At 45.8% G+C, this 57,671-nt stretch carries 36 protein-coding genes and 1 pseudogene (1 of these 37 running past the window's edge); 9 read left to right on the forward strand and 28 right to left on the reverse strand.

The features are described from left to right. Positions 1 to 171 precede the first annotated feature (171 nt). The 15 genes and pseudogenes from H6A28_RS05500 to H6A28_RS05570 form a co-directional block, all read right to left on the reverse strand. Positions 172 to 370: pseudogene (locus H6A28_RS05500) on the reverse strand (helix-turn-helix domain-containing protein); the annotation flags it as partial. A gap of 567 nt (positions 371 to 937) precedes the next feature. Then, positions 938 to 1,393, reverse strand: coding sequence for an arsenate reductase ArsC (locus H6A28_RS05505; RefSeq protein WP_204479251.1), 456 nt, complete (start codon positions 1,391 to 1,393; stop codon positions 938 to 940). A gap of 56 nt (positions 1,394 to 1,449) precedes the next feature. After that, complete coding sequence (locus H6A28_RS05510; RefSeq protein WP_204479253.1) at positions 1,450 to 2,418, reverse strand: permease; 969 nt, start codon at positions 2,416 to 2,418, stop codon at positions 1,450 to 1,452. A 106-nt stretch (positions 2,419 to 2,524) separates the two neighbouring features. Beyond that, the gene (locus H6A28_RS05515; protein WP_204474543.1) at positions 2,525 to 2,758 is read right to left on the reverse strand and encodes a thioredoxin family protein; all 234 of its coding nucleotides are present in this window, start codon (positions 2,756 to 2,758) and stop codon (positions 2,525 to 2,527) included. Between the two features lie 34 nt (positions 2,759 to 2,792). Continuing rightward, positions 2,793 to 3,500 carry an aromatic aminobenezylarsenical efflux permease ArsG family transporter gene (locus tag H6A28_RS05520; protein ID WP_204479254.1) on the reverse strand — a complete coding sequence of 236 codons (708 nt, stop codon included), beginning with the start codon at positions 3,498 to 3,500 and terminating at the stop codon, positions 2,793 to 2,795. 11 nt (positions 3,501 to 3,511) lie between these two features. After that, entirely contained in the window at positions 3,512 to 3,952 is a 441-nt protein-coding gene (locus H6A28_RS05525) for a nitrophenyl compound nitroreductase subunit ArsF family protein (RefSeq protein WP_204479256.1), read from the reverse strand. 62 nt (positions 3,953 to 4,014) lie between these two features. Continuing rightward, entirely contained in the window at positions 4,015 to 4,338 is a 324-nt protein-coding gene (locus H6A28_RS05530) for an ArsR/SmtB family transcription factor (RefSeq protein WP_204474549.1), read from the reverse strand. 165 nt (positions 4,339 to 4,503) lie between these two features. Further along, positions 4,504 to 6,372, reverse strand: coding sequence for a RelA/SpoT family protein (locus H6A28_RS05535; RefSeq protein WP_204479258.1), 1,869 nt, complete (start codon positions 6,370 to 6,372; stop codon positions 4,504 to 4,506). A gap of 215 nt (positions 6,373 to 6,587) precedes the next feature. Further along, positions 6,588 to 8,816: a S9 family peptidase gene (locus tag H6A28_RS05540; protein WP_204476093.1), complete on the reverse strand. Its 2,229-nt coding sequence runs from the start codon at positions 8,814 to 8,816 to the stop codon at positions 6,588 to 6,590. 220 nt (positions 8,817 to 9,036) lie between these two features. Further along, positions 9,037 to 10,053, reverse strand: coding sequence for a zinc-binding alcohol dehydrogenase family protein (locus H6A28_RS05545; protein WP_204476094.1), 1,017 nt, complete (start codon positions 10,051 to 10,053; stop codon positions 9,037 to 9,039). Between the two features lie 32 nt (positions 10,054 to 10,085). Continuing rightward, complete coding sequence (gene fucP, locus H6A28_RS05550) at positions 10,086 to 11,336, reverse strand: L-fucose:H+ symporter permease (RefSeq protein WP_204479260.1); 1,251 nt, start codon at positions 11,334 to 11,336, stop codon at positions 10,086 to 10,088. 17 nt (positions 11,337 to 11,353) lie between these two features. Further along, a complete protein-coding gene (locus H6A28_RS05555) occupies positions 11,354 to 12,274 on the reverse strand; it encodes an amidohydrolase family protein (RefSeq protein ID WP_204479262.1) in 921 nt (306 codons plus the stop codon). A gap of 17 nt (positions 12,275 to 12,291) precedes the next feature. After that, positions 12,292 to 13,224, reverse strand: coding sequence for an aldo/keto reductase (locus H6A28_RS05560; RefSeq protein ID WP_204479263.1), 933 nt, complete (start codon positions 13,222 to 13,224; stop codon positions 12,292 to 12,294). Positions 13,225 to 13,235: 11 nt separating this feature from the next. Next, positions 13,236 to 13,616, reverse strand: a complete 381-nt coding sequence (locus H6A28_RS05565) for an L-rhamnose mutarotase (protein WP_204479265.1) — start codon at positions 13,614 to 13,616, stop codon at positions 13,236 to 13,238. 4 nt (positions 13,617 to 13,620) lie between these two features. Then, positions 13,621 to 15,267 carry an alpha-L-fucosidase gene (locus tag H6A28_RS05570; RefSeq protein WP_204479267.1) on the reverse strand — a complete coding sequence of 549 codons (1,647 nt, stop codon included), beginning with the start codon at positions 15,265 to 15,267 and terminating at the stop codon, positions 13,621 to 13,623. Between the two features lie 210 nt (positions 15,268 to 15,477). On the opposite strand from H6A28_RS05570, the gene H6A28_RS05575 reads away from it, so the two are divergent. Then, positions 15,478 to 16,332 (forward strand): AraC family transcriptional regulator, encoded by an 855-nt coding sequence (locus tag H6A28_RS05575; protein WP_204479269.1) that lies wholly within the window; start codon positions 15,478 to 15,480, stop codon positions 16,330 to 16,332. Positions 16,333 to 16,346: 14 nt separating this feature from the next. Here H6A28_RS05575 and H6A28_RS05580 read toward each other — a convergent pair whose 3' ends face one another. The 3 genes from H6A28_RS05580 to H6A28_RS05590 form a co-directional block, all read right to left on the reverse strand. Continuing rightward, positions 16,347 to 18,035: a RagB/SusD family nutrient uptake outer membrane protein gene (locus H6A28_RS05580; protein WP_204479271.1), complete on the reverse strand. Its 1,689-nt coding sequence runs from the start codon at positions 18,033 to 18,035 to the stop codon at positions 16,347 to 16,349. 20 nt (positions 18,036 to 18,055) lie between these two features. Continuing rightward, on the reverse strand, positions 18,056 to 21,133 hold the full coding sequence (locus H6A28_RS05585) for a SusC/RagA family TonB-linked outer membrane protein (RefSeq protein ID WP_204479272.1): 3,078 nt from the start codon (positions 21,131 to 21,133) through the stop codon (positions 18,056 to 18,058). Between the two features lie 246 nt (positions 21,134 to 21,379). Beyond that, positions 21,380 to 23,266 carry a glycoside hydrolase family 97 protein gene (locus tag H6A28_RS05590; RefSeq protein ID WP_430641267.1) on the reverse strand — a complete coding sequence of 629 codons (1,887 nt, stop codon included), beginning with the start codon at positions 23,264 to 23,266 and terminating at the stop codon, positions 21,380 to 21,382. A gap of 315 nt (positions 23,267 to 23,581) precedes the next feature. Between H6A28_RS05590 and H6A28_RS05595 the strand changes: the two genes are divergently transcribed. The 6 genes from H6A28_RS05595 (at position 23,582) to murI (ending at position 30,553) form a co-directional block, all read left to right on the forward strand. Continuing rightward, the gene (locus H6A28_RS05595; protein WP_204479274.1) at positions 23,582 to 25,009 is read left to right on the forward strand and encodes a DUF6242 domain-containing protein; all 1,428 of its coding nucleotides are present in this window, start codon (positions 23,582 to 23,584) and stop codon (positions 25,007 to 25,009) included. Positions 25,010 to 25,036: 27 nt separating this feature from the next. After that, complete coding sequence (locus H6A28_RS05600) at positions 25,037 to 25,768, forward strand: isoprenyl transferase (protein ID WP_204476105.1); 732 nt, start codon at positions 25,037 to 25,039, stop codon at positions 25,766 to 25,768. Positions 25,769 to 25,777: 9 nt separating this feature from the next. After that, positions 25,778 to 28,432 carry an outer membrane protein assembly factor BamA gene (gene bamA / locus H6A28_RS05605; protein ID WP_204479276.1) on the forward strand — a complete coding sequence of 885 codons (2,655 nt, stop codon included), beginning with the start codon at positions 25,778 to 25,780 and terminating at the stop codon, positions 28,430 to 28,432. Between the two features lie 20 nt (positions 28,433 to 28,452). After that, positions 28,453 to 28,968 (forward strand): OmpH family outer membrane protein, encoded by a 516-nt coding sequence (locus H6A28_RS05610; protein WP_204476107.1) that lies wholly within the window; start codon positions 28,453 to 28,455, stop codon positions 28,966 to 28,968. A gap of 78 nt (positions 28,969 to 29,046) precedes the next feature. Then, positions 29,047 to 29,604, forward strand: coding sequence for an OmpH family outer membrane protein (locus tag H6A28_RS05615; protein WP_204476108.1), 558 nt, complete (start codon positions 29,047 to 29,049; stop codon positions 29,602 to 29,604). Positions 29,605 to 29,707: 103 nt separating this feature from the next. Then, positions 29,708 to 30,553, forward strand: a complete 846-nt coding sequence (murI, locus tag H6A28_RS05620) for a glutamate racemase (RefSeq protein WP_204476109.1) — start codon at positions 29,708 to 29,710, stop codon at positions 30,551 to 30,553. A 72-nt stretch (positions 30,554 to 30,625) separates the two neighbouring features. Here murI and bglX read toward each other — a convergent pair whose 3' ends face one another. After that, complete coding sequence (bglX, locus tag H6A28_RS05625) at positions 30,626 to 32,911, reverse strand: beta-glucosidase BglX (RefSeq protein ID WP_204479278.1); 2,286 nt, start codon at positions 32,909 to 32,911, stop codon at positions 30,626 to 30,628. 527 nt (positions 32,912 to 33,438) lie between these two features. On the opposite strand from bglX, the gene H6A28_RS05630 reads away from it, so the two are divergent. Next, positions 33,439 to 36,006, forward strand: coding sequence for a M60 family metallopeptidase (locus tag H6A28_RS05630; protein ID WP_204479280.1), 2,568 nt, complete (start codon positions 33,439 to 33,441; stop codon positions 36,004 to 36,006). An 87-nt stretch (positions 36,007 to 36,093) separates the two neighbouring features. On the opposite strand, the gene cysS is transcribed toward H6A28_RS05630, so the two are convergent. The 7 genes from cysS to H6A28_RS05665 all read right to left on the reverse strand — a co-directional run bounded on the left by cysS (position 36,094) and on the right by H6A28_RS05665 (position 51,124). Beyond that, positions 36,094 to 37,575: a cysteine--tRNA ligase gene (gene cysS, locus H6A28_RS05635; RefSeq protein ID WP_204476112.1), complete on the reverse strand. Its 1,482-nt coding sequence runs from the start codon at positions 37,573 to 37,575 to the stop codon at positions 36,094 to 36,096. 96 nt (positions 37,576 to 37,671) lie between these two features. Next, positions 37,672 to 39,612, reverse strand: a complete 1,941-nt coding sequence (locus H6A28_RS05640; RefSeq protein WP_204479282.1) for a glycoside hydrolase family 97 protein — start codon at positions 39,610 to 39,612, stop codon at positions 37,672 to 37,674. 164 nt (positions 39,613 to 39,776) lie between these two features. Continuing rightward, on the reverse strand, positions 39,777 to 40,784 hold the full coding sequence (locus H6A28_RS05645; protein WP_204479283.1) for an arabinan endo-1,5-alpha-L-arabinosidase: 1,008 nt from the start codon (positions 40,782 to 40,784) through the stop codon (positions 39,777 to 39,779). A 185-nt stretch (positions 40,785 to 40,969) separates the two neighbouring features. Beyond that, positions 40,970 to 41,689 carry a DUF3823 domain-containing protein gene (locus H6A28_RS05650; protein WP_204479285.1) on the reverse strand — a complete coding sequence of 240 codons (720 nt, stop codon included), beginning with the start codon at positions 41,687 to 41,689 and terminating at the stop codon, positions 40,970 to 40,972. An 18-nt stretch (positions 41,690 to 41,707) separates the two neighbouring features. Beyond that, entirely contained in the window at positions 41,708 to 43,567 is a 1,860-nt protein-coding gene (locus H6A28_RS05655; protein WP_204476116.1) for a RagB/SusD family nutrient uptake outer membrane protein, read from the reverse strand. A gap of 13 nt (positions 43,568 to 43,580) precedes the next feature. Further along, on the reverse strand, positions 43,581 to 46,721 hold the full coding sequence (locus tag H6A28_RS05660) for a SusC/RagA family TonB-linked outer membrane protein (protein ID WP_204479287.1): 3,141 nt from the start codon (positions 46,719 to 46,721) through the stop codon (positions 43,581 to 43,583). Positions 46,722 to 46,927: 206 nt separating this feature from the next. Then, positions 46,928 to 51,124 carry a hybrid sensor histidine kinase/response regulator transcription factor gene (locus H6A28_RS05665; RefSeq protein ID WP_204476118.1) on the reverse strand — a complete coding sequence of 1,399 codons (4,197 nt, stop codon included), beginning with the start codon at positions 51,122 to 51,124 and terminating at the stop codon, positions 46,928 to 46,930. A 241-nt stretch (positions 51,125 to 51,365) separates the two neighbouring features. Between H6A28_RS05665 and H6A28_RS05670 the strand changes: the two genes are divergently transcribed. Then, on the forward strand, positions 51,366 to 53,345 hold the full coding sequence (locus tag H6A28_RS05670) for an alpha-L-arabinofuranosidase C-terminal domain-containing protein (protein WP_204479289.1): 1,980 nt from the start codon (positions 51,366 to 51,368) through the stop codon (positions 53,343 to 53,345). Positions 53,346 to 53,892: 547 nt separating this feature from the next. Here H6A28_RS05670 and H6A28_RS05675 read toward each other — a convergent pair. Continuing rightward, positions 53,893 to 57,240, reverse strand: coding sequence for a glycoside hydrolase family 2 TIM barrel-domain containing protein (locus H6A28_RS05675; RefSeq protein WP_204479290.1), 3,348 nt, complete (start codon positions 57,238 to 57,240; stop codon positions 53,893 to 53,895). Positions 57,241 to 57,389: 149 nt separating this feature from the next. Then, a protein-coding gene (lacZ4, locus tag H6A28_RS05680; protein ID WP_204476121.1) for a beta-glucuronidase LacZ4 crosses the window boundary here: on the reverse strand, positions 57,390 to 57,671 show its 3' end. The gene runs 1,755 nt beyond the window's last position; only the last 282 of its 2,037 coding nucleotides appear in the window; its start codon lies beyond the right edge, outside the window; its stop codon occupies positions 57,390 to 57,392.

Genomic DNA, 57,671 nt, shown 5'->3' on the forward strand with positions numbered 1-57,671 from the left:
CGGCAACCGGTGCTGACTGCAACATATAGGTTCAACAAAATAATAGCGACTGCAACTATTAGGTTTATAGTGACAGTCGCTATTGTTGTATATAAAGTTCAATACCTGTAGTTTAACGAATGCTTACCTTTCTATATCAGATACCCGGAAAAGAATCTTGCAACCTACTTACGTATAAGACAGAATCTCGTTGTTACGATAGTCCTGTAAGGTTCTCCGGCTCACTTTCAGCAGGTATGCCACTTCCTTGTCTGAGCAGTTCATCGCCATAGGCAGACGGTTGTCGTTTCTCCAGCAATCTTTCGAGCAGGGCCAGCAGCCTGTCGAAATTTGAGTGGAATGCCTTTACCCATTCAAAAACATAAACAATATAGACTGTTGTTGAATAACTTTCAAGCAACCACAAAAAAGGAAAAACCAAAAGGAACATTCAGACTCCGTTAAAGAGAAATACCTTTTAGAATTACCAGTTTATACCATCTCGTTGACATACATCAAGTATTCAGGCTTTTCATGAAAAATTATATGTTATACAACATTCCATATAACAAACAATGCGTACTTTTGTGTTGCAAAACATAAAAACAACTATAAAATGAGACTTATTATTAAATGCTTAATTAAGGGTCTGAGAATGATGGGCGACAACCAATTGCAGATTCTGAACAAATAACTGTTCACATTTGCCCATTTTGAACAGGGATAATAAGCAATAAAAAAGCAAAGAAATGAAACCGACCACCGGATACGACTTTATCACCCTTCCGATGATCGGTATTTTTTTTTGATATATGCATCTTTCTATGTTCAAACCGATAAGAAAAAGAGCCATTCTTTACCCATGTAACCCGATTTCCTAATTATCCGATTAAAATCTTATTGTATCTGGAATCGCTCAAAAAGGCCATTCTTTTCTCTTTCTCCCTGTCCTTATTTCTTAGCAGTTTCCGCCACAAGCACATTTCGGCAATTCTTCCTTTCTGATTTCCGTGATGTAGAAACGAGCAAAAGCGTTTCTGATTTCGTCACGTACACGGCGGAACTCCGAATCGATGAACTCCAGCGTGCCTGTAGCATGTGACGGATCGTCAAAACCGATGTGCATACGTTTGCCGACCTTTCCTGTAAAGGCAGGACAGCTTTCATTGGCACCACCGCAAACGGTTATTACATAATCCCATTCCTGATCGAGATAAGTGTTTACGTGTGTAGGCACATGCGAGCTGATGTCTATTCCCACTTCTTTCATCACTTCCACTGCCTTGGCATTTACCTGGGCTGCCGGTTCAGTACCCCCTGAATATACTTCCAGGTTTTTATCGAATGACTGCAAAAAGCCGTGAGCCATCTGGCTGCGGCAACTGTTCCCAGTACAAAGAATCAATACTTTCATTTATTCCGTTTTTATTGGTTTGACTTAAAATAGGATGTTCCCAATTATTATCTTATCTACAGTATATAGTTAAACAGATAGCCCGACAGAATGATGAAGAACGCCACCGTTCCGAAGAATATGCCGATAAGCCTCCAGGTCATTACTTTCTTCAGCAGGGTGGCTTCCGGCAGGGAAAGGCCGACGACCGTCATCATGAAAGCGATTGCGGTTCCGATAGGAATACCTTTTGCCACAAACACTTCGATGACAGGCACGATACCTGCGGCATTGGCATACATCGGTACGGCAAGAATCACAGACAAAGGCACGGCATACCAGTTGTCTTTCGACATATATTGCTGGAAGAAGCCTTCCGGCACAAAGCCATGCATGAAGGCACCGATACCGATACCAATCAGGATGTATATAAGTACACCGCTGACAATCTTCCAGGCATCACGGACAATGGTCGGGAGTCGTTTGATAAAGGTAGTCTGGTCTTTTTCCCATTCATCAGCCTGGGCGGATGAGTGGGCCTGTATCTGCTTTACCCAGTCGCTCAGATAAGGTGCCAGACGCATACGGCCGAGTACGATACCTCCTATTACTCCCAACAGAATCCCGCTGATGACGTAAATCAGTGTCACTTTCAGACCGAATGAACCGAAGAACATGGCCACAGCCACCTCATTGACCAGCGGGGAGGTAATCAGGAAGGCGAAGGTAACCCCCAAAGGGATGCCGCCTTTCACGAAGCCGATGAACAGCGGTATGGATGAACACGAACAGAACGGGGTGATGGCTCCGAAGAGTGACGCCAGCAAGTATTGCAACCCATACATCTTGTGTGTGACGAGATAGTTCCGCAAACGCTCTATCGGGAAATAAGCGTTGACGATGCCCATCAAAACACTGATGAAGAATAAAAGTATGAGAATTTTAATTGTATCATAAAAGAAGAAGTTTACGGCAACTCCTACCGGAGTGTCGGCACTCAATCCGAACAGCCCGTAAACGAGCCAGTCAGCAAAATCCTGTATCATTTCTATTCTATTTAAATTCGTCTAAATACGAACAACCAGTTCATTAAAAGAGCGGCAGATTCCACTACGGTTGTCTCTGCCGCCCACAATTAAATCATTCTGTGCCTCAGATGCCCAGCAGTTTCTTTACCTCGCTTTCAGTCGGGACCTGTCCTTTCATCTTCACCACCTCGTCAATCACCACGGCCGGTGTGGTCATGATGTTGTAGTTCATCATTTCCATGATGTCGTCCACCTTGGTCAGTTTCGCATCGATGTGGTTTTCTTTCAGCACTTTCTCAATGACATTGTAGGTTGATTTACATTTGGCACAACCCGGACCCAAAACTTTAATTTCCATATTCGTAAATATTTGGTTTGTTATCAGATTCGTTTTATAAATACATTATCCAGCAATAATAGACGCCGACGAGGATAAACACCATGCCCACAATCAGATTCATCCATTTCTGCACCTTCTGCATCCTGCCGTAGAAATTTCCCATCTGCTGCACACTGAAGGCAAGAATCCATGCCACGACAAGCACAGGAATGGCTGTGGCAATGGCAAATACTACAGGAAGGAAATAGCCAGCTGTCGCTGTAGCAGACATCGGTATCAGCATGCCGAAATAAAACACGCCGCTTGTCGGACAGAAAGCCAGAGCAAACAGTACGCCAATCAGCAGGGTACCCCATCCGCCTTTTCGGACAAGACCTTCCGCATTTCCGTGAAAGCCGAACTGCGGGAGGTTCAGTTTGTCGCCAAAGAGCATGAACAGACCTATCACGAGCAAAAGCGGCCCCAATACAAGTTCCCCCCATGTTCCGATGGCCTTCTGTATGCCGAACATACTGGAACCTTCTTTCAGAACCATAATCAGTACCGCTCCGAGCAGAGTGTATGAAAGGATACGCCCCAGCGTATAGAGCAGGCCGTTCCGGAAAACGCGCTTTCTGTTTTCAATGTCTTTTCCGATAAATCCGATGGCTGCGATGTTCGTTGCCAGTGGACAAGGTGACAGCGCGGTCAGCAGTCCGAGCAGAAACGCCGTCAGTACGGGAGTGGAGCTGTTATCCAGCAATGTCTGTAACCAGTCCATAACCTTCTCCGTTATTTCAGCATTTCATTGACAGTCTTGACTACCCCCGCCTTGAATACGTCCGGCGACTTGCGGGCATTTCCAAAAGCAAAATCAGTCATGTTCTCGCTTGTTTCCTGTCCGTGTTTGTATTTCACAACAAACAGCGATGACCAAGTTACCTCATACTTCTCGGCTATCTTTTCATTCTCCTTCTTGCTGATGTCTATTACCTTAAATACGACCTCACCTTTTTTGATCTGTTCCGCAAAACTCTCCTCTATCGCAGCTTTTGTATTACTTTCGATGGCCATGCAGGTAGCACAACGCTGTTTCCCATGAAAATACAATACTTCCACATGGTCTTTTACTGTCACTTCTTTTTGAGTCAGTGCTTCTGTTCCGTTCTTTTCGTTCATGCTACAGGAACTAAGGGTGAAGCATGCAGCAAGCAAGAATAAAATCTTTTTCATGTCTTTCTATTTTGATTGTTAGTTATTCGCAAAACTACGAACTTATCATTCAAAAAAAGGGCTTACTCACAGCAGCCCTCTTTCTTGCATATAGGTTGTCCAAAAAAAACGGCAAACACCTTTTTGGCAATTTCCCAGTTTTCCTTGTTAATGCAGTATCTTACTTTCGGTGTCTCAATTTCACCCTGGATAAGTCCGGCCTCTTTCAACTCTTTCAGATGCTGCGATACCGTGGCCTTTGCAATGGGAAGTTCCTCATGAATATCCCCGAAAAAGCAACACTCCTGAGAGGCCAGAAACTGAAGTATGGCTATGCGTGCCGGATGACCCATCGCCTTAGCAAAGCGGGCTATCTTTTCCTGTTCTTCTGTATACTTCTTTTTCATCCTTTCTATTCCTCCTTTTGTTTGTTGTTCGCAAAATTACGAATACACTTTAATCCATCAAATGAATTGTCATATTTTAACATCTAACATACAATTAAAGTAAGTTTCCTGATTTTAACCATATGTTTTTCTCCGCACTTTTATCTATGGACTACCTCACCTTATTTATCCAATATTGATGCCATAAGCCTCATCTACCCCCTCGATGCTGCCAATGAGAGTGATAACATTATCCAGTTCGTTTCTGGAGTGCACCTTAAAATCCACATAACACTCCACAATCCGGTCTATCGTTTCGGTATGCAGGCAATCAATTGAAAGCCTCAACTTATCTGTGATGCACTCCACCACATCGCTGAGAATATGATACCGGTCCACTCCTCGAATCTGAACTCGCACAGGATACAAGAACTGATTATCGGCTTCGAAGCTGACAGCCACAATGGAATCCCCTTGCCGAGATGCCTGACGGATGGCAGCCGCACAGTTCCGGGTATGCAGCGTAATCTTTCCGTTTTCATCCTTAAAGCCAATCACTTCATCGCCCGGCAACGGATGACAACAGGCACATCGTATGTATTTCAAGACCGGCTGATCGTGAAAGAACTGACGCAAATACCGTTTCGCCTTGTAAGTCTTGACACACTCCAGCCAATCCTTGTCCGGTTTGGACTGGGCATCCATCCCAATCTCCACGCAATCGCCACGATGCAATTCAGTTTTTACCGACGACAGTTTGCCATTGATTCGGGCATACATTGCTTGGTCACCCATCTGACCTTCAATTTCGTAGGCAAAATCGAGGGCAGTCGCTCCTTTCGGAAGGATAATCCCTTTCCCCTCAGTGGTGAACACCATGATGTCATCATTATAGAAAGAAGACGTCACCCCGTCCATGTAGTCCATCTCATTGTTATAGGCCACATCCTGAAGCACGGACTTGAACTTATCCAGCCATCCTTTCAGGTTCGATTCAGTACGTTCTGCCGCACAGCCCAACCGGGAGTTGCGGACCATTCTCTCAGAGGAAATATGAATTTCTTCCCAGCTCCCATTCTCGCACAACAGTTTCAGGTGGAAGCTCTGGTATCCGTTTTCCTTGGGAGCGTTGATGTAATTGGATACACTGCCCGGCTTTTCCTTGAAATGATCAGTCAATACGGAATAGATTTGCAGGCTGATTTTCTTCTCTTCCTGCACATCCGCAGCCTCATAAATGATACGCACATAGTGTTTGCCGTCCACATGCTGGAAGTCACATTCCATGCTGTTCATTTTCCGCCAAATATTATAGGGCATACGATAACGTATCTCGGTTCTCGCCTGAATGTGATTCTCCGTCAGAAAGGCTTCCATCTTGCGCAAAAAACTATTGATACGATCCTCGTTGGCTGCTTTTTCTTTTTCGATAAGTCCCTCAAGCAAGTAATATTCTCTCGGACAGCGGAAGCGGAAAGAAAGATTCTCCAATTCGGTCTTTACATGATACATGCCCAGACGGTTCGCCAACGGGGCATAAAAATAATCCGTTTCTCCAGCTATTTTCATCTGTTTGTCCGGCCGCATACTTTCCAGGGTACGCATATTGTGCAGGCGGTCGGCCAGCTTAATCAGAATGGCCCGCACATCAAACCGTACGGATGCCAAAATCTGCCGGTAGTTGTCTATCTGCTGCGACTGGTCGTACTCTGCCTTCTTCTGTTTGGTGACCACGCCTACCAAGAAAGCCACATCGTCGCCAAAACGTTCCCGGATGTCATCCAAGGTGTAGGGTGTATCTTCCACCACATCATGCAGAAAAGCCGCCATAATCGGATTGGCTCCCAGTTCAAACTCCTCGGCTACAATGCGGGCCACAGCTATAAGGTGAATGATGTACGGTTCCCCACTTTTTCTCTTTTGCCCTTTATGAGCTTCTTTTGCCAGCTGATATGCAGCCACGATGCGCTTCATATTCTCGGGTGACATTCTGGACTCCAGGTGCGAAAAAAGTCCCTGTACAGACTGGTCCAATGCATCTGCATTCGCTTCCATATTCCCATTGTTTTCCACCATAATCTATCCCCATTTGTTCTGTTATCTTGCCAAGATACGCCTCCAATGGCCTGACGGTCCTTTCCCCCTGCCAATAGCCAGTCCCGCTTCATCGATATCGCATCTCATTCCTTCAATCCTCAAACTCCTTGTTTCCACAAAGATACGAATTATTCTTAAAACAAAGAAGGCTGGCACACAGCCAGCCTTCTTGTTTATTTTCCCCCTGCCGGAAGATTCTTCAAGAAATAGTCGGTCATCGATTTCCGCAGGTGATACGTAGTGCCTTCCCGTTCGTTGATGGCATGCGAACGCATCGGATAAGACAGCTGATAGAACACCTTACCGTGTTTCACCAGCTCGTTGACCAGCATCTCGCAGTTCTGGTAATGTACATTGTCATCACCAGTACCGTGTATGAGCAGCAAGTTCCCTTTCAAGCCCTCCACATACGAAATGGGTGAGCCTTTACGATAGCCTTCCGGATTGGCCTGGGGTGTGTTCATGTAGCGTTCCTGGTAAATAGTGTCGTACAACCGCTGGTCGGCAACAAACGCTATGGCAATACCCGTACGGAACACATCCGGATAGCGGAACATACAGTTGAGGGTCTGGCTTCCTCCTCCGCTCCAACCTGTAATGCCGATGCGGGAAGTATCGATAAACGGATACTGACGGGCCAGGTCAAGGATGCCCTGTGCCTGGTCTTGGGAAGCAAAGGTACCCACCTCACCGTAGATGCACTTGCGCCATTCCCTACCGCGAGGGGCAGCGGCACCGCGGTTATCAATGCTGATGACGATATACCCCTGGTTGGCCAGGAACTGGTGCCACATATTGCCTCCCTGCCATACATCCTGCACCGTAGAACTGGCCGGTTCGCCATACACGTCGATGATGACCGGATATTTCTTTGCCGGATCAAAATCTACCGGCTTGATCATAAAGGCATCCAAGACCAAGTTGCCGGAATGCGCCTTGACAAATTCCTTCGGGCGCAACTTCAGCTGCTGATATTGTGCCAGCGCTTCCTTGTTCTCTTCAATAACCGACAAAGTCTTATGAGAAGGCAAAGCCACCATCTCTATCCGCGGAGGAGTGACAGCATTGCTGAAAGTATGCACGGCATACTTCCCATCAGGAGAGATATTGTATCGGTGCTGACCCTGTTCGTTCAACGGAGAAAGACGTTTCACGTCTCCTTTGCCAAACAGGTTAGCTGAATATAAATAACGCTGAGTATAGTTATCCGGTGAAGCAATGAAATACACCAGTCCTTTCTTCAGGTCCATGCCCACCTGCTCAATCAAATCGAAATTACCCTTCGTGATGGGTTGGATATCTTTTCCGTCACGGCTTACCCGGTAAAGATGACGCCATCCGTCCCGTTCGCTTTGCCAGGTAAAATACGTATTATGTTTCAGCCAGGTTACCTGGTCGTTGGTTTCCACCCAAGCTGCATCGGTTTCGGTCAGAATGTTTTTCGGCACACCACCTCCGATAGTCGCAATCCATACCTTGTTCGTATTCTGCGGACGATTCATCTGCTGGATAAACAAGTCATTGCTTTCTGGAATAAACTCCATCCGCATAATGTAATTCTGACGAGGATCTCCCGGCAGGTCAATCCAAGTAGTTTTTCCTCCGGAAGCTGCTACATAGCCCACCTTTACGGCTGAATTGGTGGTTCCAGCCTTCGGATAAGGGAAGCGGATGATTTTCGGATACAAAGAATCGACGTTGTTGATGATATCAAACCAGCCTGTACCTTCCGTATCGCTCTGCCAGTAGGCAATGTATTTGCCGTCGGGACTCCAGCGGAAGCCGTCCCGGCAGAAGAATTCTTCCTCATACACCCAGTCGAAGGTTCCGTTCACAATCGTACTGCTGCCATCGTGAGTCAGCTGGGTAATTTTCCCGTCGGCCACATTTTCCACATAAATGTTGTTCCCGCTTACGTAGGCTACCCGCGTCCCGTCGGGAGAGAACTTGGCAAACATCAGGCTGCTCTCCGGGAAATTCTTTCCCAACTGACGCAACTGTTTCGTTTGCATATTGAGTACCCAGTAATCACCGCGTGTATCATAGCGCCATACCCGCTTCGTATTCGTATAGACCAGCACCTGCTTACGCGATGTGTCAAAACTGAAACTTCTGACCGACAGCGTATCGGAAGTACCCGGTTTCACAAACGAAGAGGCCGGTATCAACACTTCCCGTTTTCCTTTGCCAGAGGCATCGTATGCTACGATGTCGTATCCTCCTGCCGGATTCTTTTCTTTCTTCGAATATTTGCTTCCGTCTGAAAGCCAGTTTACCTGACTTCCTCCTTTAGTGACCACCAGTCCTCCGTTTACCACCTCTTCCAATGTAGGGATATGCTGTGCATATACCGACAGAGAAGAAAGGCAACAAGCTATCAAAACCGTCTTTCTGATATTCATTTGCATACTAATTTTAGTGTTTTAAAGAATAATGTCGAATTCACCGATAAAAATACAACATTTCTGACACAAATAGGCAAAATTCGGCCATAAAAAAACGCACTTGCGTTTGGATTGAAACGTAAGTGCGTTTTCCTCAAAACGTCCTTACGTTTTATCTCAAACGCAAGGACGTTTAAGGTAAAACGCAAAGGCGTTTTTCCAGCAGCTATTTTCAGCCTCAGAATTTCACCAAAATACGGAACACTTTTCCCGGATGAGCAGCCCATTCAGCCATAGCTTCTGCAGCTCCTTCGGGAGCTACGATGCGGGAAATAAGTTCTTCCGTCGGGCAGTTGCCAGCTTTCATATAGTGAATCACGGCACGAAAATCGGCCGGTAATGCGTTACGCGAGCCACGGATATCCAGCTCTTTCTGCACGAAATATTTTGTCTGAAACTCTACCCCACTCTTGGCATAACCGATGCATACCACACGGCCGGTAAAGCCCACTTCATCAACCGCCATCACATAAGTGGCCGGACTGCCTACGGCTTCTATCACCACATCAGCACCCATGCCGCCGGAATACTCCTGTACCCGTTCGTGTACATTCTCCGTCTGTGAGTTGATGACGTACGTGGCACCCATTCTGCGGGCCAAGGCCAGTTTCTCATCATCCAGGTCGACGGCAATCACCGTAGCGCCGCGCAAGGCCGCACGTACGATGGCTCCCATACCGACCATTCCGCAACCAATGACCATCACCAGTTCGTTGTCGACCACCTGTCCGCGTGACACGGCATGGAAACCTACGCTCATCGGCTCAATCAGGGCACAATCACGAGCAGAGATACCTTCTGCCGGAATCACCTTGTTCCAGGGCAGTACAGCATATTCGCACATCACTCCCTTACGCTGCACACCGAGCGTCTCGTTATGTTCGCAAGCGTTGACACGTCCGTTCCGGCATGAAGCACACTTGCCGCAATTCGTATAAGGGTTCAGCGTTACACTCATGCCCTTCTTGAAACTGTCGGGAACTCCCGCCCCTACGGCTTCTATCACGGCACCGACTTCATGTCCCGGAATGACCGGCATCTTCACCATCGGATTCCGGCCAAGATATGTATTCAAGTCGGAACCACAAAAACCTACATACTCAATTTTTACCAATATCTCCCCTTCATGCAGTTCAGGCTTTTCAATCTCCACGACTGCCATTTGCTGGGGAGCTGCAATTTGAACAGCTTTCATTTTCTTCTTATTTTTAATTCTACGTTTCTATTTTAATCCAACACCTTGTAACCCTTCCAGCCATAATAGGCACAGAACAGGAAACAAACCATCGGAACGATATATGCAATGTGATACATCTCCTCATTGATATGCATCAGATAAGCCGTGAATTGAGGCAGACAGGCATTTCCCACGATGGCCATCACCAGGAAAGCGGCCCCGCTCTTGGTCTGGTCGCCCAACCCTTTCAACGCCAGCGAGAACTGGGTGGGATACATGATGGACATAAAGAACGAAATACCCAGCATGGCATACAGCCCGGTCCGTCCGCCGCACACAATTACTACCAGACAAAGCACGACATTCACCAAGGCATACACCAGCAACATATCCTGTGGACGGAAACGAATCATCAGCCCCGTACCAATCCATCGTCCAATCAGGAAGGCCAGCATGTACAATCCGAAATACGTGGTAGCCACGGTCTCCGAAATGCCTGCATATGTACAGCAGTATACTAAGAACAGGCTGTTGATGGCCGTTTGCCCACCGTTATAAAAAAACTGAGCAATTACGCCCCAACGCAGATGCGACCGCTTCCACACCCCGAAGTTTATCAGTTTCTCCTTGGTAGCCTCCCGGTGTCCTTCGTCACCAATCTTCGGTAGTTTGGCAAAAAGGAAGACCACAGCAATGAGCAGCAACAATACAGCCAGTGCCAGATAAGGAAATTTCATGGCATCCGTTTCAAACTGGATATAGGCATCCCATCCGCCCGGATAATCCGCGGGCAATGTTTCACGCGTATAATGTGTACCACTCAAAACCAGCTTACTCAAAAACATGGCCGAAATAAAGGCACCCAGCCCGTTGAACGACTGTGCCAGGTTCAAGCGCCGAGGAGCAGTGGCTGCCTCACCCAAAGCTGTGACATACGGATTGGCCGCCGTCTCCAGAAAACACATCCCAGTGGCAATAATGAAGAAGATGCACAGATACGCCCAATATTCTTTCAACATGGCTGCCGGAAAGAACAACAATCCCCCCACAGCTGCTAAAAACAGTCCGAACACAATGCCAGCCTTGTAGCTGTAACGCTTCATGAACATGGCAATCGGTATCGGAAAAATAAAATAAGCCAACCAGTAGGCTGTTTCCGTAAAAGAGGCTTCAAAAGTATTCAGCTCACAGGTCTTCATCAGCTGGCGAATCATCGTAGGCAACAAGTTGCTGCTAATGGCCCACAAAAAGAACAGACTGAACACCAGTGCCAGCGGAAGTGTATAACTCTTGTTTTTCATCGTATCCTACCTTTCGCTTATTCCGACATATTCTTGATATAAGGAAGCTCCGGCAAATCATGGAAGCCATAAAAACGACGGGCATTCTCTCCAAGGAACAGGGCTTTCTCCTCGTCTGTCAGTTCCCGCGACTTGCTCACGAAATCGTACGACATCCGATACGTAATGGCTGTAATCGTACGCGGATAGTCCGAGCCCCACATCAGTTTTTCGAAGCCCACCAAATCGGCTGCCTCCCGAATAGCTTTCACAGCTCCCTTGAACGGATAAAACTCATCGTTGAACAGCCAGGTAATACCGCCCGATTCGATACGCACATTCGGATGACGCGCCAGCTTGATTTGTTCTGTCCAACCAGGAGTAGTCACCATTCCAAAATGTCCAATGGCGATTTTCAGGTTGGGACACTCCTGAATCACTTCCTCCAGCTCGCCTACCTGCGTAGCCCCGTCGGCCATATCAATGGACAACAGCACACCATTTTGTTCCATCAAATGGAACATCTGCATCATTTCCTCACAGTTCAGCCACACGCGGCCTTCTTTCAACAATAGCCGCTGGGCCGGTATTTTGATACCCCGAAACCCACGGGCAATGAGCTTACGTGCCTGCTCCAAGTATCCCGGCTTGCGAAACTCGCACATACCGCATACAAAGAAACGGTCGGGATAACGGGCAGCCACCTCTGCCAAATAATCATTCTGAAAACCGTCGATGAATTCCTGTGTCACCACTGCCGCAGCCACCTGCGCATAATTCATGTTCGACAGGAATACCTCGGCACTGTTCACTCCGTCGGTCATAAACGGGGGAAGCATCTGACGCACTTCCCCCATAAACAATGACCGCCCATTCTCCAAGGTACGGATAGGCAGCCCATCGACCACCGTATCCTGCTTCAACCACAAGTGAGAATGTGCATCTATGATCAACCCCATATACAACTTCCTCCTCATTATGAGTTAGCCCAGCTCACACGGAACTGGTCGCCGATGATTTCACGAACTTCACGCACCAAATTTTCATCCATCGGCTCCTCGATATACGCTACATTCTTCTTCACATTCTGCGGATTAGCCGTACTGAACAACGTAGTGGCAATCCGCGGATTGCTGACCGCATACTGCATCGCCAGCTTCTCAATCGGATAATTTTTGGCCTTGCAATGTTCCATCGCTTTCCGGCAAGCTTCTACCAGCGGCTGAGGTGCCGGATGCCAGGCCGGTACGCCTCTCTCCGTCAGCAGTCCCATAGACAACGGAGAAGCATTAATCACACCGATACCTTTCGATTCAAAGTAATCCAGGAAATCAACCAGCTTGTCATCGCACAGGCAGTGATGACAGAAATTCAACACTGATTCCACCGTACCGGCCGGAGAATGGTCTATCACCCATTTCAGGTTCTCCAGCTGCAAGTCGGTGATACCTACATGACCTACCACCCCTTTTTCTCTCAGTTCCACCAAGGCCGGCAGGGTTTCATTTACCACCTGATTCAAATCGGCAAACTCGATATCATGTACATTAATCAAATCGATGTAATCAATATGCAGACGTTCCATGCTTTCGTACACACTCTCCGTGGCCCGTTTACCAGAATAATCCCACGTATTCACGCCATCTTTTCCATAACGTCCCACCTTCGTGGAAAGGTAATACTTGTCGCGCGGAATATCCTTCAACGCCTTTCCAAGCACTGTTTCTGCCTTGTAGTGTCCGTAATAAGGCGATACATCAATAAAATTCATCCCCAAATCGATAGCTGTAAACACTGCCTCCAAGGCTTCTTTTTCTTTAATGTCATGGAACACTCCTCCCAATGAAGAAGCTCCAAAACTCAGGGCTGAAACTTTCATCCCCGTTTTTCCAATTTCATGGTATTGCATAGTTATTTTATTTAAGATTCATACAAATAAAACATTCGTTCCATTAACCGCCATTTTTCAGCAGAACTGCTGCCCGGCGCACATTCCTGAAAACGGGCCACATGGTCTTCCCATTCGGCCTGGCGAGGCAATTGCGCCAAACGTTTCATCGCGGTATCCCAGTCAAAATCCAGCGGCGTTTCTACAATCATGAACAGCCTGCTACCTAAAATATAAATTTCCATCTCCAAAATCCCGACCGATTGGATACCTTCCCGAATCTCCGGCCAGGCTTCTTCACGACTGTGTATTTTTCGGTATTCCGCTATCAGTTCCGGATTGTTCTTCAAGTCCAACGTCTGACAATAGCGTTTGACCGGCATTCCATACTCTTTTACTCTATATCCTTCCATTTTATCATTTCATAATTTTCAGTACCGGAGCAATCCGATTCAACGGCTGTGCCGGAAGCACCACCTGCAAACCATCGGCCGTACGTGTAAAGTCGACCTTTCCGTATCCCAATAATTCTACTCGCTGAATATCTCCCTCATAAAGCTTGCTGCCAGCAGCCAATGACTTGATGTTCACTTTGCCATCTTCCGGCCAAGCCAACACAGTGGCATACAAAGCCTTTGACGTCTGGGTGAAACGGATTTCCTTGGCTCCGGCCTGACTATAGGAACCTTCATTGAAGCCTTGCGCATTCAAAGGAATGTCTTCTTCCGCAATCGGTCCTTCACCAAACACTTTCCACGGACGCGTATCGTAAATGGCTTCCTTGTTGATGTTCATCCAGTCGCCAAATTCATTCAAGATTTTTTCTTCTTTCTCGTCAAAGGTTCCATCTGCCCGCAACGGCACACTCAACAACAAATTGCCGTTCTTGCTCACGATGTCAATCAACAGTTTGGCCACGTATGCCGCCGATTTATATTCATTTTTCTCGTAAATGGACGTATTGTAATGCCACCCGCCGATACAAGAGCATGACTGCCAGGGCTGGTCGATAATCTGATTGGGTGCCCCACGTTCCACATCCCATACCAATGCCTTCCGCTGGTTCTCGTCCAAGATTTTTCCGAACATCACCGCCTCCAGTTTTCCCTGATGTGTGGCCATGTTATGATTATAGAAATGTGCGGCAATTTTCAATCCGGCATCACTGATAGGATAAAAAGGAGCCACTGTCACATCAAAGTACAACAAGTCGGGATTGTAACGGTTGATAGCATCCAAGGTACGGTTATAGAAGTTTGTGCAATACTCCTGCGTAGGAATACACACTCCGTTGCCCCAGGCCCATTGACGGTGAATCATCCCGTTGTCCCAGCTGTTCTCGCTCAGCGGATGATTCTGTGCATACAAATCCTGTGGGTCGTATCCCTCCCACCACTTGCCTTTTCCGTCGGCCTTGGTCAACTTTCCATCATAAGGAATTCCCTTCTTCGGGCCAATCGTATCATGACGCTGTGAAGGTTCATACCAGCTCCAGGCATGATCGGCATGAAGGCTGATACCGAAATATAGTCCGTATTTACGGGCTGCTTTCTCCCATCCAGCCAGAATGTCTTTTTTCGGTCCCATATTTACCGAGTTCCAAGGCTGGTACTTGCTGTCCCACAAGTCCATGTTGTCGTGGTGATTGCCCAAGGCAAAGAAATACTGGGCACCGATTTTCTTGTAGAAAGCCACCAGCTTATCCGGGTCCCACTTCTCCGCCTTCCACAACGGAATGATATCCTTGAAACCTACTTCCGACGGGTGACCGTAATGCTCTACATGATATTTATATTCATTCGAACCTTCAATATACATGGAACGGGCCATCCAGTCGCCGGAACCTTCTACACATTGGGGCCCCCAATGTGCCCAAATGCCAAACTTCACGTTCCGGAACCATTCCGGCACCTGATAGTTGTTTTCAAGCGAAGCCCAAGTAGGTTCGAATTTCCCTTTCATCATTGGTTCGTCCTTTTCCGAAACCGGTACCTGATACGTTTGGGCAGACAGTCCGCCTACCATAGATAAAAATAAAGAAGCCAGTATGAGTTTTGCTTTCATAAGTATGATTATTAATTTAGAGTGTTTTTCTAAAAACAAATGTACAGAGAAACCGCAAAAACAAATAGGATTAAATGGTAAGTTTATAGGTCAATATCGACAAAACGCTACCCTCATACCTCTTTTTCACCTATTTTATTCACACTTATTTCGATGTCCTTTTACAAAGAGAAAAAATAAAACTGTAAATTTATCCCCAAAATTTAGCCTATGAATCTGCAAGTAGAACAACTGCATCCGCTGGTCCTGAATGTAGGGCTGGCCATCCACAATGCCGACTGGAACTGGAAAAACGTCAACAGCCCGTTTACCCGTCTATATTATGTCACGAAAGGTACTGCCCAGATAGAACTTCCTGACGGAATACACACCTTATATCCCAATCATATGTACTTTGTCCCGGCATTTACCGTGCATACCAACATCTGCCATTCACATTTCGTCCATTATTACTTGCATATTTATGAGGACCATTACTCGGAAAATGACTGGCTGGAACGCTGGGAATTTCCAATAGAGATAGAAGCCGGTCCACTCGATCTGCCCCTTTTCCAGCGCTTATGTGAAATCAATCCGCACATGATGCTGCCAAAATCCGACCCTACCACCTACGACAACAATCCAACCCTGATGCAGAACCTGCTCAAGAATCGGCAGAGAGCATTCTGCGACAAAGTAGAATCAAGAGGCATTGTACTGCAACTGCTGTCGCATTTCCTGAAACACGCCCAGCCCAAGGTAGCCATGGAAGACAACCGGATTGCCAAAAGTATCCTATATATCCGCAAACACCTCGACAAGCCCATCGAATTGGAAAAACTGGCTGAAATAGCCTGCTTGTCGAAAGACCATTTTATCCGGCTATTCAAGAAAGAACTGGGAACGACTCCCCTGCAATATATAAACCAAAAGAAAATAGAAAAAGCTCAACTGCTCCTGATTACAGAAGACCTGGCAGTCAAGGAAATTGCTTTCCAGCTAGCATTCGAGGATTATTCTTATTTCAACCGCCTGTTCAAAAAAATAACCGGCGTAACTCCTCAAGAGTATCGCCGGTTATATTAACGTAGAACTAAAAATTAATTGTAACCTTCATTCTGTTTCAGATTCTTATTCACATTCCTTTCACTCTGGGGAATTGGGAAATAACGATTGTGAGCGGCCCATGTACGAGTTTCAAACTGATAGTACATATTCTCGTCTACCGGTGAAGCAGCAGAGCCACTTCCTCGATAATTGGGTGCAGAAGGATCATCAGACAATTTCACACCCGTAAACGTGTGGTTCAATTCTTGTTCAGCGATACCCCAACGGAGCACGTCAAAATAGCGGAATCCCTCAAATGCAAGTTCCACCCGTCTTTCCTTACGCACCGCTTTACGTACATCTTCCTGAGTAGGCAAATCTGCTTTCTGGTAACCTGGCAGACTGACACGATTACGAATGTCATTGATGGTCAAATCAAGAACAGACTGGTCTACTTCACCCGGTGCCACTTCATTCAACGCCTCCAAATAGCTCAACAAGACTTCCGCATAACGCATAATCGGAGTGTAGGTCGGGGTCGAAGCGATATTGTTAGTAATTGAAGGATCACAACCTTTTTTCGGACAATACCCATTAAACAAAGCGTAACGGTTATAACTATCCGCAGTGTTAGGTCCCAAAAAACAATTATAAGTGATATCATTATAAGTTGTACCCGGATAAGATCCTACCGGAGGAAGAAATATGGAAGCATATAGTCTTATCTCCCGATTTACATATGGATCATTCTCATCATATACAGCCGATGTTTCAATACCCTTTCCATCTGTACAGAAATATTCTTTCACCAGTTCATTATAAGGAGCAAACTGATGCCAGCCACCATACGCACATTCCGGATACAAATATTGATAACGTGAGTTGGTATATTTATCTGCAATACCCATGATGCAGAAGATAGTTTCAGGACTATATTCGCCTCCTATTTGGAATAACTTTTCATAACTTTCTTCTCCATTCCGGCGATCCAACTCATAGTCTCCCGAAATAATCACCTCATGCAAGATATTTGCCGCATCTCTCCAACGATCCTGCGCCAGATACAAACGGGATAGCAGCACTTTTGCGGCAGCATTGGTCAAACGTCCATAATCCTCTGCATCATAACTGTCTGGCAGTAACTGGACAGCCTCCTTCAAATCGGTTTCTACCTGTGCATACACATCAGCTTGCGCTGTCTGAGTAATCGTATTCGCTTCTTCCACACTCAATGGGGCAAGTGGCATAGGTACGTCTTTAAAATAAAACGCCAAATTAAAGAAGAAATAAGCTCGCAAAGTCTTGACCTCAGCAATCCATTTTTCTTTAGTATCTTCATCCATCGGACATTTTTCTACGTTAGCCAGGAAATTATTATATTTTGCAATCTGGATATAGGCATTTTTCCAATACCACTCAATATTTCCATTAGTAGCCAACGTATTGGAGCTAGCCATCAAAGTTGTAAAATTTTCTTTTTCCGTACCATTGCCCCCGGCAAAATCCAGATACAATAATCCTTGAGGGGTAGCAAAATCATCGTGTGACCATCCGGTTTGAAACCGATAACAACCTACCAATGCTAAATATGCATCATTCTCACCGGTCCAGAATGTGCTTTCTGAAATAGCAGAAGGAGGGTTTTTCTCCAATAAATCCGAACAACTCACAAGTGTTCCTGACAAAGCCAATGTATAAATGGACAATTTGGCTATATGTAATATATTTAATAATGGTTTCATATACAATAGATTTAAAATAATTAGAACTTGAAGTTAAAGCCAAATGAATAAATCGCTGTAATCGGATAGTAAGAAGGAGAGTCTCCTGTACCAATCTCATTTTCAGGATCCCACCCCTGATAGAAACTGTTAAAGCTAAACAGATTCTGTCCACTTACATACACACGCAGCTTTTCTATACCTATTTTCTTCGTCCATGCCTGCGGTAACGTATAACCAAGTTGCAGATTCTTCAAACGTAAGAAACTTGCATTACGGACCCAATAATCAGATGTCTGCAGATTCGGGTTATTCATATTCAAGGTTTCCAAACGCGGATATTCTGCCCATTTATCAGGATTTGCTTCCGTCCAACAGTTTTCAGCCTGCCATCTTTGAATCTGTCCACCGTTATAGAACGCATAAGCCATATAAGAACCTATCTGACGTTGGTAACCTCCCAGTCCTTGGAACAAAGCAGAAAAGTCAAATCCCTTATAAGATGCGGAAAGATTCAAGCCGTAATAGAATTTAGGAGTCGTGCTTCCCAACACCGTACGGTCGTATTCAGCATCTACCTTGCCGTCGGGTACACCGTCGGGACCACTAATGTCCTTATAACGAACATAACCTGGTTTTAAATCGCTTTTTCCCACTAACTGTTCAGGCGCAGCGTCAATTTCTGCCTGATCTACAAACAAACCTTCTGTTTGATATCCATAAATAATACCTATTGGCTGTCCTACAATACGATTGTTGTTGATTTCCTCTGTAGCCCCATTGGCCAGTTCTTCTACTGCATTCTTCACCCATGTGAAATTAGGTGCAATACTAAACCGGAAGTCTTTTCCAATATGCCCATTATAACTTAAGTTAACTTCAATACCCTTATTGGATACGGCTCCTACATTTGATTCTCCTACACTTTGCCCGATAATACCTGCAACTTCCACCGGAGCAAGAATATCAGAAGTATATTTATAGAAATATTCAATGCTTCCGCTAAATGCATTATTAAACAAGCCAAAATCAAGTCCCACATTAGTGATTGCCGTTTTCTCCCAAGTAATTTCAGGGTTACGATAAGTAGAAACATACGTACCCGGAACTAAAGTCGCCGGATTACCTAACGGATAATTATGTCCTAAATCATATGTCTGCTGATAAGGGTATACACCGATATTCTGATTACCCAAGACACCATAAGAAGCACGCAGTTTCAAATTGTTGAATACTTCACCTATACGGGCATTTCTCCAGAAATCTTCTTCTGAAATTCTCCATCCGACAGATACGGAAGGGAAAATACCCCAACGGTTATCTTTCGCGAAACGAGAAGAACCATCATAACGCAAGTTTGCTTCCAACAAATAACGATCTTTAAATGCATAATTTACACGGCCAAAGAAAGAAACCAGCGCATATTCTTCCAAGGAACTGTTATTGGTTGCAGTAGAAGCATCTCCCGCACCCAGTTCATACAATGAATTATTAGGGAATGTATTGCGGTATCCCTCCAAACCTTTGTTAGACGTCTGTTCCACAGAAGTACCGGCTAGCACCTTAAAATCATGGCTGCCAAAGGTTCTTTCGTAATTAACCAATGCCTCTAAAATTGTATTTGTATTATTTGACGTCCATATATTTAATGTAGAAGGACCGATGGTCTTGTTTTCATCAAAATAAGTTTCGGCACGATAACTTTTGTCGTATTTCGTATAATATGTCACACCTGCTTTTCCTGTCAATGACAAACCCTTTATCGGTGTCTCCCACCTCAACTGTCCTGACGCACTGATATTGCGGCTGATATTCTGTACAAACGACTCACTGGCCAACCATGCTTCCGGGCTATAGTTATCCTGATATCCGAAAGAGCCATCGGATTTTTGTCCTGCATAAATAGGAGCTTCACGTACTGCATACCCAATAATACCGTCAATACTTGTCGGCTCTCCATTAGGCGCATTGTATTTATTATTATACGCATTGATGTTCAAACTTAAAGAAACCGATTTTCCCAACTGGCTTTTCAAAGAAAACAAAGCAGTCATTCGCTCATTGGAGGTCTTAGCTGTAAGTCCTTCCTGGTTTCTGTATCCGATAGACAAATTATAACTGGTAGTCGCATTTCCACCCTGAATACTGACATTGTGCTGATGCTGAAAACCTGAGCCACTTTCCAAAAGCCATTTCAAGTGATTCACATTAGGATAATTGTCTGGGTCCGAGCCATCTCTATATTTCTGGATTTGTTCTGTAGTATAAGCATCTTGTTTCCCCATATTCTGCATAGCCATATTATAATACTGTGCATACTCCCATGAAGGAAGGAAATCAGGAAGTTCTGTAGCTCTTTGCCAACCAAATGAGTTATTATAAGTAACTACCGTTTTTCCTTGTGCTCCCTTCTTGGTCTCAATCAAGATTACTCCATTGGCAGCCCGATTACCATAGATAGAAGCTGAAGCTGCATCCTTTAGGAAAGAAATACTTTGGATATCATTAGGGTCCACATCATCCAGATTACCAGACAATCCATCAATCAATACCAACGGATCGGTTCCCGCACTAGAGAAAGTACCTGTTCCACGAATTTTTACATTAGCACCAGTACCCGGACGTCCAGAATTTTGTACTACACTTAAACCCGGTGCTAATCCCGCAATAGCCTGCGCCGTACTCATGACAGGCTTGTTCATCAGGTCATCACTTGTGACAGCAGATACGGCTCCAGTCAGATTTACCTTCTTCTGTGTACCATAACCGACTACCACCACTTCATCCAACACTTCTGTATCCTCTTTCAAAACAATCCGCATCAGCTTCCCTGATACTGCTGGTACCTCTTGAGAATCATATCCTACATATGTGATTCGTAAAACATCCCCTGGATTAGCCGATAACGCAAAATTACCATCCAAGTCACTCACAGTCCCATTACTTGTATTTTTCACTAAAATACTAACCCCGATTAAAGGTTCTCCGTTAGTGTCTGTAATGTGACCTTTCACATTGTTTGTCCCTTGTCCCCATGTCACGGAACTCACACAGCAAGCAAAGAGCAATACAAACACTCTCAAGGCTTGCCACATTTGCTTAATAGAATTGTGTTTCATCTTTTTTAGATTTAAATTGTACATTGCAAAGTTAACTAACCGTATATCCATAATATAGGATTAAATAAACTTTCAATAACACAAAATCGATATATAAAGACAATTCACAACTAATTATAGGACTATATCGATATATATTTAACTATATCGGTACATACAAATCACAAAATCCATCCTTCTCTTATTGTCGTTTTACATCTATCTCTTCAGTAAACTCCATATTTTTATTGGTAACGTAAACCCACTCTATTCTACCTCCACTGTCATTACAAACCCGCCTCGCGGAAGGCAATTTATCTGCATAGTCTTATCTGAACCCGAAAGTTTACTAATCTGGAACTGATTGCTCTTCTGGCCATCGGCATACAAGGTAACTCCTTTGATTTTTTCGTGGATAAAACCTAAATCCACGGTAAGAGGCATGGATTCGTTGGTTCCGTTCAGTCCGCCAATATACCAACAATTTCCGTTCTTCCGGGCCATAATCACATGGTGGGAAGGATAACCGTCAAGCAATTTTGTGTCTTCCCATACCGTAGGCAGAGAAGAAATGAACGAACGTACCTCAGCCGGTTGAGCATGATATCCTTCCGGACGGTCGGCCAAGTGCTGCAACGCAGATTCAAAGACTACCAGCAAGGCTAGTTCATGACCGTTGGAAGTGATATGCGGATGCTGGGAATCAGTGAAAGTACAAGGAGTATAATCCATCGGCCCTATCACATTCCGGGTAAAGGGCAACGTACAGTTATGCCATGCAGCACTATCCGTCAGCACCTCCTTATTATTATACCATTCTGCTCCGTACACTGCTTCAACCGACATCATGTGAGGATACGTACGCTGCCAACCACGAGGAATTGTCGCTCCGTGAAAATTCACCATCAGATGATATTTGGTCGCATCTTCTAAGATATCGATAAAATAGTTCATCACCGACACACTGTCACGGGTAAAGAAATCCACCTTGATACCCTTCACTCCAGCCGATTCAAGCCAAGCGAATTCTTTCTGCCGTACTTCTGGCTTGTTCAGACGGTACAAAGGACCATACAGACACCATTCTGTAGAAGAATTGTACCACAACAAAGGTGAAACGTGTTTCTCTTTCGCATAGCGCAAGGCATCTTCCACATTGCCTCCATTTGCCATTTCATCCCATTCCGCATCAATCAGCATGTAAGGCAGATGAAAATCGGCCGCAAAATCAATGTATTTTTTCACAATCTGATAATCGTTGGAACCGTGGTTATAAGCCCAGTAAATCCAGGAAACGACTCCCGGTTTAATCCAGGACACATCCGTCAGGCGACAAGGCTCACTGACATCCGTAATCAAAGTAGATTCCACCACATCGGCCAATGAACCGATGATAGCTACACGCCAAGGAGAGCACCATCTGCCGGAAACCTTCGTCGGTTGCGACATTTCCACTTGATAGGCAGACTCGCCGGAGGCATTGTTCAGCCAGGAGCCACAATTCCCTCGCATGATATTGGCCTCTGATAAAAGGGTAAAAACAGCATCCGAGACTTCAAACAAAGCCGGAAATCCCCATTGGTTCTTGGAATAATCAGCCACACGACCTTTATTCTTCAAGTAGAAATCTTCATACGACTGACTCAACTTCTGAGTCCAGCGGGTAATGCCGTCCTGAAACTGGAAAGTCGTTTTTTCTCCGGCAATACTCATTTCTTCCTTCAATTCAGGAAACACATACCGAAAGGCAATACCGTCATCATACACCCGAAATTCCAAATCAAGTCGTACGTTTTGGGCGTTCTTGAAATGAAACACTTGCTGGTTTCCCTGATTCGTGCAATGACGGCGCTTGCCTGTCACCATCGTGTAATCCTCCTTCAACGGAACCACAGGAGAGGAATCCATATAAACAAACTCAGCATCCGCCTGTGAGAAACAAAGTCCCACATTATTAATATGTACCACCGGAATGGTTTCATTTCCTTTCTTATAAGATACCTTAAAACCATCTACAGAAGGGGTCGCGCTCACCACAATCTTTCCGTTAGGGGAACTCCATTCATCACTCGCTTTTCCAGACACACCGATTAAAAACATGCATACCAAACACACGTATGCTTTCCATTGATTAAATTTTCTTAGGCTATACATCATCTTTGTTTTAACTTATCTGCAAAATTATCCGTTCTTCCTTAAAATGAATTGTATAAAATTGTTTTATATAGGACAATATCGATTTACAATCAGAAGCAAGCTTTATTTATCGACTCCCTCTCTTCACATGAATCCTCCAGAGGGCAATATCCCAACCGTTTTTTTCAATATTAACAAAACAGGACAATATGAAACAGAGCTTGATAAAGAGCGGATAACAATATAATTTTATATAAAACTTCCCCTAAAAGAGAGGAATCGAAGAAAAACTTTCTACTTTTGCAACTTGTAATTAAAAGAACTCATTTGCAGATGAAAATAAAGTTTTTGCCATTGGTTGTAGCACTCTTTGCCGCAACATCCATAATGACATCGTGTTTGAACAATGATGTGGAACAAATTACCTATACTTCCGAAACCAGTATCACGGGGTTTTCACTGGGGACATTGAACATTGACCGCATCGGTAAAGACCAAAATGGACAGGACAGTGCATACGTAGATACCCTCGACTGTTCCAAGTATCCATTCACCATCAACCAAATGACAAGAGAAATAGAGAATAAAGACTCACTGCCGTATGGCACTCATATAGACAAGGTTATCACCAATGTCATTTACGATACAGGCATTTTATTTTATAGACCCAAAGGAGCCACAGAAGATACATTATGGGTATCTACCGACTCTATTGACTTCACGGATTGTCAAAAGACTCCTGTAGAATTCAAAGTACTTGCTTACAGTGGCGCAAAGGGACAAGCCTACAAAGTAAAGGTCAATGTGCACCAGCAAATTCCTGATACCCTTGCCTGGAAACAATTCAGCAATGCATTCAGTAACGGCACACTGAGCGAACAAAAAGCAGTTTATGCCAACGGGAAAGTGTATGTCTTCGGGAAAAACGGCAACAATTCGCATGTTGAATACACCAATGTATCGAATGACAATCCGACTTCCTGGACTCCGGTAACAACTGATGTACCTGAAAATATCGACACGTATTCAGCTACTGCATGGGCTGGGAACATTTATTTCTTAGCAGGAACAAGCAGCAAACAGCTTTACAAACTCAACGCAGAGGATGAGACAGTGACCTTGGAAGGTACAGAAACCTTCGATATGCTGATTGCAGGGAATGACATCAAAGAGGAACTGTATGCAGTAAAAGACGGGAAAAGCGGTATATATAAAGCTGGCACATGGAAAACGGATGACAATGCATTCGTACAGTTCCAGACCGGGAAACCATTCTTTACCAATACGGTTACCGCATCTTACAACACCAATCTGACTACGACAGTAGCTCTCTGCTACAACCAGGGAACTACGGCCAACGATACGACAGCTCTTGTTTTTGGCCGTACGTCAGCCGACAACCAATGGGAAGAAAGAATGCAGAATCTGCCATTGCCGAACTTGCAGAATGTAACCATGATTTATTATGACGGGAAATTATATGCCTTCGGAGGTGCATGCAACCAGCCGAAAGTGGAAGCCTTCAGTCAGTTCTACTGTTCCATCGACAATGGACTCTGCTGGCAACCGGTGACCGAATGCATGGCATTCCCATCCGATTTCAATCATCTATACACCACACACCACGGCAATTATTCATGTGCCGTGACTCCCAAACTGGAAGGAGGAAACTCTAAAGGAAACTTTATTTGGATTGTATGGGAAAATGGGGATATCAACCGTGGACGCATCAACCGTCTGGGATTCGCCCCCAAATGGTAAATCCATCAACCTTGAAAATAAAAGACTATGCTATATAAAGACCAACTGGATAAAAACCGGATACCGACGCATATCGCCATCATCATGGACGGAAACGGACGCTGGGCCAAACAAAGGGGACAAGCCCGCACGTTCGGACATCAGGCGGGAGCAGAGACTGTGCATGTCATTGCGGAAGAAGCAGCACGCCTGGGAGTGAAATATCTGACTCTTTATACTTTCTCCACTGAAAACTGGAACCGACCAGTAGACGAAGTGGCTGCCTTGATGAGTCTGCTCATGGACTCCATCGAGGAAGAGACCTTCATGAAAAACAATATCAGCTTCCGGATAATCGGGGATACCGCGAAATTACCGGAAAATGTGCTTGCCCGCCTGAACCAGTGTATCGAACGTACATCACAAAATACAGGCATGTGTCTCACCTTGGCATTGAGTTATTCTTCCAAATGGGAAATCACGGAAGCGGTCAGGACCATTGCCCGCGAAGTGAAGGAAGGTAAACTCGCTCCAGAAGAAATTACAGACCAGACCATCGACCGATGCCTGGCCACTCATTATATGCCCGATCCAGACTTGTTGATCAGAACAGGCGGTGAAATCCGGCTCAGCAACTACCTGCTTTGGCAGTGTGCTTACACCGAACTGTATTTCTGCGACACTTTCTGGCCGGACTTCAAGGCCGAAGAGTTATGCAAGGCTATTTGTGACTTTCAAAAAAGAGAACGCCGATTCGGCAAAACCAGTGAACAAATTTAACAGAGAACAATGCAAAATCGTTTTTCACTTATCCTGCTGATTGCAGCTTGCCTCTCTTCTATTTCGGTTGGGGGACAGGCTCAAGACAATAATACTACAACGGAACCAAGCAACAAACCGGTTATCCTCTACAACGGAACGCCGAAGAAATATGAAATCGCCGACATCAAGGTCAGCGGTGTGAAGAACTATGAGGACTATGTCCTGATAGGCATCTCCGGTTTGGCTGTAGGGCAGACCATTACCGTGCCGGGCGACGACATTACTTCCGCCGTAAAAAGATACTGGCGACACGGTTTGTTCTCCGATGTGAAAATCGTAGCCGATAAGATTGTAGACAACAAGATTTACTTGTCCATCCAGCTGACACAGCGCCCGCGTATCACCGACATTGTGATTCACGGCGTGAAGAAGAGTGAACGCGAGGATTTGCAGGCCAAACTGGGTATGGCTAAGGGTACACAGGTAACCCCGAACCTGATTGACCGTGCCAAAATCCTGATTAAAAAGCATTTCGATGAGAAAGGGTTCAAGAACGCGGAAGTCAACATCATTGAGCGGGAAGACCCGGAAAACAAGGAGCAGGTATATGTGGATGTGAACATCGACAAGAAAGCCAAAGTCAAGGTACACCAGATTACCATCGACGGCAACGAGGTGCTCACCGACAAGAAGCTGAAGCGTGTGATGAAGAAGACCAACGAAAAAGGTAAGCTCATCAACTTGTTCCGTGCGAAGAAGTTCATCGAAGAACGCTACGAAGAAGATAAGCAGAAAATCATCGACAAATATAACGAGTTGGGGTATCGTGACGCACAGATTGTCACCGACAGCGTGTCACCTTACGACGACAAGACCGTAGATGTATACATGAAAATCTACGAAGGACAGAAATATTACCTCCGCGACATCACGTGGGTAGGTAATACGGTATATCCTTCCGACCTGTTGAACGAACAGCTCCGTATGAAACGCGGCGACGTGTACAACCAAAAACTGTTGAACGACCGTATTTCAAACGATGAAGATGCCATCGGTAACAACTACTACAACCGTGGATATGTGTTCTATCGTCTGGACCCCGTGGAAGTGAACATCGACGGTGACTCTATCGACTTGGAAATGCGTATCACCGAAGGTCCGCAGGCCAGCATCAGCCACGTGCGCATCAATGGTAATGACCGTCTGTACGAAAACATCGTACGACGTGAGTTGCGTACCCGCCCGGGCGACCTCTTCAGTAAGGAAGCCTTGGAACGTTCCTACCGTGAAATTGCGCAGATGGGACATTTCAACCCGGAAAACATCAAACCGGATGTACAGCCGAACTTCGAGGACGGTACAGTAGACATCAACTGGGGACTGGAATCCAAGGCGAACGACCAAGTGGAATTCTCCGCAGGTTGGGGACAGACCGGTATCATCGGTAAGTTGAGCTTGAAGTTCACGAACTTCTCGTTTGCCAACCTGTTCCGCAAAAACGACAATTACCGTGGTATCCTGCCGCAGGGTGACGGACAAACCCTGACCATCAGCGGACAGACCAACGGACGTTACTACCAGTCATACAGCGTGTCGTTCTTCGACCCGTGGTTTGGCGGCAAGCGGCCGAACTCCTTCTCTGTATCAGCCTTCTATTCTGTACAGACCGACGTGAGCGACCAGTACTACAACTCTGCCTACATGAACAACTACTACAACATGTTGAGCGGATACGGCTATTACGGAGGTTACGGAAACTACTACGACAACTACGGATCTTTCTCCGATCCCGACAAGTCTATCAAGATGTTCGGTGTTTCTGTAGGATGGGGTAAGCGTCTGCGCTGGCCGGATGACTACTTTACTTTGTCGGCCGAACTGTCTTACCAGCGGTTCATGCTGAAAGACTGGAGCTACCTCTACATCAAGTTGAACAACGGACAGTATATGAACACCGGTAACTGTAACAACCTGAGCTTAAACCTGACCCTGTCGCGTAACTCTTCGGACAACCCGATCTTCCCACGTTACGGTTCAGAATTCTCGGCTTCCTTGCAGATTACTCCGCCTTACTCTTTGTTCAGCAAGAAGGACTATTCTACTTACGGAAAAGACAACTACCACGATGCAGCCAGCATGTACAAGTGGATTGAATACCACAAGTGGAAATTCAAAGCCAAAACTTATACAGCCCTGATGGATATCCAGAAATGTCCGGTCCTCATGACCCGTACGGAATTCGGTATCCTCGGTCACTTCAACAAGTACAAACGTTCACCGTTTGAAACCTTCTACGTGGGAGGTGACGGTATGACGGGTTACAGCTACAACTACGCATCCGAAACCATTGCCCTCCGTGGATATGAAAACGGTTCACTGACCCCGTACGGAAGTGAAGGTTATGCTTACATCCGTCTGGGTGCCGAACTCCGTTACCCGCTGATGTTGGAGAACTCCACCAGTATCTATGCACTGGGCTTCGTGGAAGCCGGTAATGCCTGGAACAACGTGACCGACTTCAACCCCTTCAAGTTGAAACGTTCTGCCGGATTCGGTGTCCGTATCTTCCTGCCGATGATTGGTATGATGGGTATTGACTGGGCTTACGGTTTCGACAAGATTGACGGTTCAATGCAATACAGCGGAAGCCAGTTCCATTTTATCATCGGACAAGAATTCTAACATTTAAAAACCAAAGAATTATGAAGAGACTCGTTTTATCCGTTTTGCTGTTAGTGGCCGCCATCGGCATGGCCTCAGCACAGAAATTCGCACTGGTAGATATGGAGTACATCCTCAAGCAGATTCCTTCCTATCAACAGGCCAACCAACAGATGGAGTCACTGTCAAAGGAATGGCAAAGCCAGATTGAGGCCAAAGCCAATGAAGCTAAAAAGATGTATGAAGACTACCAGAAGACAGCAGGTACGCTGTCGGCTGCCCAAAAGACCAGTAAAGAAGAAGCTATCGTAGCCAAGGAAAAAGAGGCGGCAGAGCTCCGCAAGCAATATTTCGGACCGGAAGGCGAAATGATGAAGAAACGTCAGGAACTGATTGCTCCGATTCAGGATGCCATCTACAATGCGGTAAAGGACATTGCCACCCAGCGTGGATATGATGCCGTGATTGACCGTGCCTCAGCACAAAGCATGATTTTTGCCTCTCCACGCATCGATATCAGCAATGAGGTTCTTGCAAAACTGGGATATTCAAATTAATTTTATACATTTGCAACCGGGGATTATAAAGACCGTTTTTACAATGAATTAATTAATAACAAATAGAAACTTGAGATTATGTTGAAAAAAATTGCTTTTTTACTTTTGCTCATCGCGCCGATGAGTGTATTCGCACAGAAATTTGCGCATTTCAAATCAATGGATATCATCCCGGTAATGCCGGAATATGCAAAAGCACAGACTGACATCCAGACCATGAGTAAACAATACGAAGATGAAATCAAACGTGCTTCTGACGAATTCAACAAGAAATATGCAGAATACCAGCAGGAACAGAAGAACCTACCGCAGAACATTCAGGAACGCCGTCAGAAAGAATTGCAGGACCTGAGCGAAAAGGGTATGCAGTTCCAGCAGGATGCACAGCAGCAGTTGCAGAAAGCATACGCTGACATGATGGAACCTATCTACAAGAAACTGGAAGATGCCGTAAAAGCTGTAGGTAAAGCCGGTGCTTATACTTACGTGTTCGACCTGAACCGTACGGACATTCCTTACATCGATGAAACTCAGTCAAAAGATATTACCAACGAAATCAAGACCAAGTTGGGCATCAGCCTGACTGCCGTTCCGGCTACTCCGGCTGCCGCTCCTGCTGCTACTCCGGCTCAGTAAGCAAAGGTTCTTTGTCGTCTTGACTTCTCATGTCATTCAGAGAAAACGAGAAAGGTTTCTCTGAATGACATTTTTCTTTTCCATCACTTCAACCGTTTTATCCATGCATCCGCTATCCGCTCCCCATACTGGCCCTATCGGAGTCTTTGATTCCGGCTACGGAGGCCTCACCATCCTTGGAAAGTTCATCGAACGACTCCCGCAGTACGACTATCTGTACTTGGGCGACAATGCCCGTACGCCTTACGGAACCCGTTCGTTTGAGGTAGTCTACGACTTCACACTCCAAGCCGTCAAGAAACTGTTCGAACTGGGTTGCCCGCTGGTGATTCTGGCCTGCAATACGGCTTCCGCGAAAGCCCTCCGCAGCATCCAGCAGAACGACCTGCCTCACCTGGACCCTACCCGGCGCGTACTGGGAGTAATCCGCCCCACAGTGGAATGCATCGGCCACATCACACGCAACGGACACGTTGGCTTGCTGGCCACAGCCGGCACCGTACGCTCGGAATCATATCCGCTGGAAATCAAAAAAATCTATCCTGACATTCAGGTGACGGGAATGGCCTGCCCCATGTGGGTGCCGTTGGTAGAAAACAACGAGTACGACGGAGACGGAGCCGACTATTTTGTAAAAGAATACATCAATGCCATCCTGCAAAAAGACCCGGATATCGACACCCTGATTTTAGGATGCACCCATTATCCGCTGCTCCTTCGGAAGATACGGCAGTTTACCCCGCCCCACATTCAGTTGGTGACACAAGGAGAATACGTGAGCGAGAGCCTGAAAGACTATCTCTCGCGTCACCCGGAGATGAATGCCCGCTGTTCGAAAAACAAACGCCGGGAATTCCTGACCACAGAATCGGAAGAAAAGTTCCGCGAATCAGCCTCCATTTTCTTGCACCACTCAGACGTGCAAGTACGCAACGTCGTGCTGGAATAACATAAAAAATGGCCCTTCCCCAGGCAAATTTACCCAGGAAAGGGCCATTCTTCCTTTTACCCTCTATCTATCTTATTCTGCCACAAAAGTGACCCGCTGCACATTGCGGCTGTCCGGACCGACCATCACCTCAAACTCGCCCGGTTCATATCCATATTCCAGACGGGAATTATAATACTTCAGGTCCTCGTCATCCAACACGAATTCTACCTTCCGGGTTTCTCCCTTTTTGAGGAATATCCGCTGGAAAGCTTTCAGTTCCTTCACCGGACGAGCAATTTCGGCATACACGTCGTGCAGGTACAGCTGTACAATCTCCACTCCGTCATACCGGCCTGTATTCGTCACCGGTACCGTCACCTTGAGCTGCCCGCCTTTCGGGAGCCGTTCCGCACTCAATTTCAGCGTTCCGTAAATAAACGTAGTATAGCTCAAACCATAACCGAACGGATACAACGGCTCGTTGCTTTGGTCGATGTAGTTGCTGGTATAACGGTTGAAAGAAGTGTCGTCTGCATCCGGACGCCCGGTATTCAGGTGATTGTAATACAGCGGCAATTGCCCTACGGCACGCGGGAAACTGGTGGTCAGTTTTCCGGAAGGCGATACATCCCCAAATACCACATCGGCAATGGCATCGCCTGCCTCACTGCCGGCAAACCACACATTCAGAATGGCCGGCACATGCGCAGACTCCCAGCACAAGTCCAACGGACGTCCGGTAAACAATGCCAGCACGACGGGTTTTCCGGTGGCCACCAACGCCTTCAGCAAATCTCGCTGTGCATCCGGCAACTGAATTTCCGTACGGGAAGCAGATTCGCCACTCATCTCGGCACTCTCACCCAATGCGGCCACAATGACATCGGCCGAAGCCGCTACGCGCAATGCCTCCGCCCGCAACTGGTTATCATTACCACGAACCAACGGACGAGGACCCACAGCTCCTTGCTCCATCTGCTCATCATAATACAGATTACTTCCTTTGGCATACGAAACCGTCGCTCTGTCGCCTACCGCTCGACGGAACGCGTCGTACATCGTCACATGCCGGTCGGTTGCACAATTCATGCTCCACGTACCGCACATGTTGTTCTGCGCATCCGCCAACGGACCAATCAACGCAATGCGTCCTTTTTTCTGCAAAGGCAGCAACTGGCCATCGTTTTTCAGCAAGACGAAGGTTTCCGTGGCAATCTCACGTGCCGCCTTGCGGTGTGCCTCCGTGAACAGCTCCTTCCGTGCCCGCAACGTATCACAGTATTTATACGGATTCTCAAACAAGCCCAACTTATACTTGGCCTCCAGCACCCGGCGGCAAGCCTCATCAATGCGTTCCTGCGTCACGGCTTTTGCCTTCAGCGAAGCCTCCAAGGTATGCAAAAAGCCATGCGTCACCATATCCATGTCCGTTCCCGCATTCAAGGCCCGGGCAGAAGCTTCCTGCACATCGGCCACTCCATGACTTTTCATCTCTCCGATGGAATTGTAGTCCGTCACCACAAAGCCCTGGAATCCCCATTCGTTCCGCAGCAAATCAGTGAGCAACCACTTGTCGGCCGTAGCCGGCACCCCGTTGATGGTATTGAACGAGCTCATCACTGAGCCCACTCCGGCATCCACCGCCCCCTTATACGGACGGAGATACACATTGTACATCCGGTTGCGGCTCATATCCACCGAATTGTAATCACGTCCTGACTCTGACGCGCCATAAAGGGCAAAATGTTTCACACAAGCCATGATTTCATTGTGCTGCTTCATGCCGTCGCCCTGATAACCGCGCACATACGCACCTGCCATCAATGCACCGAGGTATGGATCTTCCCCGCTTCCTTCCGCCACACGGCCCCAACGGGCATCCCGGCAGATATCGACCATCGGGCTGAACGTCCAGCTCACCCCATCGGCACTGGCTTCCGTGGCAGAAATGCGCGCCATGCGTTCTACCGCCGCCGTATCCCAGCTGCACGACAATGCCAGCGGAATCGGGAAGATGGTCTCATACCCATGAATCACATCGGCACCCACCATCAACGGGATACCCAGACGACTTTCCTCCACCGCCATCCGCTGAAGCTGATAAATTTTGCCGACTCCCTTCACATTGAAGAAGCCGCCGACTTCCCCAGCACGAATAGCCTCCGCCAACTGGCTGTTCTTCACCGAACCCGACACCAAGTCATTTCCCGCCGGCAGATTCAACTGTCCCAGTTTTTCCTGCAAAGTCATCCGCCCCATCAGGTCACTGACAAAACGGTCCATCTCCGCATTCTGTCCTCCGTTTCCCGAAGAACTGCATCCTGCCATGACCAACAACAGGAGGCCTGCTTTCACAAACTGACTTATTTTTCCCATAGAAACAATCGCTTTTAATATTCTGACTTTCAAAAATATCATTTTTTCGGACATAATCGGTTGAAAATCCACGGATTATTTTGCCCGCAGAAAACGCACTTACGTTTGAACTAAAACGCAAGGACGTTTCAACTGAAACGCAAGGACGTTTTACTTAAAACGCACTTGTGTTTAAAGGAAAACGCAAGTGCGTTTTTCCAACCTACAAAGACCCTTCATAAACCACTGATTATCAATTAAAAATAGAGTTTCTCTCAAAACTAAAGAAATTTATTTTTCATTTATTAATAAATAATATTTCCATTCCGCATCTCATTACTATATTTTTGTGGAAAATACAAAATAGAAACCAAGAATCAATACGAACAAAAGGGTACGTAATAAAAAAACACATTATCTATCTGATAGCCTAAAATAACCAAAAACTAAAACGAAACAACTTAGAAACTAATAAACACTCACGCAAAAGAGGGAAGAATGCTTACCCGCATTTCTTCCTCTTATTAAAAAACCTAACCTTAATCACCATGAAAAAGAATTTATTTTTCGCGTCTTTCACGATGCTGTTGCTCCTGATACTTTCTTCCTCGGGATGCAAAGAAAAAGAAGATCTCAAAGACCGTTTCTTTTCCATTGAGGAAGCAGACATGAATCTGGAATTTGGAAGTACTCCGGAAAACAAAATCATCCTTGTCAAAACCAACCTGTCACTGAACGACTGGAAAGCCGAAAGTGAAGCCAACTGGCTTTTCCTGTCTACCCAAGAAGATGCTTCTCAAGGCGCAAGTCTGAAAATTTCCGCTACGGCCAACACCTCCGGGGAGCGCAGAACAGCGGTGGTCAAACTGCTGTCTCCCGTACAGAACTATATCCTCAACGTGACCCAATATGGCTCGTCCGACATCGTCCTCAGCGAAGACATCAAAGTGCAGCCTTCTGGAGGAAAAGCCAGCGAATGCCAACCCGGACAAGACATCGAGAACACCTGGGACGGCAAATTCTCTGCCGACGGCGCCAATCCCTATCACTCACCATGGGGGAAATCGGCCAACTTCCCAGTCACACTGGAATATTATTTCCAAGGGGGTGCCGACATAGACTACCTTATTTATTATACCCGCTCCGGAAACGGAAACTTCGGAGAATTTGACTTGCTGATTGCTACCGATGAGGAGCACTCGGACTGGAAGAAATATGGTTCCTACAATTTCCGCATGCAGAATGCACCTTCCAAAATCACCTTCAAGACCACCCAGAAAGTCACCGGTATCAAATTCGAAGTAAAATCGGGCGCCGGCAATTTTGTAAGCTGCGACGAAATGGAGTTCTATCGGTACAACCAGAAAAACACCTTGGAAAAAACGCTGCTCACCGTATTCGATGATATCACTTGCAGCACTTTGAAAGAAGGTGTGACCGACGAACAAATCAATGCCCTCCCCGACTATTTCGTCCGACTGGCCAAAGCCCTCCAAAACAATACTTACGATGCGCATGAAAAAGAATTCCGCATCCGTGAATATGCCCCTTACAGCATACCAGAGGAGTGGGCCACCAAACTGATGACCAAGAAATACAGCAACCTGGACAATCCTACCGGTATTTCGGTACAGCAAGGTGATGAAATTATCGTACTGGTGGGCGACACCCACGGCCAACAGATTTCCTTGCAAAGCATCTGGGAAAGCGGACAGGAATACAAACAGACCAACGTAAGCGGAGAAGTATACTTCCTGTCACCGGGCATCAACAAACTGACCATGCGCAAGGAAGGACAGCTTTTCGTCATGTACAACACCGACCTGACCTCACCCGATGCCCAGCCCATCAAGATTCATATCCCGATGGGAAGCGGAAAAGTGACCGGTTTCTTCGACCTGAAAGAGCACAAGACTGATGAAAAGTATGCCGAACTCTTGAAGAAAGCCACCCACAAATATTTCTGTGTACGGGGCGAGCGCATCATGTTCTATTTCCATACTTCAAAGATGCAGGAGTTCGTCCCCAACCAGATACTGTCGGCCATCAACCTGTGGGATGACATCATCGGCTGGGAACAGGAACTGATGGGCATCGAGGATGTACGCCCGTCACAGGTGAACAACCACATCTTTGCCATCTCGCCGGAAGGAAGTTACATGTGGGCTACCGACTATTGCATCGGCTTCGTCTATACGTACCTGAACAACATCCTGCTGAAAGAGAATGTCATGGCCGCCAAAGACAACGCCTGGGGACCGGCTCACGAAATAGGGCACATCCATCAGGCCGCCATCAACTGGCCTGGCAGCACGGAATCGTCCAACAACCTGTTCTCGAACTACGTGTTATACAAACTGGGAAAATACTGCTCCAGAGGCAGTGAACTGAACGACTTGGCCGATTCTCGCTTTGTCTATAAAAAAACATGGTATAACATGGGAGATGCCACGCATCAAGGAGAAGACACAGAGATACACATGCGCATGAACTGGCAACTGTGGAATTATTATCACCGTTGTGGACACAATCCTAAATTCTGGCAGACCTTGTTCAAACTGCTGCGTGAAGACCGGATTGTAGAAAGCGATCCAGGTGCCGCCCAGCTCAAGTTTGCCATGAAAGCCAGTGAAGCGGCCAATGAAGACCTGACCGACTTCTTCGACTTGTGGGGTTTCTTTATCCCGGGAGAAGACACCATTGACCAGTATGGTACCTGGAAATATAAAGTGACAGCCGAAATGATCAAAGAAGCCAAGGACTTCATGAAGAAATTCCCGAAACCCAAACATGCCTTCCAGTACATTGAAGACCGTAAGGCCGGGGACACCGGACTGGATACCAAACCTTCGGACACCGGATATTACACCCAGTTTGAAGGGGAAGTGAAACCCATCAGTTCTAACATTGTCTACTCCGTTTCCGGAAGAAAATATACCGTAGAAAACGGAGAAAATGCAGTGGCCTTTGAACTGCGGAAAAACAACGCCGAAGGCGAACTGATTTATTTCTTCAACATGTTCAGCTACGACATTCCGACGGGTGTGGACCTGACCAATACCCAACTCTATGCCGTACAGGCCGACGGAAAGCGAATTGAAATCCACAAGAAATAAGTATTTCTTCTCATACAGAAACAGAAAGGGGTACCGGCACACACGCCGATACCCCTTCTTCCTATCATGTAGTTTTCAAAATCTCCGTTATTTGTTCAGCTTCCAGGTGAACCCGTCTTTGGTATCTTTCACCTCAAAGCCCAGTGCAGCCAGGTTGTCGCGAATCTTGTCGCTGGTAGCCCAGTCTTTGTTGGCTTTGGCCTGCATACGCTGTTCCAACAGCATGTCGACCACTTTTCCATAGGCTTCTTCACGGGCCGCATTGTTTTCAGCCTCTGCCTTCAGTCCCAAAATGTCGAACACGAACAACTGGAATACGCTCTTCAGTTCTTCCAAGTCTTCGGCACTGATGGTCGCCTTCTTGTCGATGACCGTATTGATCATGCGGGTGGCATCAAACAGGTGTGAAATGACAATCGGTGTATTCAAATCGTCGTTCATGGCTTCGTAGCACTTCTCGCGCAAGCCCTGCGGTTCGATGCCCGAAGTGGTCTTCGACGGAGTGATACGTTCCAGGTTCTTCACGCCTTCCAGCAGACGTTCCAATCCCTTTTCAGCAGCCTGCAACGCCTCGTTGCTGAAGTCTACCGTACTGCGGTAGTGTGCTTGCAGAATGAAGAAACGAATGGTCATCGGTGTATAAGCCTGTGTCAGCAGCTTGTTGGAGCCTGTAAAGAACTCATCCAAAGTGATGAAGTTACCCAACGACTTACCCATCTTCTGTCCGTTGATGGTAATCATGTTGTTGTGCATCCAGTAGCGTACCATCTGATGACCTTCTGAAGCGACCGCCTGTGCAATCTCACATTCATGGTGTGGGAAAATCAGGTCCATACCTCCTCCGTGAATGTCAAATGTTTCACCCAGGTACTTCCGTCCCATGGCCGTACATTCACAGTGCCAGCCCGGAAAACCGTTGCTCCAAGGTGACGGCCAGCGCATGATGTGTTCCGGCTGTGCACATTTCCACAAAGCGAAGTCGGCCGGATTGTGTTTCTCTTCCTGTCCGTCGAGTTCACGGGTGGTGTTGAGCACGTCATCGAGATTACGTCCTGACAATACGCCGTAATGATGGTCTTTGTTGTACTTGGCCACATCGAAATAAACCGAACCCTTGCTTTCGTACGCATATCCGTTTTTCAGGATCTCTTCTACCAGCTGAATCTGTTCAATGATGTGTCCGGACGCATGCGGTTCGATGCTGGGCGGCAACACATTCAATGCTTCCATGGCTTTATGGTAGCGCAACAGATAATACTGTACCACTTCCATCGGCTCCAGCTGTTCCAGACGGGCCTTCTTGGCAATCTTGTCTTCTCCATCGTCGGCATCGTGTTCCAGATGGCCTACATCGGTAATGTTACGTACGTAGCGCACCTTGTACCCCAGATGCTTCAGATAACGGAACAAGATATCAAACGTAATGGCGGGACGAGCATGTCCCAGATGGGCATCCCCGTAAACGGTAGGCCCACACACATACATGCCCACATGAGGAGCATGCAAAGGCACGAAAAGTTCCTTCTTGCGGGTCAGTGTATTGTAAATGAAAAGTTTGTTATTCTCCATAATTCAAAAGAGTTAGGTTGCAAAGTTATAAATTAAAAAGAGAAAAGCGTGATTTCGGCTAAAAAATCACGCTTTTCTCTTTACAATATCCTCTTGTTATTTTGTCAAGATTATGCCACCTTCCGGCTGAATCACCACTTTCACTTCGGCCGGATTCTTAATTTTCAGTTCTTCTAACTGCGGCTGATGTTTCTTATCGTCCAAGTAATAAGAAACCGTTTCACCTTTCTGCCACATCGGTAAGTTCAGCGTCAGTTTCAACGGTTCTTTCTGGGCATTTACACCTACCACATACCAGCGGTCGCCATGGCGGCGGGCCAGCACACAATATTTACCGGGATAGCCGTCCAGGAACATGGTTTCATCCCAAGTGGTCGGCACCTGCTTCATGAAGTCGATGGCCAAGGCCGGCGCATCGGTCAGGTTGTTCGGAGCCAGGGCAAAGTTCTGAATCGGGTTCTGATACAGCACGGCCGTAGCCAACTGGAACACATCGGTGGTCTTGCGAATAGTTCCTCCGTCGTTCGTCCGGTTGTAACGCTTGTTCAGCAGCGTACCGCCGAACTCCATACAGCCGATGGTGTTACGGATAAACGGATGCAGGCAGGCATTGTAGGCCTCCATGTCGTCAAAATGCTGGTTGAAGATCAAGTTCTCTGAAGCCAGTACCGCCTCGCTGCCCACATAGTTGGGATACATCCGTTCCCATCCGCGCGGAATAGTGCAGCCGTGGAAGATGATCATCAGGCCGTGTTCGTTGGCATCGGTCAGGATATCTTCGTACAAGCCCATCATCTGCTGCTTGTCACTGCCGAAGAAATCCACCTTCAGTCCCTTCACACCGCATTTCTGCAACCACTTCATTTCTTTCTTACGAGCTACAGAGTTACTCATGCACTGCTTGGCATCCTGTGGTGCATTGTTCCAGTAGCCGTTAGAGTTGTACCACACGAACACGTCCACCTTCTTCTGGTGTGCATATTGGAAGAGTTTCTCCATCTTTTCGCGGCCGATGTTCTTCTCCCATCCGCCGTCAATCAAAGTGTATTCATAGCCCATCTCGCTGGCCAAATCGATGAAACGAACCTGGTCGTCGTAGTTGATGCTCGGGTCCTGCCACATAATCCAGCTCCAGGTGGAACGTCCGAACTTGTAGTCCTGCGAAGGTTCATACAACGGATCTACCACATCAAACGGCACGGTGGTTTCCACAATCGGCTTCAGGCCGTTGCCCACCGTAATGGTACGCCAAGGGGTTGCACCCGGCAAAGCCAGTCCCGGAGTGGAAGAACCCAGTCCGTTCATCTCGCCCGGATTCGGGAAAGCAATGCTATACAGTCCGTCTTTAGTGGCATCGCTCAAGTGAGATGCACAGTACAAACTGCGTACACCGGTTTCCGAAACCAGTGCCCAGTTTTCGCCTACGTGGAAAAGTGCTGGGAAAGTATAGCCTTCGCCGTATTTAGAAGGAGTAGCCACCGGCTCGTCGGGCACGTATTCTTCTTCGTAACTCGGTTTGGTACGCATCCATCCAACCATCGGGTCGCTTTGCGGAGAAAGGAAGGTCGTAGTAGAAGAAGGGAAATCAAATCCGGTCGCTTCCTTCTCTACTACCATACAAGCTGTTTCGCCATACTGAGGCATCTCGTAGCGGAACGCAATGTCATTGTTGCTCAGCTGAAACACGATGTCCACTTTTTTCTTATCCGCGTTTTCCAGTGTCACGGTCAGCTTGTTAGCTGCATAATGCACCGTAGAGCGTTTGATACGGGTCTGCGTATAGGTTTTGTCCACTTTGTCCGCTTGCTGTCCCACAAACGTCATCTGCTGACTGAAATCGCCGATATTGGACACAAATCCCAACGGAGAGTTCTCCAATACGGTCTTGCCGTCGTAAGTTACCGAATAAACGGGTTTACCGTTCTGCAACTGAAAATCGAGTTTCAAGCGGGCATCCGGTCCAGTGACTGCCGCTTGCTGGGCAAATAACTGAGAGGCCAATAATGCCAATGTGCTAAAAAGTACTTGTTTCTTCATAGGTGTTTTTCAGATAATTACTAATCAGGACAAAAATAGGAATTAAGTGTGAAATCAACAATAAAATTTCCACTAAAAAACTATCACAAATTATGCAATATCGATATAAAAAAGATACCGCTTTGAAGTATTATACTCCTCGCGGCATCTCTACAAACCACCTTTTAAAAATCGACTATCGGCCATCCATCGGATGTCCACGTCATTTCTCGTATAATCAATTTCGGTACTCCTTCTTCTGCTACTGAATAAGCATGACAAATAAAATAATCCTTCCCATCCAGATGATAAGCGGCATTGTGCCCCACTCCGGCATAATCCTTGTTGCCCTGAATGACCAGCGAACCGCCTCCCTTATCCATAGTTTTTCCGTCTTTATCCAAGTAAGGTCCGGTCACTTTTTTTGAGCGTCCCACCATCACCTTATAATTGCTTTGCAATCCCTTGCAACAATAATCAAACGAGACAAAGAGATAATAATAATCACCGTGACGCATGATAAAGGGAGCCTCTACGGCTCCGTCACCAGCCTCTGCTTCCGGCAAGTCGAATGTACGCGGACGACGACACAACGAATGCCATTCTTCAGGCTGTGCCACCCCGTTCAAGTCCGGAGTCAGTTTGACCAATTTAATTCCGTCCCAAAAGGAACCAAAATTCATCCAGGGAGTACCTTCCTCATCAATGATGATATTCGGGTCAATGGCATTCCACATGTCCCGGTGAGGAACCGACTGAATCACCTTGCCGTGGTCTGTCCACTTGAAGTCCGGACTGGAAGGGTCGAGAGTAGGATTTGTGGCATGCCCGATGGCAGACGTATTCTTCCCAAATGCCGAACAGGAATAAAACAAATGATACAACCCGTTATGATAAAGAATATCTGGTGCCCAAGTATGTCCGTTATAGCCCTTGATGGCTTCTACCGCCCATTGGGGTGCCTTGTCGAATACCGGTTTCTCGAATTTCCAGTTTTCCCTGTCTTTGGAGGACATGACGGAAATCCCCTGCCCGGTAGCGAATAAATAATAGGTATCGCCCTGCTTGGCCAACACCGGATCATGGATCATTACCTTACTGGTAGGAATGACGGATAAACTTTTCTCCGGCGAAGATGCGTAGGCCATACTTGTTACGGCCAGTAAGAAAAATGAAAAGAGGGTATTTCTCATACGATTCACAAATACTTTAACTGAGGTTTTTTACTGAAACAAAAATACTATTTTCACCATCTCATCAGGTAGAGAATAGTTTCCAAAAAGAGGACATTTGCATCTTATATAAAAAAGACGCCCTGCAAACAAGAAATTCCTTGCTTACAAGACGTCTTTAAATCTAATAATCTATAACTAAATCATTATTCGGAAAAAGCCAATTTAAATGGCTCCGTAAAAATCATCGCATCAATGCCTGAAATCTTCAAGCCCATTCTTGCATAAATGAAACCTGTTTGCGGCAATGAAGCATTAGTGGAGTTGATAGAGAATCCGCTCAGGTCCACCTGCAAAGAAACCGTCTGACCGGCCTGTACTCCGGTTGCTTCGGAATATCCACCCGCACCCAAGTTACGTATATCATCCACAATAATGTTACGGCCTACATACAAACCAACTTTCTCAATGCTCTGCCCCGGAGTAACTTCCGTAATCTTACAAGAGGCAGTAACCAATCGACCGTTACAGTCAGCAGTGGCATCGTCTAACAGATAATAAGGAGTAACCGGCATCTCGATAACCTCTCCATGGTAGTTATTCACGGTAATCGTATCATTGACAGTAGGGTTCACCCACGGTCCCAGGTTATTCTGACGAATCAGTTTATAAGTCTTGCCTCCATATACGCCTGCGCTGAAAGTACCATCTTGGGCCACCTGCACATTCATATACGTACTTGAAGAGAGCTCCCATCCCGGCTCATACAAACGGAAAGTCACCTGATTGTTTCTCACATAAATCGATCTTCCATTATAAACCACTTTTCCCACCAGATTAATATTAGGAGCCTCATAGTTATCCAGCTCACAGGAAGTGAAGCAGACAACCAGCAATAAGGATAATAAATAATATATCTTTTTCATACGAACTCAATTTTCTAATTACATATTCGGATTCTGTACCAATTTCGGATTCTTATCCAACGCATCCTGTTCAAAAGCAGTGTAGTAATTACCGATACGGAAGTTACGCGGAACTTTGAAACGAGGAGCAATCTTACGGTCGAAGATAAACTTGTTATTGTCAGGACCGCCTACAATACGATAAGGATAAAGAGCATAAAGCATGGTAGTGGTAGACTGAACACCATTCCACAATTTATCGGCCTTACGCAAGCGTTTCAAATCCCACAGACGATGGTCTTCCAAGGCCAGCTCACGGCGACGTTCATTCAACAAGTTATCAATGGTCAGATCTGCAGCCGTCCAGGAATTAGCTCCCAATCCAGCACGCTGACGAACCAGATTCACATATTTCAATGCCTGTTCAGCATAAGTTCCTCCCAGTTCCATACCAGCTTCTGCCGCATTCAAATAAATTTCGCCCATACGGAAATACACATACCAGATATAAGAACCTTGACCACGCGCAGAAGAACCGATGGTAGAATCGACATACTTACGAAGATTGAAACCGGTATTGGTATAAGTAGCACGGCTCAACGGACCGTCATTTCCAACCAACGTACCGCCATCACCGCCATCGGCTACTTCAAACTTGGAATTAGGATCGGCTCCTTCTCTCAGTTCATAAGTTCCATTTCCCTGATAAATAGCTACACCAGCCTGTATGTCAAGTGTCTTTCCCTTAAATTCCTGGTCGGGCACCAGACAAGTTCCTTTCAGACGTACATCTGCAATACTAGAGAATATATCCCCACGTTTTTCATATACAATGTAATTGCCTGATGCATCTTTATCCTTGATCTCACCGTAAGTTTCCACCAACTGCAGCGTCGGACAAAGGTCGGAACCGTTATCATTATCCTCATTCATGGAATGAGCGATATTCGCAAATGAGAACGTATGGAATTTGCTCGCATTGTAGTCTTTTGTCCAAAGCACTTCTGAATTATTATCCTTTGAACAAATGGCGTTGTAGAAATTATCGGCAGAAGGACTGCTGATACCCTGCAAGGTATTGTTGGCAAATTCATCAATGATACGTTTGGAAGCAGCAAAGGATTTCTCATAATACGGACGAGGATCTTCACCGGTCATACCCACTACTCCAGGCTGCAAAGGCTGGTTAATCTCAGGGAGGTTATATTTAGCAATAGAACCAGCATACAGCATACTCCGGCTTGCCAAGGCCAAGGCAGCCCACTGGTTTGCCCGTGATTTGTTGGTCACATTGTTATTACCTGCCAGATCAGCTTCAATATCCATACATTCATTGTACACAAAGTTGTATATCTCAGCTTCTGAAGAACGAGGCACCTGAAGCTCGGTTACGTCCATACCTGGAGTATATTCCTGTGTTTCGGTCACCAAAGGCACTCCACCCATTCGGATACACATCTGGAAATAGGCATAAGCTCTCAGGAAACGGAACTCTGCAGTATACAGTGCCTTCTCCTCATCGGATATTTTTGTAGACACGGTGGCCAATGATTCTATGGCCTGGTTACATTTATAAATATACTGATAGTCGTAATAACGGAATTCATCGTAGCTATATTCCACCATCTGGTTACGGGCTGATTCTACGTCCTGATTCATCAATCCGCACCACATAAAGTCATCTATCAAGGAGAAGTTCACGTCATTATCCAAATTACCGTTCGTGGCTACATCGTTATACAATTCAGCCAAAACTCCTTCAATCAGCGAATTGTCATTCCAGACTTGCTCTGAGGTCAAAAAATCCGTCGGTTCAGTATCTCCTAACCACGAATCACAAGAGGTCAAAGAACCACTGAGCATCGCTGAACATAAAATATATAATATTTCTTTTTTCATAATTACTTACTATTTAAAAGTTAAGATTCAAACCAAAGGAAATGGTACGTAAGTTCGGTGTTACCAAGGCACTATTAGAAGTGATTTCCGGATCCAGCTGGTAACGATGCATGTTATCAATACTAAACAAGTTATAAGCATTTACATAGAAACGCAAACGGTTCAGACGCATCTTGTTGGTAACAGCCTTCGGCAAAGTGTAACCTAATTCCAATGTACGGAGTTTCAGATACCATACCTTCTTTACCCAGAAGTCGCTACGACGTGTAAAACTTACATTGGCACCAGCATAACGGGTAGCAGGGAATTCTCCGGCAACCCAGTCAGAAGTCGGATCCGTCGGGTCTACACGATGCCAGCTGTCAGTCAACAAATATTCGGTAGAGTTACCATCCCCTTGGAATGGATAAGCTACTTCCCAACACATTTCGTAAGACTGTCCGGCAGCTCCATTCCAGTCCATCTGCAAGTCGAACCCTTTCCATTCAAATGAAGAATTCAAACTGAAGTTCATATAAGGAAGTTCTCCGGCACCATACGCAATCGGACGTTCATCCAGTTCGTTGATGACACCATCACCATTTTGGTCTTTATAAATAAAGTCTCCTGGCAACATGGTAGAGTTACCTTCTCCATCATTATCTACTGGATAATTCTGAATCTGTTCGTAGTTCTCAAAACGACCGGCAATTTCATAACCCCAGAAGGTAGAAGCCCAACGGTTTTCAGTTGAATTACGGTATTCATCCCAGCTTGAACCGAAACGTGGCTTGTAAGATTCACCCATCATGCGGCGAGCCAATGTGAAGTTACCGCCGATAGAATATCTGAAATCATTTACCTGATCTCTCCAGTTGATACCGAATTCCAGTCCTTTATGATAATCTGAGTTCAGGTTTTCATTGGAAAGGTCGAAACCGACTTCCACAGGAACCAATACATCGTAACGCATGGCAGGAAGACCGGTACGCTTACGTTGGAACAATTCGAATGTACCGCTCAAACGGTCATCAAAGAAACCAAAATCCAAACCTACATTCACCAAGGTAGATTTAATCCAGCTCAGGTTGGTAACAGGTACTCCACGATATTCCACTCTTGAAACCGCAGTTCCGTTCAACACTGCGCCGTCTGCCGTATTACCATACGTGTAGCCATCCAAGAATGCATAAGGAGTTACAATATCAGCACTATTATATTGGTCATCTCCCATCTGTCCCCATGATGCTCTGATTTTCAAGTTAGACAGTTTGGTCACCTCTCTCACATTTTCCATGAAAGACTCTTCAGAAAGTCTCCAACCAGCCGATACAGAAGGGAAGAATCCCCAACGATGTCCTTCCGCAAACAGGTAAGAACCGTCATAACGTCCACTAAATTCAGCAAAATACTTACTGCGGTAATCATAAGCTGCACGGAATACCAAACCTGCACGACGAGACATCGTCACTGTATTGTCCAATGACTGCATATTGCTGATACCGTTAGTCACAGCAATATAATTATTGGAAGGCAGTGTGTTGTACTGGGTCCAGTCGCCATCCTTTTCAAAAGTTTCGATACCCAATACGCCAGATACATGATGTGAATTGTTGAAAGTATGATCATAGTTCAACTGAGCCTGGAAGGTCTTTTCCTGACGTTGCTCTTTAATACGACGACGCCATGGATTCAAGTTTCCAGCCACTGCCGTGTAAGTATCTGTCGCTTCATCATAACGATATACATCATAGGTATATTCAAACTGTTCCTGATCATTCTGAGCAATCCAGTAGTTATAAGCCACACGTGCCTTCAAACCTTCCAATGGAGTCTGCCATTCTGCATAAGCATTAACCGTTCCGGATTTCCATACATCATCTGTATAACCTGTGATGTCTTCATCAAAAATAGCTGCACCCGTAGCATTGTTACGAGTTTCGTTCACATAATTGGGATTATCGTTGGCATACGCATGCTGTGTCGGCCAGTTCTGGAACATAGCATAATACGGCTGCCAGTAGTCATCCAATCCCGGCACACCGACATTATGACGGGCTTCGATACGTCCACTCACACGTACACCCACCTTAAACTTAGGAGTAATATTGGCTTCCACATTACTCTGGATATTTGTACGTTGGAAGTTAAAGCCATTGATCATGGCATCCTGGTCTGTATGTGAAATACCTACGTGATAATTGATTGCTTCAGAACCTCCGTCAATGCTTACATTGCCATACCACATGGGCGCATTCTCATTGACAATGAAATCCTGCCAGTCGAAGCTTGAATATTTTCCCTGACCCTGCCGCCAAAGATTCAATTCGTCCATCGTACGTGCGGTAGAACCATACGTGTTCAAATCAGCCTGCATACGTCCTTCATAGAAAGTAGCGGCATCTGCCACTTCCGGATAACGCATGAAGTTCTGCATGCCATAATAGAAGTTAGCAGATACAGAACTCTTCTCATTTCTTCTTCCGGATTTGGTCGTAACCAATACAACACCATTCGCAGCCCGCAAACCATAAATGGCAGCCGAAGCATCTTTCAAGACAGTAATACTTTCAATATCGTTCACGTCAATATTGTTGAACTGTCCTTCCTCACATTGAATTCCATCAATGACATACAACGGAGTACCCATGTTACGAATCTGAATAGAAGCACTGGCACCTGGACGTCCATCCGCCTGACGGGCAGAAATACCTGGAGCTTTACCCACCAAGGCACCTGCCGTAGTCGGAGTGGTAGTTTTCACCAGTTCCTCAGATTTCACGGCGGTAATCGCACCGGTCAACGACCCCTTTTTCTGTGTACCATAACCTACAACTACCACCTCATCCAATGTTTCGGTGTCTTCTTTCATCTCTACTACCAAATCGGAAGAAGTGACCACCACATCTTTAGAAGTAAAACCAATGTAACTGAATTGAAGGGTTTCCCCCTTAGAGACCGTAAGAATGAAATTACCATCAAAATCGGTAATCGTACCATTGGTTGTCCCCTTTACAACGACATTCACACCAATGAGTGGCTCCTGTTTTGAGTCGACAACCTTACCTTTTACTTGCATCGTTTGGGCAAATGTTACCGAACAAAAAACAAACAGCAAGAGCCAAATCAAACTGAAAGTCCGATAAATTGAACTAATCATTGTCTTGTTGTCCATAAATACTACATTTTAAAGTTAATAATAAGGTCTATTAATTCAATACGCGACAAAATTAGTTCCTTTATCCTAAAAAAGCGTAAAAAACCGATTGGAAACAGGAGGACAAAACCCAACAAAGAGGAGGATAAAAGGACACCCCTTGTACCCTCCTACCACAATTGAATCAGAATCTGCAACAATACATCCTTATTGTATAATATGGACTAACTCTCCAATATACTACTCGGCGTTACATTAAAATGCTTCGTAAAGCAACGAGTAAAGTATTTCGGATCATTAAACCCTACCTCATAAGCTATCTCCGAAATGTTCATCGCACGGCTCACTTTGTTCTTTAGCAACAATTCATGAGCTAAATTCAAACGATAATTACGGATAAACTGACCGGAGGATTGCCCCGTCAGGCTCTGCATTTTTTTGTTCAACAAACTCTTGCTGATTCCTACTGCCTCGATGAAATCGCTGACTTCAAAATCAGGGTTCTTGTAGTTTTCTTTTACGACCGCCATGACTTTGTTTAAAAATTTCTTATCTCCGGAATTTTCTTCAATCTCCAACGAATCCATGTTCATGTCAATCGAGAATTTCTGCTGGAAACGCTTCCGGTTCTCCAGAATATTGGCAATACGAGTCAACAACATGTTTTCATCAAAAGGTTTCAACAGAAAGGCATCGACTCCCATCTTATAACTTTCCAAACGAGCCTCATCGGAGGTTTTAGCTGTCAGCATCAGGAAGGGGATGTGTGAAATCGCAAAATTACTCTTCACCCTGCGAGACAATTCCATTCCGTCCATCACGGGCATCATCAAGTCGCTGATAATAAAATCCACGTTACTGGTACGCAATATCGCCAAAGCTTCTTCACCCTGTGAGGCTTCTAAGACATTATAATATTCTACCAAGATAGAACGTATGTAATCACGCATATCTTTATTGTCTTCCACTACTAATATGGTCATTTTCCCATTCCGTGGAATATCCACTACCACATCCTCCTTATCAGCTTCTGAATCCAGTTGAGCTTTAGACTCACCATATAGGGCTGGCAAAAGAATACGGAAAGAAACTCCTTTCACCGGATTGTTCTTGGCATAGATTGTTCCATGCAACAACCCAATCAATTCCCGACACAAATAAAGACCGATTCCCGTTCCGCTCTGACCGCTCACCGATTCCTGACTCTGATTATCCGACTGATAGAACTGTGAAAAGATACGTTCCATATCCTGTTCTGGAATACCTTTGCCCGTATCACGGACACTGATAAACAATTTTCTCTCGGTTTCGGGACCTACTACGCCCACATAAACCCCGATGTATCCTTCTTTCGGAGTAAATTTTAAAGCATTGCTGACAAGATTGGTCATAATCTTGCGCATCACATCCTCATCGAACATCAGGAACGGATCCGGCAGATGAAGGTACAACTGAAACCCAATGCCACGGCTTGCAGCATAATCGGCAAAAGGAGGCACCAGTTCACACATAAAAGCTTTCAGATTCCCATAATTCATCGCTATTTTGATATGCCCTTCTTCCACTTTCCGGAAATCCATCAGCTGATTAACCAAGGAAAGCAAGTACTTGGAGTTCCGTTCCACCAAATGCAGCTGCTCAATAACCTGCGGATTACAACTCAGTTTTAAAGCTCGCTCAATCGGTCCTATAATTAAGGTAAGCGGCGTGCGGAATTCATGAGTAATATTGGTAAAAAATGCCAACTTATCAATGGTCAGTTCTTCTACCTTGCGCGACATCTCCAAAATCTGATTCTTTTGTGCCGTTATTTTTTCATTCTGGTCTTTCAACAAATTGTTTTGTTCAGAAAGTTCCTCCGTCTGATTGGAAAGTAATTTTTTCTGTTCTTCCAGTTTTGCTGTACGCTCTTCCACCATCTGATGCAACAAATCTTGCTGGTGTTTCATCGCTTTATAACGCCATAACAGCAAACGGTATCCTCCAAACAGTAAAAGGAACAATACGGAAACCAAAAACCAAGGAGTTTTATAAAAATACGGACGGACTACTATGGACAACTCTTCCGTCTGTTCCAGCCAATGTTTTCCATCGGGCGCATAACGAAGCTGGAAAGTATATTCTCCCGGATAAAGATTGGTATAAGTCGCACTGTTCCGATTAGCTGGTACCGTCACCCATTCCTCATCGAAACCCTTTAACCGATAGGAATACTGCGCCTGTGACCCCAAGGCGTAATCCAGCGCAGAAAAATCAATGGAAAGCGATTTGTCTCGCTCATGCATGATAATTTTTCCTTCTTGCGGAAATACTTCCTGTCCAAACACTTTACAATGGGTAAACGCCAGAGGGAAAGTATGTACATGTCCCGCCTCAAGCATCGGATGTATCTCTGTCAGTCCTTTCTGACTACCAAAGAACAAGTGTTCCTTATCAAACGACAACGCATCGGCATTCCAATAAAACAAATCTGAGACCAAACCGTCAATCTGACTATAATTACGGAAAGATTCTTCTTTTACATTGAAACACGACAAACCGTTGTCGGTAGATACCCAGATATTACCATACCAGTCTTCCAAAATACCTCGCACACTGTTGCTCACCAAACCATCATTCTTTGTAAAGGCTATGAACTGATAATCTGCCCCCTTTTTCAATGCCTTATAAAAACCGTTTCCATTGCTGCCCAGCCAGATTGTTCCATCTTTCGACTGGAAAATAGAAGTGATGCGTTCTTTCTTCCCCGATGCAGGTTCATCCAGTTTACATATATATTTTTTATATTGCAATTGCCCCTTTCCATAGGCAACAAGATCTATGCGTAACAGGCCGAAAGGAGATGATACCCACAATTCTTTCTCCCGAGTGATGCACATGCCCAGTGCGTTTTGATTGATAAGATCTTTTTTCTCGTTCAAAAAAGGTTCCACAATACCGCCGTCGGCCGGATTATATACATACAGATTTCCCATCGTCCCAATCCATACTAACTGATTGATGGAATCGAATGCCAGACTCGATATAAAAGCCTCCTTTAATGGCAGAGGAACATAACGTTTTGGAGCTGAAGGCCGACGGTCTATCCATCCCAATCCTCCTCCCCAAGTACCGATATACAAACGGTCTTTGTCATCCAAAGCCAATACACTTACCGTATTGTGCCCCAGATAAGCAGGAGCATCAGTGGTATAATGCAAAAAGCGGTCACTTCCTTTCAGGCGACAATTCAAACCTCCTTCCACCGTACCCACCCATAATGTATGGTATTCATCTTCCACAATTGCATTGACCGGATTCTGAGAAAGAGTTCCCGGCTTGTTTGGCTCATAATAATAATTGACAACAGACAAACGAGAAGGAAACATCTTGTCCAACCCTCCAATTTCTGTACCAATCCACACTATATCATTCTCCTCATCTGTATACAAAGAGTTGATAAAGTTACAAGAAAGGCCATGCATACCCATCACCTCAGTGGCCTGAATACGAGTAAAATCAGAAGTTGACGCATTGAAAATATTCAAACCCATTAAGGTACCGATAATAATCTGATTATCGCGCGTGGAAGTGATTGCCGTCACATAATTCTGTGACAAAGACTTGGGATTTTTTGGATCATACAAGTAATGGGAGCTCATGTCTGTTGTCAGATCATAACAAAACAAACCGTTGCTTGTGCCAATCCAAACCTTATTCTGACAATGATAAATACAGAAGACTGCATCACGCGATGAAATTTTCAAGGAAACAGAAACCGGTTGCGGCTCTTGTCCCCCTTCCATCCCTTCATTTATCCGACAAAGCTTTCCTTTATGAAAAAACCATATATATCCATCTACTTCCGCCAGCACACAACCACGCTCATTCAAGGACGTTTCTGACACAAGAATGACCTTCTTAACGGTACCTGTAGAATTAAATATTACCTTGTATATCTGTCCACGGCTACAAATCCACAAGTTTCCGGCCTTGCTGGTTAACAAGAAACTGGCAGGCTGCTTCATCAATTCCGTCATCTGCTGCGACTGTAAAGATTCTGCCGACAACAGTTGCAGATTTTCTGTCGAAAGCAATTCGATACCGGCTTCTCCCGCCATCCAGATACGATGAAAAGCATCTTCCGCCAGTTTTTCTACAAAGTTACTTTTCAATACTCTTTTTTCATCGGTTGCATTCGTATGGAAAGTCACAAATTCATGCCCGTCATAACGAGCGACTCCTCCTCCGTATGTAGTCACCCACAAATAACCGTCGCTCGATTTAATAATATCATCTACAAAATTATACGGTAAACCTTCGTTCATCGTAATAGAAACAAACGAAAAACGGCTCGAGGTTTGAACAGCATAAAGCCATACTGCAGGATAACACAGGCAGCAAATCAGCCACAGGCAAAAGAGTACACTTCTTTTTCTCATGAGATTTTTTTCACTTTGCAAACAAAGATAAGCCCTTTTCATAACCTATTTCTGAAAAAAGCGATAAAAATCTGCCCAAAACACAAATATCCACCTAATAGAAAAAATTATCCACCTCTTGAAAACGAATTGGACCTAATTTTATATCTAAAAAACAAACAGACAGATATTTTGCTGTTTTTCTATAAAAGATTCTCAGTTTTTATGTAAGTTTGTATCACATTAATTTAACTATAAAACCATGAACAAACACTTAGCTTTTATCTCTGCGCTTGCACTCAGCGCAGGCATCAGCCTGCAAGCGCAAAACGCCAATCAAATGGTGATTCAAGCCAACAAAATTGGGGCAGAAATACAACCGACCATGTATGGGCATTTCTTCGAAGACATCAACTACGGAGCAGACGGCGGTCTGTATGCAGAACTGATCAAAAACCGTTCGTTTGAGTTCCCGCAACACCTGATGGGATGGGACATCTTCGGAAACGTTACCCTTCAAGACGATGGACCGTTTGAAAAGAACCCACATTACGTACGTCTCGGAGCCCCCAGCCATCCGCACAAACGGACCGGTATTGAAAATGAAGGTTTCTTCGGCATTGGTATCAAAGCTAACGAAAAATACCGCTTTACCGTATGGGCCAGAGGAGAAAACCAGAAAATACAGGTGGAACTGATTGACAATGCGTCCATGGGAGAATCGCAGGTCATCACTTCACAAGACGTCAACATCAACTCCAAAGACTGGAAAAAATATGAAGTCATCCTGACTCCTACCCAGACACAAGCCAAAGCTCATTTGAGAATTTTCTTAGCTTCCCCGGGTACAGTCGACCTGGAACATGTATCTCTCTTCCCGGTAGATACATGGAAAGGACGTGAAAACGGACTGCGGAAAGACCTTGTACAGGCATTGGCCGACACCAAACCGGGCATCTTCCGTTTCCCGGGAGGATGTATTGTAGAAGGCACTGAAATCACTGACCGTTACAACTGGAAAAACTCTGTAGGACCGGTGGAAAACCGTCCGCTCAACAGTAACCGCTGGGAGTATACCTTCCCCTACCGTTTCTTCCCGGACTACTTCCAGAGCTACGGCATGGGATTCTATGAACTATTCCTGCTGGCTGAAGACATGGGAGCCGAACCGCTTCCGGTGCTGAACTGTGGATTGGCTTGCCAGTACCAGAACGATGACCCGAAAGCACACGTTCCCGTAGACCAACTGGACAGCTACATCCAGGATGCACTTGACCTGGTTGAGTTCGCCAACGGCGACACCAACACCAAATGGGGAAAACTTCGCGCCGATATGGGTCATCCGGCTCCGTTCAACCTGAAATTCATAGCCATTGGTAACGAACAGTGGGGACCGGAATATCCGGAACGACTGAAACACTTTGTAGAAGCTCTGCGCAAAGCACATCCGGAAATCAAAATTATCGGTTCATCTGGTCCGCAGTCTGAAGGAAAAGATTTCGACTACTTGTGGCCGGAAATGAAAAAACTGAAAGTGGACTTGGTAGACGAACATTTCTACCGTCCTGAAGACTGGTTCCTGAAATCAGGCAACCGTTACGACAACTACGACCGGAAAGGTCCGAAAGTATTTGCCGGAGAATATGCCTGCCACGGAAAAGGCAAGAAATGGAACCACTTCCACGCTTCTCTGCTCGAAGCTGCGTTCCTGACAGGAGTAGAAAGAAATGCCGATGTGGTACACATGGCTACCTACGCTCCGCTGTTGGCTCACGTAGAAGGATGGCAGTGGCGTCCGGACTTAATTTGGTTCGACAATCTGCGCTCTGTACGCACTTGCAGTTGGTATGTACAGTCACTTTACGGACACAACAAGGGTACCAACGTAGTGCCTCTGACGATGGACAAGAAACCGGTCAGCGGACAAGAAGGTCAGAACGGATTGTTTGCCAGTGCCGTTTGGGATGAACCCACTCAGACTTACATCGTAAAAGTGGCCAACACCTCCGACAAGGCTCAGCCTCTCACACTGGAATTCAAAGGATTGAAGAAATCTGTCACTTTGGGCGACGGAAAATGTATTACCCTGCATACAGAAAATCCGGATGCAGAGAATACACTCGACAATCCGAACCTGATTACGCCTCAGGAAAGTACCTTATCTATCGAAGGAAATACGCTCAATACCGAAATAGGTGCCATGACATTTGCCGTCTACAAATTCAAGAAAGAAAGTAAATAAGTCATCGGTTTATTGCCAAAAAGGTGCGTCTGGATTGCCCGGACGCACTTTTTTTTTCGCTTTAATAATACATACACAACCTATATCCTAAATACAATAAACAAGTACATGCCACCAGTATCATGGTCAGTGTCACCTTCAGGGCTTTCTGACGCTCCTTTAAACTTAGTTCCATACCAAAGTCCTCCATTTATTCTGTAACAAATATCGTGAAAATATATTACAAAATCATGTAAACAAAGTGACTTTTGTGTGAAAATGTTTTTCGGATTCCATTCCGTCCACTTTCCTTAACAAATCTTTCAAACAAATGGAAAATTTGAAATTATGTTATAAAGCACGTCTCCTATCCTTATTCCTTTGCAGATTTCCGGAAAGTCCTTACCTTTGCACCGTGTTTTTCATAGTATTAGATTTAAGGTTAACAAAGGGTTGGAGTTCAGCGGAACTCCTTTTTTTATGTCCGTATGTGAACAAAAAAAAATTCCGGACCTGAGCATCCGTTTTGCTCAAGCCCGGAATTTCTATTTTCCGTCAAAGGCAATTTTTACATCGGGACGATGGTGAATCCCCAACGGTATTCCTTGTTGGCCGGAATCAGGTACTGAGGATCTGGGATAGAGCCCCAGCTGTCAAAACCACCGACTCCCATCTGACGCATATCCAGACAGACTTCCACAAAATCACGCGGAGTAATATCGTTGATATGAGTCTGACGCGGCTTGATATCCTTGGCCGTATTGATGTCGTGCTTCAGTTCTTCGGCATCCCGGTTATTCCACTGGTAATCGCGGTTCGTAGCTTCTTCACCGTCAAAATCTTCTACAGAGTTGCGGAGAGAATTAAATTCCAACGTACTGTCGGCATATACCGTCAATCCCTTGCCGTTTTTCTTCTTCAAGGTCAGCCAGCGGGTATCAGTATGATGTCCGTTTTCCTGCGGACGTACATACGGATAATACATCTGTTCAGCCGTGCTCCGGTATTCATCTACCAGCGTACCGTTGTTGCGGTCACAGTAGTTCTCTTCCGGTCCACGTCCGAAATATGTCACCTGCTCCATGTCGGCCGGCAAGCGGAAACGTACTCCGATGCGCGGTACTACCAATTTGGAACTTTCCTTGCGGCGTGCTTCGTTACCCGGTGTAAAGGTCGCCATCAGAGTAGCTTCCGAAGCCTCAGTCTGAGTGGCCTGCATTTCAGTAGAAGTAAAGATGTAATCAGCCTTCACCACTCCCGACGGATGGATGCGGTAGGTAGCAATATAGAGATTACCTGCCGCCAGCAGATAGCTCACCTTCAACACGGCATCTTTTCCGTCCATGGCAAGTGAAGCATCCACCACGTTGAAATTCTTGCTCGACTGTTTCCAGATTTGCAGACGCTTCGGCATCTGGCTTCCGTAGTCGTTGTCGTTCGGTCCGCGCCAGAAGTTAGGCTGTAAGCCGAATCCGTCGTGGAAATATTCGGTTCCTTTTACTTTATACGAAGTCACCAGACCCGTCGATTTGTCGAACACAAACGAAATACGTGACGATTGTACCGTCAACAGGTTGCCGTTTTCACTGCATTGCAAAGCCGGACCTTGTACGGCGAACGAACGGTCGAGTGCCTCTACCGGCAGACGGAACTGTTCATGCGCAATTTCATAACCAGCCGGAATCAGCGGTTCCGGTTCCAAAGTAGTCACCGAGAAGTTCACAAAATATTCTGTACCGGCCTTGGCTTTCAATCCGCCGACGTTTACCGTCAGTTCTTTCTTGGCCTGAGGTGCTACGTCCAGCGATACTTTTCCACGACGTACCACCTTGTTGTTTTCTTTCACCTCATACGCAATCTGATATTTCTTCAGGTTAGTGAAATAGAAACGGTTGAGTACATTGAATTTACCGTTCGCCAGGTCTGTAGCCTCAAAAGCCACATTCTGGTGCGCATATTTCACTTCACTCATCGCCGGATGAGGATTGCGGTCCGGATTCACGATACCGTTACAGCAGAAGTTACCGTCGCTCGGCATGTTGGTGCCGAAGTCACCTCCGTAAGCCCAATAGTCTCTTCCGTTCTCATCCTTTACCAAAATACCCTGGTCTACCCAGTCCCAGATATAACCACCTTGCAGGTTCGGATAGCTGTAAATCGCTTTCCACTGGTCCCACAAGCCTCCGGTAGAGTTACCCATGGCATGCGCATATTCCGACGGCACCACCGGACGGTCACTGCCCTGACGGCCGATACTTTCCAGCCAAGATGCACTAGGATATTGAGGTACATACATATCTGAGTTCCATTCCCACTGCGCACGTTCGTAGTTCACCGGACGGTCCATCAGTCCCTTGTCAGCCTGTTTCACCCACAAGTAAGCCTCATAGAAGTTATATCCGTTACCGGCTTCATTACCCAATGACCAGAACGTCACAGAAGGATAGTTCTTGTTGCGTTCAAACATATTCTGTACACGATACAAATGCGGTTTCAGCCATTCCGGGTTGTTTCCCAACGTACCACCCTTGCTCAGGCTGTAATACATACCGTGGCTCTCGATGTTGGCCTCATCGTAAATGTACAGACCGTATTCATCGCACAGTTCATAGAAACGGCGGTCCTGCGGATAATGGCACAGACGCACCGTGTTGATATTGTTGCGCTTCATCAGTTCCAGGTCCTTGCGCATCAGTTCCTCGCTCACGTAATGTCCCGTCAGCGGGTTGTGCTCGTGCATGTTCACCCCTTTCAGCTTCAACGGCTGTCCGTTGATGAACAACACGTGGTAATTCTTGCCATTGGCTCCCTTCTGGTCGATTTCCTTGATTTCGATGCGGCGGAAACCTACGTGATACGGAATGACCTCGGTCACCTTACCGTTTTCCGTCACCGTCATCAACAGTTTATACAGGTTCGGAGTTTCTGAGGTCCAAGTCTGTACTTCCGGCAGTTCCTTGCTGAAAGACACTGTGCCTTCTTTTCCCGGCAACACCTCAGAAGCCTGCTCACCACTGGCCACCACCTTGCCCTTGCTGTCCAGCAGTTCATAGCTTACACTCAGCCCGGCCGTCTGTGTGCGATGGTTCTTCAGTTCCATGTCCAGGCGGAAGATACCGTTGGTATAAGAATCATCCAAAGTAGACGTGATGCGGAAATCCTGTACCGAAGCCTTCGGCTGTGAATAAAGGAACACATCGCGTTCGATACCGCTGATACGCCAGAAGTCCTGACATTCCAGATATGACCCCGTGCTCCAACGGAAAATCTTCAAGGTCAGCACGTTGTCCCCGTCCTTCAGGTAGTCATTGATTAAATATTCTGCCGGATTCTTGGAATCCTCATTATAGCCCACCTCTTTGCCGTTCAGGTACACATAACAGCCCGATTTGGCTCCGGCAATGTGCAGATAAATATCGCGTCCTTTCCATTCCGAAGGTACCGTAATGTCGCGGCGGTACACACCTACCGGATTTTTCTCCGGCAACAACGGAGGCTGCGGATTACGCGGCTGAAACTCATAACCATGGTTGGTATAAATGGCCGTACCGAAGCCCTGCACTTCCCAGTTACCCGGCACCTTGATGTCGTGCCATCCATTGGTACTGGTCTCCGGCGAAGTGATATCGGCCGGAAGATTCAAGTAAGAATCCGTGTAATAAAATTTCCACGTTCCATTCAACAGCTCATAATAAGGGCTGTTTTCATACTTCCCGGTCAAAGCCTGTGCTTTGTCCGCATAGGTCATAAACGCCGATCTCGGTGCTTCCCGGTTGACCGATACAGTCTGAATATCTTTCCAATAAGGTAAAGATGCATTTTCTGCATACGCCTGCTGAGGAGTTCCACTGATTGTCAGTGCTCCCGTCAGCGTACAGCAAAAAGTCTTCATTGCAAGAGTGAGGTTCCTTTTCATCTGTCCTTTTTAAGGTTAATAATTTTCTGGCCACAAGTTAGGAAGAATATTTTATATTCATCCTAACTTTCCTCATAAAATTTATTTTCCATATCAAGATAGATATAAATAACTTACTCAAAAAAACTTCTTAAATGCATACAAATATATTATCTTATAGAATCAGCCCAAACAACACATTCATCCTGCAAACTTCTTTGTTTTGAAACCGTTCTTACTTGAATCTTATTTTCTCCCATTTCCAATTTTACATTTTTCCATTTTACAGTTGCATATTGATCAGGGGATGCCTTTCCTATAATCATTCCATTAACTAGCAACTCCACCTCACCAACATTAGTAAAAACCGTTATATCTTGTACTAGATTAGTACGATTACGACAACGTTTCTCTGCAATATAAAGCATTGGCTCTGGATTCCAATTAGCTTT

This window comes from Bacteroides mediterraneensis (assembly GCF_016900355.1).
Classification (GTDB): Bacteria; Bacteroidota; Bacteroidia; order Bacteroidales; family Bacteroidaceae; genus Phocaeicola.

Coding starts and splice junctions, on each gene's coding strand:
- H6A28_RS05555 (WP_204479262.1), bottom strand. CDS start 12,274: ATGGGGTTGATCATAGATGCACATTCTCACTTGTGGTTGAAGCAGGAT.
- H6A28_RS05540 (WP_204476093.1), bottom strand. CDS start 8,816: ATGAATATCAGAAAGACGGTTTTGATAGCTTGTTGCCTTTCTTCTCTG.
- H6A28_RS05610 (WP_204476107.1), top strand. CDS start 28,453: ATGAAGAGACTCGTTTTATCCGTTTTGCTGTTAGTGGCCGCCATCGGC.
- H6A28_RS05645 (WP_204479283.1), bottom strand. CDS start 40,784: ATGAGAAATACCCTCTTTTCATTTTTCTTACTGGCCGTAACAAGTATG.
- H6A28_RS05600 (WP_204476105.1), top strand. CDS start 25,037: ATGCTATATAAAGACCAACTGGATAAAAACCGGATACCGACGCATATC.
- H6A28_RS05615 (WP_204476108.1), top strand. CDS start 29,047: ATGTTGAAAAAAATTGCTTTTTTACTTTTGCTCATCGCGCCGATGAGT.
- H6A28_RS05515 (WP_204474543.1), bottom strand. CDS start 2,758: ATGGAAATTAAAGTTTTGGGTCCGGGTTGTGCCAAATGTAAATCAACC.
- bamA (WP_204479276.1), top strand. CDS start 25,778: ATGCAAAATCGTTTTTCACTTATCCTGCTGATTGCAGCTTGCCTCTCT.
- H6A28_RS05675 (WP_204479290.1), bottom strand. CDS start 57,240: ATGAAAAGGAACCTCACTCTTGCAATGAAGACTTTTTGCTGTACGCTG.
- H6A28_RS05630 (WP_204479280.1), top strand. CDS start 33,439: ATGAAAAAGAATTTATTTTTCGCGTCTTTCACGATGCTGTTGCTCCTG.
- H6A28_RS05510 (WP_204479253.1), bottom strand. CDS start 2,418: ATGATACAGGATTTTGCTGACTGGCTCGTTTACGGGCTGTTCGGATTG.
- H6A28_RS05585 (WP_204479272.1), bottom strand. CDS start 21,133: ATGAAACACAATTCTATTAAGCAAATGTGGCAAGCCTTGAGAGTGTTT.
- H6A28_RS05505 (WP_204479251.1), bottom strand. CDS start 1,393: ATGAAAGTATTGATTCTTTGTACTGGGAACAGTTGCCGCAGCCAGATG.
- H6A28_RS05595 (WP_204479274.1), top strand. CDS start 23,582: ATGAAAATAAAGTTTTTGCCATTGGTTGTAGCACTCTTTGCCGCAACA.
- H6A28_RS05535 (WP_204479258.1), bottom strand. CDS start 6,372: ATGGAAGCGAATGCAGATGCATTGGACCAGTCTGTACAGGGACTTTTT.
- H6A28_RS05545 (WP_204476094.1), bottom strand. CDS start 10,053: ATGAAAGCTGTTCAAATTGCAGCTCCCCAGCAAATGGCAGTCGTGGAG.
- fucP (WP_204479260.1), bottom strand. CDS start 11,336: ATGAAAAACAAGAGTTATACACTTCCGCTGGCACTGGTGTTCAGTCTG.
- cysS (WP_204476112.1), bottom strand. CDS start 37,575: ATGGAGAATAACAAACTTTTCATTTACAATACACTGACCCGCAAGAAG.
- H6A28_RS05525 (WP_204479256.1), bottom strand. CDS start 3,952: ATGAAAAAGATTTTATTCTTGCTTGCTGCATGCTTCACCCTTAGTTCC.
- H6A28_RS05660 (WP_204479287.1), bottom strand. CDS start 46,721: ATGGACAACAAGACAATGATTAGTTCAATTTATCGGACTTTCAGTTTG.
- H6A28_RS05590 (WP_430641267.1), bottom strand. CDS start 23,266: ATGTATAGCCTAAGAAAATTTAATCAATGGAAAGCATACGTGTGTTTG.
- H6A28_RS05530 (WP_204474549.1), bottom strand. CDS start 4,338: ATGAAAAAGAAGTATACAGAAGAACAGGAAAAGATAGCCCGCTTTGCT.
- H6A28_RS05570 (WP_204479267.1), bottom strand. CDS start 15,267: ATGAAAGCAAAACTCATACTGGCTTCTTTATTTTTATCTATGGTAGGC.
- H6A28_RS05650 (WP_204479285.1), bottom strand. CDS start 41,689: ATGAAAAAGATATATTATTTATTATCCTTATTGCTGGTTGTCTGCTTC.
- H6A28_RS05655 (WP_204476116.1), bottom strand. CDS start 43,567: ATGAAAAAAGAAATATTATATATTTTATGTTCAGCGATGCTCAGTGGT.
- H6A28_RS05670 (WP_204479289.1), top strand. CDS start 51,366: ATGAACAAACACTTAGCTTTTATCTCTGCGCTTGCACTCAGCGCAGGC.
- H6A28_RS05665 (WP_204476118.1), bottom strand. CDS start 51,124: ATGAGAAAAAGAAGTGTACTCTTTTGCCTGTGGCTGATTTGCTGCCTG.
- H6A28_RS05520 (WP_204479254.1), bottom strand. CDS start 3,500: ATGGACTGGTTACAGACATTGCTGGATAACAGCTCCACTCCCGTACTG.
- H6A28_RS05640 (WP_204479282.1), bottom strand. CDS start 39,612: ATGAAGAAACAAGTACTTTTTAGCACATTGGCATTATTGGCCTCTCAG.
- murI (WP_204476109.1), top strand. CDS start 29,708: ATGCATCCGCTATCCGCTCCCCATACTGGCCCTATCGGAGTCTTTGAT.
- H6A28_RS05560 (WP_204479263.1), bottom strand. CDS start 13,224: ATGCAATACCATGAAATTGGAAAAACGGGGATGAAAGTTTCAGCCCTG.
- bglX (WP_204479278.1), bottom strand. CDS start 32,911: ATGGGAAAAATAAGTCAGTTTGTGAAAGCAGGCCTCCTGTTGTTGGTC.
- H6A28_RS05580 (WP_204479271.1), bottom strand. CDS start 18,035: ATGAAACCATTATTAAATATATTACATATAGCCAAATTGTCCATTTAT.
- H6A28_RS05565 (WP_204479265.1), bottom strand. CDS start 13,616: ATGGAAGGATATAGAGTAAAAGAGTATGGAATGCCGGTCAAACGCTAT.
- H6A28_RS05575 (WP_204479269.1), top strand. CDS start 15,478: ATGAATCTGCAAGTAGAACAACTGCATCCGCTGGTCCTGAATGTAGGG.